The following is a 57,671-nucleotide window of genomic DNA, read 5'->3' as shown; positions in this document are numbered from 1 at the left end:
GCCTTCGAGACGCGGCCGGGCTTGGCGCGGGCGACATAGTGGACGACTTCGCCGCCGCCGGTTGAATGGCCGACATGGATCGCGTCTTTGAGGTCGAGCTTCTCGGCGAGTTCGGCAACGTCGGCCGCATAGGTGTCCATCTCGTTTCCGGTGTCGGTCTGCGTCGAGCGACCATGGCCCCGGCGGTCATGGGCGATGACGCGGAAACCCTTCCCGAAGAAGAACATCATCTGGTTGTCCCAGTCGTCGGCCGACAGAGGCCAGCCATGATGAAAGACGATCGCCTGGGCGTCCTTCGGGCCCCAGTCCTTGTAGAAGATTTCGGTTCCGTCGGTCGTGGTGATGTAGCCCATCGTCATATTCCCCTGTTCGGTCGAGTTGGATTGGGTGGCGGCCGAGGCCCATTTCGGAAGAGTCGCGACGGCCACCGCCGCACCTCCTGCGAGGACGAAGTCACGCCTGGTGGCGCTCTGGTGCATTGCGATTGCGGTGCCGTTCATGTCCGTCTCCGTGGAAGCCTGTGTTGACGAAGAGGACGGTGCCCCACGGACTGCCGTAAAACGAGTTAAGGGTCGTAAATTGATGAAAATCAGAAATCTCGCCGCTGCGAAGGCAAGCAAAAAGGGGTCGGATTGATCCGACCCTTGGATGAAAACTAAGGTGTTCAGGCGGGCACAAACTCATAGGCATCGCCACGGCGCTCGGCATAGCCGACGCCAGGATAAGTCCAATGATATCCGAGCAGCTTCAGCCTTTCGGCGGCCGCACGATCCAAGAGCATCTGGCGGCTGGCAAGGGCGGCTTCCGCGTCGGTGTCGAAACCGAAGTGCCAGTCCGGTCTTGTGAAGAAGATCGCGTCGTTGGTGCAGGCGTCGCCCGTGATGAGGAGATTGTCCCTGCCCTTGATTTCGACCGAGACGTGGCCCGGTGTATGGCCGGGCGTGCTGACGATCGACATTCCAGGGACGATCTCATCGCCCGCCTTAATCCTCGTGATCCGATCCTCGACGGCGAACAAGTCGCGTTGAGCGCCCTTGGCGAAGCCGTGCAACGCCGTCGGCCTCTTTGCCTCGAATCGCTTGTCGGTCCAGAAATCCCACTCGGTCTGGCTCACATAGTACTGGGCGTTCGGATACAGAACCTTGCCGTCGGTCGTGGTCGTCGCGCCAGAGTGGTCCGGGTGCACATGGGTGAACACCACCTTGGTGATCGCCTCCGGCCCGACACCTAAAGTCCGGAGATTGTCCGCGAGCTTGCCAGCGGTCGGCTGGAAGTTGGTCCCAGAGCCGTTGTCGACGAGGATCAGGTCGTTGCCGTGTCGTATTAAGGGGATGTTCGTCTGCACCGGCGCGCCTTTCTCCCCGCCTCCGAGGCGCTTGAGGAAGTCGGCCCGCTCGTCAGCCTCGGCGTCCGGAAGCAGGACTTCCGGCGGAAGGGTGATAAAGCCGTCGCTCATCACAGTGATGTCGAACGCTCCATGCGCGAAGTTGTGGAACGAAGCGGCGAAGATGTCGCCCGGCAAGGCCATGGCGGCCGCGACGGCGGCCGAGCCGACGAGCAACTGCCTTCTGGTGGCGTCAACATTGGTGTCGAAGTTGGACATGCCTGATCTCCTCTTTGCATTCGTCGACCAGTTGATCACCGGTCGCGATGTCTGGAGGGTAGGTCGGGGTGCGGACGCGGGCGAGTTAAGTGTCGTAAATCGATGAAAAGTCGGGCCGCAGAGAGCGTCAGACCCGGCCGTCCTGGCGCATGTCGGCGACGACGTTGATCAAGGCGCGGGCGGCGCAGAGTGGAGAGTCGTCGTTGTCCCCGAGGATCAGCAGCCCGTTTCCCGCACCTTCCGGCGCGACCAGCAGGTGCTTGCCCGGGACCAGGGCCACGGGTTTGCCTACACCGAGGAATGCCCTGACGAGCGCCGTGACACCGTCGGCGGAGTCCGTCCAAATTCTTCCGGAGAGGCCGATACAGAAAGCGGCCGCGAAATCCTCGACGACGATCTGGTCAAGAGCAAGAGTGTCGGCGAGTTCATCGCGAGCGTCCCGGTCGCCCTTGAACCTCCTGACGGATTCATCAGACATGTCGGCGTACCGCATACCGTCCACGATCAACGGCGGGCCGCCCAGGGGTGTGGCCATGACGACCTCCGACCCGACGTTCTTGAACGCGTAATAAGTGGTCGCGATCCTCGCCAAATCCACTTCGGGGTTACCCGCCCCACCTTCGCCTTCGACGATCAATATCAGAAAGCGAATGGCGGCTTCTTCGTTCATGGTAGTCTCCTGCTATCCGCATAATCATCACGCGTGCGAGGACGTAGAACGAGTTTAGAGTTGTAAATCCGTGTAAATTTCGTCGGCCCCTCAGGCACCGGAAGCATCGCTCTTCGCGACAGCCATCATCTCGGCGTCGTTCGACGACAACGCCGCCAGGTCGCGATCGATCCTCCTTTTCCAGGCAGGGGCATCGCCGTGGCGTGCGGCATCGGCTCCAAGCGCCAGCTGTTCCATCGCGAGACGAACGGCTTGGCCCGGGTTTTCGGACAGGATGACTGCCGCCTTCACGCGGTAGAGTTCCGGCAGGCACCACCGTTCGCCGGAGGCACCACAATGCTCGATGGCGTCATCCATCAGCCTAAGCGCCTCGGAATGGCGCGAGAGCTCGGCCATGGCGCGTGCGGCGACCGATTGAAAGTGGGTCATGAACAAAGTGAAGCCGGCCGACGAAAGCGTTTCCATCCCGACTCTCAAGGTCCGGACGCATTCCTCCGCCCTGCCCTCGCGCAACATCAACTCGGCTTCGAAGCAGTCGGCGTAGCAGTGCCAGACGTCGAGCGAGAGTGCCTTGGTATGCTCCTTCAATTGGGCGATGTAGTCGGCCGCAAGATCGTCGCGTCCGGATAGAAGCGCTATCGGGCACGCGGCCTCGGCCAGGACATTGGAGAGGGATAGGGTATGGCCTATGTCGAGAGCATAGTCGACGGTCTCGCGCACCTCCCGCAACGCCTCAGCCTCCTCGCCGAGAACCCACAGGGCCCGCGCCAGGATGATGCGAGCGGTCACGCGCTGGTCGAACTGGAAGCGTATGGAATGTTGGGCGCCCCGCAGGCTGGAATATTCCCGCAGCATCTGCCGCAGTTCGTCACAGGATTCGGCATGACGGCCGAGCCAGTGCAGAGTAGCACCGCGCATACGCCTGCCTATGATCGTGTCGGTAGGATCGGTCGAGGACACCGCTAGTTCACCGAACCGCTCGGCGAACTCCATACCCAAGCCGGGTTGCGCGCGGTTGATGGCGTCGACCCACAAAGCCCAGATGGCGCGAAGCTGATGGTCGACATCGCCGATTTCCTCGGCGATCTTGAGCGCGGTGGACCAGGCTTGGATTCCGTATTCCGGCGCGTCTGTCGCCCGCATCTGCGGCCAACCGAGCGCGGCGTACAGTTTCATGCGGCTGCGCTCGTCCAGTCCCGGTCGCGATTCGAGGAAATTGATGGCTCTGGTGACCGCTACGAAGCATTCGTCCAAGAGAGACAGCCGGAACAGAAGGGGAAGCCCCGCCACCGTGAGCCTCACTCCAAGCAATTTATCGCCCTGCGCGCCAAATGACCAATCGAGCGCCGCGCGCAGGTTCGCTACGAGCGAGGCGTAGTCCTCCGACCAGTCGTCCACGGCGACGGCATAGAGTTCCTGCTCGGCGCGCCCGAGCCTCTCTTCGAGATACCCGGCGAGGCGGGACATCGTTCCGTTCGTGCCGTCGGACTCCACCAGTTTCTCGGCTGCATAGATACGTGTCGTATCCAAGAGTCGGTAACGCGTCCCGGCCGACTGCGTGTCCGCGCTCACCAGAGACTTCGACACCAGTGAAGCCAGATCGTCTTCCGGAAGGTCGCCCGACAGCACCTTCGCTGCGGCCTCGCCACTGAACCATCCCCGGAAGACGGAAAGCTCCTGCAGTGCCGTCCGCTCTATCCGCGACAGTGTGGTGTAGCTCCAGTCGAGAGTGGCCCGGAGGGTCTGGTGTCTGGGCAAGGCGGTGCGTCGGCCACGGGTCAGGAGTCGGAAGCAGTCCGAAAGCGAAGCCGCCAGGCCCTGCACGCTGATTGCCTCCAAGCGGCCGGCGGCCAGCTCGATAGCGAGCGCGATTCCGTCCAACTGCGAGCAGATTTCGACGACATAGGGGGCGTCCTCGTCGGTGAGTTCATAGTCTCCGAGGCAGGCGTCGGCCCGTTCGACGAACAGCTGCACCGCGGGCGACGCCAGGGCGTCACTTGCTCCGCCGATCTTCGTCGGCACCTCCAAAGGCGGCAACCGGTGAACCCGCTCGCCCTCCGCTCGAAGAGGCTCGCGGCTTGTGGCGAGGATGCGCGCGGCCGGACATACGGACATGATGGCCTCGACAGTGGGCGCGACGCCGTCGACGGCTTGCTCGCAACTGTCGAGCACCAGGATCAACTCGCGGCTGGCAAGATGGTCGGCGATGTCGCCGACGATGTCCTCGCTCCTGGCCAGGATGCCTAGCGCCGAAGCAATCGTGGTCGGGATCAAGCCTGCCTGGGTGACTTCCGACAGATCGATCCAGACGGCCTCGGGCATCCCCTCGCCCGCCATCACGGCGCGCGCGACCGTGGACTTGCCGATGCCGCCCGGCCCGACGATCGTCAGCAGCCGAGAACGGCGCAACTGCGTGGCGATTTGAACGATCGACTGCTCGCGGCCGAAGATACGAGGTGCGTATGAGCCGCTTGTCGAGCGGAAGAACGGCACCACCACGGCCGGAGCTTCGGCCTTGTCGACGGACAATTTTGCGATGAAGGTGTAGCCGCGTCCTGGAACGTTCGCGATGATTTTGGACTCACGTTGGGTATCATCCAGGGCCTTCCTCAACGCGGAAATATGGACGCGGAGGTTTGCCTCCTCGACGAAAGTGTCCGGCCAGACGTGCTTGATGATCTCCGCGTTCGTCTTGATCGCACCGGGATGCTGGGCGAGGAAGACGAGGATTTCGGCCGCACGGCTGCCGAGCGACACGGTCTGCCCGTCACGCAGTAGCATGCGCCGGCTCGGCACGATCGTGAACGGTCCGAAATGTATGTCGCTCAACGCTTGTCTCGCGAATGGATTATGAAAAATGCTGTAGTCGGAATAATGGCACTGCTCTATCGGCCGCATGTTTGCAAGCAACCATCGTGACTTGCAATGGCAACAATGAAGATTGGACGAAAGTCCCGTGAGTTTTTGGTCCGCCGCGACGCTCTTTTTCTATGGTTGCTTCGCGCCAACGGCAGTCATGCCATAGCGAATCGACGCAAATAATGTTCCCGCATCCTGATCGACCGCCTTGAACGGATCCGGACTTGCGACCCCGCCATTACGTCAATCGGAAATCCCGCGTCTTCATTCTGATCTCGCCGATGTGGAGATAGGGATCGACGATATTGTGACGCATCGCCATCGGCGGGACGCCATTGATGATCGAGGCACGCGCGCGCCACCAACAATGAGCATACCAGGCGCAGGCGCTTGAAGCGCCGAAGCCCGTTCGCGCGCAGCTTGACCGGTTAACAGGGTAGCCGCAGGAGGTTCAGCATCAGCGCCGGCCGAAAGGCCGGGAACCTGGGCCGACTGCGGGCGATGCGGCTCACCGGGGTCACGCCGTTGCTTCACCTCGCCTGGAGTTAACGGACATCTTCCGGCAAGGCGAGAGCTACATGCGTCAAATTCGGCAAAAGCGGAATGTGACCAAACCGTGTCACGAGCAGAATCTCCTCCTCCGCGGAAACGATGTAAAATCATCGACATACGGCGGAAAGCAGCAAACGGACGCATCAGGCTTCTTTGCTGGTGCCTCACCTGTGTTTGGTTTTGCTTCAAACTAAATTTGCCCCATCAGAAAGCCGGGGAAAATTTCTTCAGACGAGGCCTTGACCTTCCAACGATGGGAAGCTCCATCTTCATGCCATAGCGAAACAAAGGAGACAAGCATGCAACGCTACAAGATCGACGACATGAGCTGCGGCCACTGTGTCAGCACGGTCGAAAAGGCGATCCGGGGAATTGATCCGGCCGCCAAGGTCAACGTGGATCTCGGCACGAAGGAAGTAAGCGTCGAAACGACCGCGGACAGCGGCATGATCGCGCAGGCGTTGAAGACGGCCGGTTACGACAGTCTGCGGCTGTAAAGCTGGATACGGTCGCCACAGCGCCCGGCACAGCCCGAGCGCTGCCCCTCTATTCTTCCCATGAAGAATCGGAGCTTGAACATGCAACAGCACCGACACGCCCATCATCACGGCCACGGCGGTCATTCCGCTAACGTGTCCGCCGCAGCGACATCGCTGAACCGATTGGCTTTTTCCGCCACCGTGCACTGTCTGACCGGCTGTGCCATCGGTGAGGCTTTGGGCATGGTGATCGGCACCGCGCTTGGATGGGGCAATATGAAGACGATCGTGTTGGCCGTCCTGCTGGCGTTCATCTTCGGCTATGGGCTGACGATGTTCCCGCTGCTGCGGGCTGGCATGCCATTCGCCGCCGTGCTCAAACTGGCGCTCGCTTCGGACACGGCGTCGATCGCAATTATGGAACTTGTCGACAACGCAATGATGCTGGCGATCCCGGGCGCAATGGACGCTGGTCTCTCATCGCCACACTTCTGGATCAGCCTCGCCGTATCGCTCGTTATCGCCGGCGGCGCCGCCTTTCCTGTCAACCGCTGGCTGATCGCCCGCGGCAGGGGGCACGCCGTCATCCACGCCCACCACAAACATTGAACTCACGATGCATTTTCGAAAGGCGGAAAAAGCGAGCGAACGGGCAAGGCAAGCTTGACCTTACGCCAGAAGCCTCATCCTGGAGCATCCCGCTTTCAGGCGGAATCACTGAAAGCGGCATGCTCTAGAACCAAAGTGCCACAGCGTCCTTTGTGCGTTCATTTGAACGCACGGCGCTCTGGTTCGCAATCGAATTGCAAGGAGCACGACATGGGATCGGTGACGATGATCCAAACAAGAAATGCCGAACCGATTGCCGGGTCTGCGAGAACCGCCAGCATTCCGGTGGAAGGCATCACCTGTGCCTCCTGCGTCGCGAGGGTGGAAAAAGCCATTCGCGCGGTTCCGGGCGTCATCTCGGCTTCGGTCAATCTGGCGACGGAGCGGGCCGATGTGCGCTTCGATGCAACGGCGAAACCCTCCGAAATCGTCGAGGCTATCGAGAATACGGGTTATGGCACGTCAGAAGAGCTCCTCGAACTCGGCATTGAAGGCATGACATGCGCATCCTGCGTTGCGCGCATCGAGAAAGCGCTGAAGGCCGTGCCGGGAACCATTGAGGCGAGTGTCAATCTTGCCACCGAGCGGGCTACCGTTCGCGTGATCAAAGGGCTCGCATCCGTTGACGTGCTCATCGAGGCTGTGCGTGGCGCCGGCTACGATGCGAGGCGCATGGCAGGCGGGCATGATGTCGACCAGGAAGCGGAGAGACGCGAGCAGGAGAGCCTTCGCCTGAGGCTCGCTCTCGTGATCGCCGCGCTGCTGACGCTGCCTGTCTTCGTGCTCGAAATGGGATCACATTTCATTCCGGCGATCCATGATTTCGTCATGACCCGCATCGGCATGCAGGAGAGCTGGTACCTGCAGTTCGTTCTCGCGTCCCTCGTCCTTTTCGGCCCCGGCTTTCGTTTCTTTGAGAAGGGCATTCCCGCGCTACTGAGAGCCGCACCGGACATGAATTCGCTGGTCGCGATCGGCACGCTTGCGGCTTGGGGCTATTCCGTCGTTGCGACCTTTGCATCCGACCTGCTCCCGGCGGAGACCACCAACGTCTATTATGAGGCAGCGGCAGTGATCGTCACGCTGATCCTGCTCGGCCGCTTTCTCGAAGCGCGCGCCAAGGGCCGCACCTCGGAGGCGATCAAGCACCTCATGGGCCTCCAGCCCAGGACCGCCCGTGTCATCCGCAATGGCGAAACGGTGGAGATTGCGATCGCCGACGTGCACGCGGGTGATATCCTTGTCATCCGCCCCGGCGAGAAGGTCGCCGTCGACGGCGTGGTCGTCGAGGGCAACTCCTACGTCGACGAATCGATGATCACCGGTGAGCCGGTCCCCGTTCAGAAGACGGAGGGGGCCGAGGTCGTCGGCGGCACGATCAACAAGACCGGCTCCTTCAGCCTCCGCGCCACCAAAGTCGGAACGGACACGGTGCTCGCGCAGATCATCCGCATGGTCGAGCAGGCCCAGGGCGCGAAGCTGCCGATCCAGTCGCTCGTCGACCGCGTGACCGCCTGGTTCGTACCTGCCGTCATGGCAATCGCTTTCGCAACGTTCCTCGTCTGGCTCGTCTTCGGCCCGGATCCCGCTTTGACGTTCGCGCTCGTCAATGGCGTCGCCGTGCTGATCATCGCCTGCCCCTGCGCGATGGGGCTCGCCACCCCCACTTCCATCATGGTCGGGACCGGCCGCGCGGCCGAATTGGGCGTGCTCTTCCGCAAGGGCGAGGCACTGCAGACGCTGCGCGATGCCGAAATCATCGCGATCGACAAGACCGGAACGCTGACCCGGGGGCGGCCCGAACTGACCGACCTCGAGACCGCAACGGGCTTTGAGCGCGATGCCGTTCTGGCCTTGGTCGCCGCGGTCGAGAAACGGTCCGAGCATCCGATCGCGGAAGCCATCGTCTCCGCGGCAAAGGAAGCCGGTCTCGCGGTCGGCGAAACGGAGCAATTCGAGGCGATCCCCGGCTTCGGAACCCGCGCCAAGGTCGCTGGACGAACCGTTCATATCGGCGCAGACAGGCTGATGGCGCGCGAGGGTATCGACGTCACCGTCTTCGCCGATCACGCCCGCCGCCTCGGTGATGAAGGCAAGAGCCCGCTTTACGCGGCGGTCGACGGCAAGCTCGCGGCAATCATCGCCGTCGCCGATCCGATCAAGGAGACGACGCCGCAGGCGATCCGCATGCTGCATCAGCTCGGCCTGAAAGTTGCGATGATCACGGGCGACAACCGCCGCACGGCAGAGGCAATCGCCCGCAAGCTCGGGATCGATGAGGTCGTCGCCGAGGTTCTGCCCGAGGGAAAGGTCGCCGCACTGAAGCGGCTGAAAACGACCGGACAAAATGTGGCCTTTGTCGGCGACGGCATCAACGATGCCCCGGCGCTCGCCGCGGTCGATGTCGGGCTGGCGATCGGCACGGGAACGGATGTCGCTATCGAAAGCGCCGACGTCGTGCTGATGTCCGGCGATCTCCTCGGCGTGCCGAATGCCATCGCGCTTTCGAGGGCCACGCTCCGCAACATCAAGGAGAACCTGTTCTGGGCCTTCGCCTATAATGCCTTGCTGATCCCGGTCGCCGCCGGGGCGCTCTACCCGGCCTACGGCGTGTTGCTTTCGCCCGTATTCGCGGCCGGCGCCATGGCGCTCTCCAGTGTCTTCGTGGTCGGCAATGCGCTGCGCCTGAAGCGCTTCAGGAGCATCTCGCGTGAGAGCGCCGCAGTCCGATAGCGCTTGGCGCCGTTGGCGCCTCCCGGGCGAAAGTCCTATATCAGCGGCATATGCTTGCATCGATCATTGAAACAGTCAGCGAATGATCTAACTCTTTGAAATTAACGCAATTCCGGACGGAAGACTGTTGCACGCTTTTCCTGGAATTGCCCTGAAAGGTGATGTCATGAATATCGGCGATGTCGCGCGCGCCTCCGGCGTCTCGACGAAAATGATCCGCTACTACGAGACGATCGGCCTCATTCCGCCCGCCCACCGCAGCGAATCCGGTTACCGCAACTATGGCGACAACGACGTCCATACGCTGCGCTTCATCCGCCGCGCGCGTGATCTCGGCTTCACGGTCGAGCAGATGGCGGATCTGCTTGCACTCTGGCGCGACCGCTCCCGTGCAAGCAGCGAGGTCAAGAAGATCGCGCTCGATCAAGTGGAAATCCTGGAGCGCAAGGCGGAAGAACTGAAGGCGATGAGCCGGACGCTCAAGCACCTCGCCGCCCATTGCCACGGCGACGAGCGGCCGGATTGCCCGATTCTCGATGACCTTGCCGAAGCGGAAGCGAACTCCGACAAGGCACAGGAACCAGCCCGTTTCGGCCGCAGCGGTATCGATCCGTTGCGGGTCAAGGCACGATGAAGACTGGCGGGTTCGCCGTCGAAGTCACAATTTGAACGACGCGGCGGCGGCCAAGAGCCGCTTCGCCGTACCGGCTGAAATGGAGGCCGGCGCGGTCCCGACTGTGTCCTTCGAACGCGCCCCGGCGCCTGCGGTCATTTCGCGACGAAGAGCAGATCGAAGCCCTTGAATTCGCGCCGCGCCACCGATTTGCGGATCGCCGCCCAGATGGCGGACGGGTTTTCGAGCCTGAACCCGCGAAAGCTCCGGACCAGGCGCACCGTGGCCGCGATCGTTCGCAGCACGCGGATGAACCGCGGACCGGATAGGGAGGCGGCGAGGATCTGCGGATGCACCGCGATTAGCACGCCCGCCGTTCTCTTGCGGTCGATCGCCCGGAACTGATCGAGCGCCTTGTACTCGTAGCCTTCGATGTCGATCTTGAAGCAGAGCCGTTCCGTTCTTGCCATTGTCTGAAGGTCGGCAACGGTGACGGTCTGCGCCGTCACAGCCATGCCCGTGTCGTCGGCAATCAGCGCCGAAGTTTCGGAACTGCCGAAGCCGCCGCCGACCGAGTGCAGCACCAGGCATTCGTCCTCGGATAGCGCCGCATTGATGAGCTTCACCTCGCCCGCATTTTCGCGTTGCATCTGCGTGAGTATGTCGAAGCACACCGGATCGGGCTCGACCGTGATGACATTGTCCGCGATCTGCGCTGTCCAGTAGGGCGTTACGCCGATCCAGCCGCCGATGTCGATGAACGTCGTCGTCCCGTCGACGAGGCGCTCTATATTGCGGAACGTACCGGGCTCCCATTGCCCGCCTTGCAGCCGAGCAAAGAAGCGCGCCTTCTCCGGCTTTTCGGGAAAATAAACGGTCTTCTGAAAATAAGTAATCGCGCGCATCGCGCCTCTTTAATGCATTTCGGGGGGAGGTGTGAAGCGGTTCCCCAGGGAAATGCGAGGAAACAAGGAGTTAGGGCAATGCGGCGCCGCTGCCCATTGGCAAAACGTCAAGGCGGCCGAATGGTGCTTACGCCTCTGCCCTCTGAGCGCGGCTGCGCGCTTCGGTGAGTTCGGAGGTGGTCTGGCTGAGGCGGTCGGCGAGCACCCGCATGATTTCCACCGCCATCTCCGGGAAGTCCGCCAGCAATTTCAGGAAATCGTCCTTGCGAATGCGCAACGCTTCGAGCGCCGTACTTGTCTTGACGGTAGCGGTGCGCGGTGTGTTGCAGAGGATGGCGATCTCGCCGACGATCGAATTCTGTTCCACCTCGGCGACCTTCAATTGTCCAGTTGGCGTCGTAACCAAAACGTCGGCTTTGCCGGAGAGGATCACATAGGCCGCGTCGCCGATATCGCCCTGATGAAACAGATTTTCTCCCGCGCTGTACATTACCCTGTCGGAGGTGAATGCCAGAAGCTTGAGCTTGGCGGGTGGCAAGCCGGAAAACAGCGTGATCCGGCGCAGCATTTCCACTTCATCTTTTAGGAGCATAACAGTCCGTTTCTCCGAGTGTGTCGCGGGCATAAGCACCCTTTCCCCCGGCGAGCGGGAAAATATGCTTGCGCCTTGACACTAATACTACATCAAGATGCCAGTTCCTTATAGTCGGTGTCTTTCACACTTGTTTCCACAGCTTCGTCGCTCACGAGCCGCCCGTTTTCGAAGTTCGCCTCGCGATCGAACAACTCGGAAAGAGCCGGATTGGCGAGAACCCAGACGATCGCCGGTTTGCGTTCGTCCTGGCGCAGGAAGGCAAAGACGTTGCGGGTGATCTGCTCCTGTGCTCGCTGGTCGAGGGCGAGCAGCGGTTGATTGAAGATGTAGAAGTCCGATATGCGGATCAATGCGCGCGCAAGATTGAGCTTCTGCCGCTGGCCCGCGGTCAGCCGCTTGCCGCCCGCGCCGACGTTGAAGTCCAGTCCGAAGGCAAGCACATCGTTGTAGAGCCCGAGCGACTCGAAGAGATCGCGCACGATTGCGCGAATTCTCTCGGAACCGTCGGTGTGCTTGTGGCCGATGCGGCCGAAGAGCACGTTATCGATGATGCTGGCCGAGGCTATGTAACGGTTCGGCTGGTAGTGCTCGATGATGCCGACGAGATCCTCGGGCAAACCTTCGCTGAACTCTCGCCGCGCCTCGACGATCTTCGTCATCAATTCTTCCGACAACAGACCGAAGCGGTGGCGTGGCTCGATATAGCCGAAGCACAGCCGGATGACCTTGATGGCGTCATCTTCGGAAACCTCGTCGAGCGCTCGTCCCCTCACCTTCTGGAGCAGCGCTTCATAGACCGGAATCTCTTCTGCCGCCATGAAAGTGAGTTGCTGGAAGAATGGGTGGTCCGGCGGCAGGTCGCGGAACAGTTCGACGACGTTGCCGGCAATTTCCAGGCCCATCTCGTAGAAGATCTCGTGCAGCCCGGCTCTTCTCAAGACCGTCTTGAAGAAGGGGTGGTCTTCGAGCGCCCTTTCCCAGCGCGCATGATCGGTCACCGTCCCGAAGAGCAGGTTTTCGCCGACCGTCGCTTCGATATTGTAGGAGCCCGGTTCGAAGAACACGACGAGATCGCTGAGCTTCTCGGCTTCGAGACGTCTGCGAAGGGCTCCACGCATCTCCACGATTTCAGCGGCAAAAGCCTCGTGTTCCTCAGGATTGATGGTCGCGCGGCCCGCGAGCGCCATGATGTCGTTCGTGAGAAGCACGGTATCGAGCACGGCTCTGACCTTCGCGAAGAGATCATCCGGGCTGGTCGCACCCGCGGCCCCATAATCGATCCAGTCGCTGTTGAGATCGAGCGAGGGATTGCCGGCAAGTTTTGCTTCGAGCACCTCCCACCGACGATGGGCAGCCTTGTCGCCCTCGTAAGTCACCTCCTGCAGAGGCGCGTGCTTGAGGCCGTAAAGCAGATTGTCGCCGAGGCTGCCCTGGAAGGTGTAGACCTCCGACGAGGCGTAGGAGATTCGCCGTCCGACGACCGATTCCGGCATGTCGTGGATATCATCGTCGCCGACGACGATCCTGCCGCTTTCGGGCCATGTCAGGCGTCCGAAGGCCTCGGCAAGCGCCTCTCCCCCGCCGGTCGAGCCGCCCGTGATCGCGACAGCTTCGCCGGGGCGCACCTGGAGCGACACATGTTCCACGAGCTTCGAACCGCCGTCATCGGCCACGGAAAGATTGACGGCCGCAAGCGCGCCCGTGATCGGCGCCGCAGCGGTGACCGAGATCGCCTGGACACCGGGATCGATCAACGGCTGGACACTGAACTGCTCGACGACCTGGGCGTACTTGACCTGCACGTCCTGACGCGCCTGATCCCAGTCAATGAGTTCTTTCAGCGGGCCAGGCAGGTCCTTGTAGGCGCCGATCACCGCAACGAGCTGGCCGATGTCGAGCCGGCCTTGCAGGGCGAAATAGCCGCCGATCGAGTAGAACAGGAACGGAGTGACCTGAGCCAGGAAGTTGTTCAGGAACTTGACCAGGAATTTCCACTGATAGAGATCATAGCGGATCTTGAATATCCGGCCGAGGCGGGCGGCGATGTCGGCTCTTTCATAGTTGGACGTATCATGCCCGCGAATGGTACCGATGCCGTCCACGATCTCGCTGACCCGGCCCGACAATTCGCGCGCCGTCAGTTGGCGTTCGCGCCCGAGGACGATCAGCCGCCGGCGCATGCGTGGGATGATCACCGCCTGTATCGCGACGATAAAGGCGGCGATGAGACCGAGCCACAAGCTCTGGAGCAGGATGAAGATCAGCGCCGTCAAGGCCTGCCCGCCAAGCAGCGCCGGCTGTACGAAGGCATCGCCGGTGAATCCGCCAAGGGGCTCGACCTCATCCTTGATCATGGTCGAGATTTCGGCGGGCTTCACGCGCTTGAAGTGACCCGGTGGGAAGCGAAGCACGCGGTCGACAAGCTCGAAACGGATGCGCCGCAGGAGGCGCTCGCCGAGGCGGCCCTTATAGGTATTGATGTAGAACTTGAAGAGTCCATTGATGATGACGAGCAGCAGGAAGACAAGGCTGAGGGCAAGCAGCATTCCCTCCCGCTCAAGCTGAATGCCCGAAAACAGATTGACCTCGCCAAAAAAGGGCAGATCGAAGGAAATCGGCAGGAACGCCTGGGTTGCCTCGGGGCTTTCGAAACCCGCGCCCTGAATCGGTCCGTTGACGATCTGCTTGGGGAGATCAAAGGACAGGAAATAGGGTACCATCGACAGCGCAACGACCAGCAGTATCCAAAGCTGCTGCTTGCGTGTGTGGGTCCAGATGTAGCGGGAAAGACGTGTTTCCATGTGCCGGCAATGTGACCTAACTTAAATACGGATCGCCGAACCGATTGGGCCGGCGGGTTCCTGTCGCAGATGGTTCCAGTCCACCAGATCGTCAATGGACTCGCGCATGGTCCACGAAATCGTGACTGCCCGGCATGAGAACAGAGCCCTGCCCCATGTCAAGCGGACACGAACCGCGAATAAGATCCGTCGAACAGATCGCCCCTTCAGCAAAGCCTGACGGTCCCTTGCATATGTCGCGAGCATCTTCGGCCTGCGGCGTCCTCGCGCATGGCTTGCACTCGCCTACCCGTCAGCTTACAACAGGCTCATGATGCATGCCACCCATTCTCCCCCCGAAGATTGGCACGAGAACGCCTATGATCTCGTACGCGGGATCGCCGTTTATTCCGGCAGCGCCGTCGTGGCGGGCATCGGCAAGGTGATAGCCAAGCACCGGGACGCGGACATCGCGAACGCGTTCAACTACAAACAGGTCGGCTGCAAAATCTGGGCGCGTGACAAGCTGCTCGAAAGCTGTGGCCCAGCCTTCGGTCGAATCGCCGTGCTGGGCGGGTGGTATGGCATTTTGCCGGCAATGCTCTTCGAAGACGCGCGTTTCAACATCGGCGCGATCGACAGCTACGACATCGATCCTGCGGTGGAGGAGGTCGCACGCACGCTGAATTCTGCGCATGGCGACCGATTCCGGGCAATAACGGCGGACATGTATGCTCTCGACTACCGAACCATCGGGGCCGACTTGATCGTCAATACGAGCTGCGAGCACATTGCCGATCTCGGACTCTGGCTCGAGCTTCTTCCACGGGCGACCCGCGTACTGCTGCAGTCAAACGACTATTTCAGCGAACCGGCCCACATAAGCTGTGTCTCGTCGCTTGAGGAGTTTCAGGCACGAGCCGGCCTGGCGAAAGTTGACTTCGCAGGCACGTTGCCGATGAAAAAATACAACCGCTTCATGCTGATCGGGACGGTCTGACCTCCCGCTTACAGGTGCTCCCGGAGGATCGTTGCAGTCCGGGCGGCGCCGTCAAGATCAAGCGGCGGGACTTCCGGTTTCGGCCGGGCAAGCATCGCCTCGATATCCCGTGCGAGCCGATCGGACGTGATGTCTTCCTCCGGCAGAACGCGGGCAAGGCCGAGTCTCTCGAGCCGTGTCGCGCGTGTGCTCTGCTCGGTTTCCCCACCCGCCGTGAAGGGAATGAGCAACGAGCCGCAGCCGGCGCGAAGAATATCGCAAACCGTGTTGTATCCGGCTTGAGAGACCGAGAGCCGCGCCCCGGCGAGCAGGGCCGCAAAATCCTGCCGAAAGCGAAAGAGGCCAACGCCGGCTGGAGCTACGGCGGCGAGGGCATCGAAATCAGCCTGCGGCAGGTTGGGCCCGGTTACGAGGCACCAGCGAAACGTTGTCGGCAGGATTGCTGCGGCTCCGAGCGCTGCGCCGATCAGATCCTTGCCGACGGCGCCCCCGCCCGCCGAAACCACGACATCGAATTTCTCATTCGGCTCGGCAGGTGGCGGCGGTGCGACAAGACCGGTGTAGGCGACCTTCTGGGCGATCTCGCCCGCGAGCGGAAAGGTTTCCTCAAGCCGAGCAAAGGCTGGATCGCCGTGAACGAGCACGAGATCGAAATGCGCCTTGACGAGTTCCACCGTCTCCTCTGCACGACCGGGTTTGACCCGTTCCTGCAGAATGTCGCGCAGCGAAGTCGCCACCAACGGCCGCCGCTCCATCGCCGCAATGGCATCCAGCAGCGGCAGCAGTTCGAAACGCATCTGCCTGCGGCCAAAGGGGAAAGCTTCGATGATGACGACATCAGGTTTCGAAGCGTGTAGCGCCTCGATCAGCAGGTTCCTGCGGTGCTGCTGGAAAGCGTCCGTCACCGGATTGCCGTCGCCGTCGGTCAGACCGGAGAAGCCCTTATCGCCGGCCGTTACCGAAGGTAGCGCGACCGTCGTCAGACCATCTCCCGGAAATCCCGGAACAGGCGCACCGCCGGTGACCATCGTCACGTCGAACCCGTCGGCGGACAACGCTTTGGCGATCCGGCTCGCTCGTGCCAGATGCCCGATACCGAGCAGATGCTGCACATAGAAGAAGACACGCTTGGTCAAGAGACCTTGCTCCACTCGCTTTCAAAGAGCCCGATCAGTTGGCTAACACTCGAATGATGATCGAACTCGGCGCGAACGCGCCGTTCGGCGGCCGTGCCAAGCTGCCGCCTGAGATCCGGGTCGCGAGCCAGCCGCTCGATCGCCACGGCGAGCGCACGAGGGTTTTCGGGGGGCACGAGAAGGCCGTTCTGATTGTCCGCCAGCAATTCCGGGACGCCCGAAACGGATGTCGAGACGCAAGGCAACCTCTGGCTCGACGCTTCGACCAGAACGTTGGGCAGGCCGTCGCGATCGCCATCGGCTGCAACCCGGCACGCCAACGCGAACATGTCGCTGTCGCGGTAATGCTGGAGCACGTCAGTCTGGTCGAGCGCACCTTTCCAGCTGACACGGTCGGCAAGGCCGAGTTCGCGGGCTAGCTTCTTGAGATCGCCGGCAAGTTCACCCGCGCCGATATGCTCGAAGCGCCAGTTGAGATCGCCAGGCAAAAGCGACAAGGCCTTCAGCAGGATATCATAGCCCTTCTTGGCGACTGCGCGCCCGACGCTGACGATGCGAACGGGATCGGCCGGATCGGAGCCGTCGCGGCCGGAGTGGTCGCCTCCAAACGTCGGGAAGCGGTCCAGGTCAAGGCCATGATAGCTCAAATGCACCCTTGATTTCGATGCCGTCAGGCTTTGCAGGTGCTCGAAACCGCTGCGTGTGCAGGTAACGGTCCAGCGGGCCCGATCGAGCTTTTCGGAAAGCTCCCAATCGGACGACGTCCAGATATCCTTGGCATGGGCGGAGCAGGTCCAGGGGACGCCTGCGATGATGCTGGCATAGCCGGTCACCGAGGCGGGCGTGTGGATGAAATGTGCGTGAAGCCAGGTCGCAGCGCCCGGCCATTCGGCGACCAGTACCAGTGCCTGCCCGAACCGCCGGAACCGGTTGCGCGTCGGGTCGCGCACGAGGTCCGCGAGGAATGGGCCGAGCGCTCGCCAGAAGCCGGCTTTCGGCATCAGCCGCAGCGACGCGCGAAACACGCGCCACGGTTCCTCGTGCAAATATTCCGGCAAATAGTAGACGTCGGCGCGGATTTCGTCGTGCACGGGATGTCGCTTGCCATCAGTCGGACGACGGAGTGCGACCAGAACGAGTTCGTGTCCCGCTTTTTCAAGGCCAAGCAGTTCCTGGGCGATAAAGGTTTCCGACAGGCGCGGATAGCCTTTCAGGACTACGGCAATCTTGCGATTTGGCGACACTGGCTCAGCTCGTTTGCTTCACGATGCTCAGGTGCTCTTTCGATCTATGATCGAGCCAGCTGCCGACAAGCTCGGAGATGTGGACAAGGCCCTCAAGCCTCAGGCCATTGGCGGCGCGCGACGGGGGCGCACGTCCCGGCAACGCCTTCAACGCAGCCGCAAACCGCAGCGGATCCTCGGCTTCATCGGGAAGCAGCATCTCGACGAGGCCAAGATCGGACGCGCGTCGAGCGCGGATCAACTGCTCCTCGCGCGGCTCGAGACGCGGCACAATCAAGGCCGGTTTGTCAAAGGAGAGAATCTCGCAGTAGGTGTTATAGCCGCCCATCGAGACCACCCCTCTCGCGCCGGCGATCAGTTCCTCCATGCGATTGTCGAACTCGATTATCTTTATGAAAGGAATACGACCGCCCTTCTTGATCAGCTTGTTGCGTTGCTTCGCCGGCATGTAAGGCCCGAGCACCACGAGGGCGTTGTGCGTCAGTTCGGGATCCTGCTGATAGGCATGGATCACGTCATGAATGAGTTCAGCGCCGTCACCGCCTCCACCGGTGGTGACGAGGATATAGTCCCCTTCGGGCCTGTGGTCGGGCAGCCCGTCATGCGGCACGCTTCGTTGCAGGAAACCGACGAAGTTCATGCGTTCGCGCACCGCCGCAGGCACCTCAAGGCCCACCAGCGGATCGTAAAAATCCGGCGGGCCATAGACCCAGATCGCATCGTAGAACTGCTCGATCTTGCGCATGGTGTCGCGACGCTTCCATTCGACTTCGAGCAGGTGCGGGGCGTCCATGATTTCCCGAAGCCCAAGAACCAACTTCGTGCCACGGGTCTTGAGATAGGTGAGTGTATCCTCGACCTCTCCGCGCAGGCCCATGGGCTCTTTGTCGACGATGAAGATGTCCGGCTTGAACGTCTCCGCCGTCGAGCGGATGATCGACTGGCGCATCTTCAGCGTCTCGTGCAATTCGATATGCCGGTCGAGCGATGTGTATTCACCGTTTCTGAGTTTGATGACGCTCGGTATCTTCACGAAGTCAACGCGCGCGCGATAATCAAAGGCTCCGGCGATCGTTGCGCCGGAGATGATCAAGATCTGCAATCCGCTATAGTCTTCCACGAGCGCATGCGCGATCGTCCGACAGCGCCGCAGGTGACCGAGGCCGAACGTGTCGTGGCTGTACATGAGGATCCGGGCATCCTCGAAACGCCGTACCATGCGAAGAACCTTTCGCTCATTATTTAGAAAGCCTGCAACACGTTACAGCGCCCGCGGGCAGTCAATGGCATGTCGGCCTTATTTGTAGGGATCGGCCGCGTCGCGCAAGCCGTCTCCCAGGAAGTTGAACGCCAAAATCACAAGAATGACCGGTATAGTCGGAAAGAGCAGCCAGGGATAGAAAGCGATGACGCTGACGCTCTTTGCCTCCGTCAGCAGAATGCCCCAGCTCGTTATCGGCGGGCGCAAACCCAACCCGAGGAAGCTCAGCGCCGTCTCGCCGAGGATCATGCCGGGTATGGAGATCGTCGCAGTGGCAATGAGATGGGACATGAATCCCGGCACAAGATGGCGCCCGATGATGCGGCTGCTTCGCGCGCCCATCAGCTGTGCCGCAAGGACATAGTCCTCCTCGCGCAGCGCAAGCAGCTTCGAGCGAACGGCCCGCGCAAGGCCCGTCCAGTCGAGAAGCCCCAGAATCACGGTGATGCCGAGATAGATGAGGATCGGGCTCCATGTTGCGGGCATGATCGCCGCGAGCGACAGCCACAGCGGAATGCTCGGAATCGATTGAAGCACCTCGATCAATCTCTGGACAATGAGATCGAAAACGCCGCCATGATAGCCGGCGAGCCCGCCGATGACGATCCCGAGCACAAAGCTCACGGTAATGCCAAGAAGGCCGATCGTCAGTGAAATCCGCGCGCCGTATATGATACGCGACAGCACGTCGCGCCCCAGCCGGTCGGTCCCCAGGAGAAAGAGCTGGCCACCCTCTGCGGGGCAGGCCAGATGCAGATTGGTCTCGAAAAGACCCCAGAAACGATAGCTGTCGCCGCGGCAGAAGAAGCGGATCGGTTCCACGTCCGAAGGATTGTCCGCATAGTTCCGCTTCAGCGTATCCATGTCCAGTGTCATCGTCCGGCCGTAGACGAAGGGGCCGACAAATGCGCCGTCATGGAAAAAGTGAACGGGCTGCGGCGGCGTGTAGATGAAATCGACGTTGCGCGTGTGGAGGTTGTACGGCGCCAGAAACTCGCAAAAGAGAATCATGACGTAAAGGGCTGCAAGGAAAATGCCAGAGGCGAGCGCCAGCTTGTGTCGCTTGAACTTCCACCACATCAGGCGCAACTGCGACGCCTGGTTCACGCGCACCTGCTCCTCCGTCATGACCTCGACGGAATAGGGATCGAACGGGGCGGTGGATACATAATGCGGCAGGGGTTCGCCGGGCGCCGGTATAGGTGACGTCACTTCGTACTCCTGCCTTGCAGACGGATTCTGGGATCGAGAACGGCGAGCGCAAGATCGGAAATCAGCACACCGATGACTGTGAGAAATGCGAGAAACATCAGGAACGAACCAGCGAGATACATGTCCTGGCTCTGCAGCGCCTTGATCAACATCGGTCCTGTCGTTTCAAGCGAGAGGACGATCGCCGTGATCTCGGCGCCGGAAATGATCGCCGGCAGGATCGAGCCGATGTCGGAGATGAAGAAGTTGAGCGCCATGCGCAACGGGTACTTGAGGAGGGTCTTGGTAGGTGAGAGCCCCTTCGCCCTCGCGGTGACGACATATTGCTTTTGAAGTTCGTCGAGCAGGTTGGCCCTGAGCCGCCGGATCATGCCCGCCGTTCCCGCCGCGCCTATTATGATCACCGGTATCCACATGTGCTCGAGCATCGACTTGGCCTTGGCCCAACTCATCGGCTCGGAAAGGAATTTCTGATCCATGAGATGGCCGATCGAGGTGCCGAACCAGATGTTGGCAAAATACATGAGGATGAGCGCCAGCATGAAATTCGGCACCGCAATCCCGATGAGGCCGATCAGGGAAAGTCCATAGTCGCCCCAGCTATACTGATGCGTCGCGGCATAGATGCCGATCGGGAACGCGATGATCCAGGTCAGCATGATGGTGAAGAACGAGACGAGGATCGTCAGCCAGAGCCGGTCTCCCACGACCTCGCTCACCGGAAGTTCGTATTCGAACGAATAGCCGAAGTCCCCCTGCAGCATGCCGGCGACCCAATAGATGTAGCGCAGCACCGGCGGTTGATCGAAGCCGTACTCTTTGCGCAGGGCGTCTATCTGCTCCATGTTGACGCCTTCGCCCTGCGCCCTGATCTCGGCGATATAGCTCTCGAAATAATCTCCCGGCGGCAGTTCGATGATCGCGAACACCAGAGCCGAAATGATGAGGAGGGTCGGGACCATCGCGGCGATACGCCAGAGAATGTATCGCAGCATGTCAGGCGTCCTGTTCAAGCCAGAAGGTGTCAGGATTGTATACGCCGAAATAGCTCGTCGGGTCGAAGCCGTAGAGCGCCTTTTCCGGCACGTTCCGGAGCTTCGCGGAGACGAGAATCGGCTGCAGCGATGCATTCACGAGGCCGATCGAGAAGACCTGATCGGTGTAGATCGACAGCATCGATGTCCAGATCTCCGCCCGCTCGGCGTCGGTCGACGAATGCCGCCAGCGTTTGAGCAAATCCAGAAGCTCGACCACCGGCGGCAGCTCCGGCGCCTCGCCCATTTCGCCGTGCGAGAGATAGTTGAGTCCCCAGACCGGCCATTGCAACTGGTCGTCGGCGGTGGGTGCAAGCTGGCCCGGATTCATGTCTGCGGTGGGAACGCCGTTGTCGATGCCGAACCACATCGACATGATGATCTCGCCGCCGACCGCACGGCTGCGGAAGGTGTCGCGCTGGGATGTCCGGATGAAGAGGGATATGCCGACCTTCTGCCAATAATCGGTTATGAGTTGCAGAACATCGGTCTCAAGCGTGCTTTCGCCCGCCGTCTCGACGACGATCTGCGCCGCCCGTCCATCCGGCAGGATACGGATTCCGTTGCTGCCGCGCTTGGCCAGACCCGCCGCGTCGAGCAAGCTGTTGGCCTGAGCCGGATCGTGGGCCGCCCAGGCGCTTGCGAATTCGGGACGGAACAGCGGACTATCCGGCAGCACCGTATCGGCGCTCTCCTTGGTAAGACCATAGAAGACCGCCATGTTGATTTCGCGCCTGTCGATCGCCAGCGACAGCGCGCGCCTGACACGGACATCCTGCAAAAGCGGGCGCCATATCGGATCGGAGCAGTTGAGATTGGGAAGCAGCGCCAGGCGCGACCCTTGCGTCTTCTTCCACAGCTTGATCTTCACTGGATAGCGCTTCTCGGCATCCTTCAGATAAGTGTAGTCGACGAAATCAATGCCCGTCGCCTGGAGGTCGCTTTCGCCCGTACCGGTTTTCGCCGGAATGAGCGAGGAGGAACTGACATTCAGCACGAACTTGTCGATATAGGGCAGTTGCAGGCCGTTTTCGTCGACCCGGTGGAAATATGGATTGCGCTCGAAAATGAACTGCTCGGCCGGAAGCGGCGTGGTGTTGCGCCAGGGATCGAGCGTCGGCAGGTCGGGGTTTTCCGGACGATAGGAGCGTGCCATGCGCATGTGCAACTGGCTCCACTTCTTGACCCGCTCTTCCTTCATCGTTGCCTTGAGCTTGTCCTCGTCCTGATACTTCTTGTGGAACTGCTTGAGGTAGGCGGCCGGCATGACGATGACCAACGGCTGCGGAGCGGCGAGCTTCTGCAGGAAATCCGGATTGGGCTTCGTCCAGGAATAACGCACGGTCCGTTCGTCGATGATCTCGAATTTGCCCGCCTCGCCATCCATGACCAGCGCCGTCGGGAGACCCGCCGGAGACAGGTCCTCATTCAGCAGCACGTCCTCCCAGCAGTAGCGGAAGTCTTCCGTCGTAAGCGGCGTTCCATCCGACCACTTGTGGCCCTCGCGCAGACGCAGCGTAAAGATGCGGTCCTCGACCGTTTCGTAGCTTTCGAGAACGTCCGCCTTGAGGTTCAGCGCCTCGTCGTAGCCGACCAGCCGGCAATAGCCATAGACCGTCATCAGACGGATGTCCTTGGCGCTGCCGATCAGGCTCCGGATGACGCCGCCGTGCCTGCCGGGCGTGCGCCCCATTGCTGCGACATTGATCACGCGCGGCGTTTTCGGCAGCCGTTCGTTGAGTGGAGGAAGCTTGCCTTCCGCGACCAGCGGCGCGAGCGCTTCGGCCTCCGTTCCCGCCGCAAGCAGGCGCGGCGGCAGAACGGTGGAAGCGAGCATGGCAAGTGCGGTTCTGCGGGTGATCATGGGCGTAGCTCCCTTGCATCCACCGACTTTCGGGCAAGGACGAAATGATCGCCGCCGAGATTCGCGGGAAAGAGGGCGTCTTCATCACCATCGTCCGAGAACTGTGCTCCCCACCGCCCCTTGTCCGATCCCCCACTCGCCTGGAGGGCATCGAAATCGAGCTTCCGATCGAGATCCGGATAGGGCACGGCTGCGAGCAGTGATTTGGTATAGGGGTGCACGGGATTACGCATCAGCACTTCGCGCGGCGCCAGCTCGACAATCCGGCCGGCGCACATCACCGCGATCCGATCCGCCATATAGTCCACCACCGCGAGATTGTGCGAGATGAAGAGCGATGTCAGGCCCAATTCCTTCTGCAAGTCCTTGAGAAGGTTGAGAATCTGGGCTTGCACCGAAACATCGAGCGCGGAGACGGGCTCGTCGCAGATCAGCAACTCCGGAACGAGCGCGAGCGCGCGGGCGATGCCGATACGCTGCCTCTGACCGCCGGAGAAACTGTGCGGATAGCGGTTGATGAAACGCTGGTCGAGCCCGACGGCCTGAAGCAGCGAGCGGACGGTTTCGACCCGGGACTTTGCCGTTCCGCGACCGTGGATCTCGAGCGGTTCGCTGAGAATGTTCTTGACCGTCATGCGCGGTGAAAGCGACGATACCGGGTCCTGGAAGACCATCTGGATTTTTGCGCGCAACTCCTTCAGTGCCGCGCCCTCGAGCTTCAGGAGGTCAATCGCCCCCTCGCCGTCGTCGTAGGTTATCGATCCTGCATCGGGGCTCACCGCACGCATCAGGATCTTGCTCACCGTCGTCTTGCCGCAGCCGCTTTCGCCGACAAGACCGAGGCATTCGCCGCGGCGAATGTCGAAGCTGACATTGTCGACGGCGCGGTGCTCAGAATCACCGTTGCTGCCGAACCAACCCGAGCTTCGAGTGGTGAACGTTTTCGTCACGTTACGGACGGAGATCAGAATGTCCGAGCCCGAGGTCTTTTGAGATGGCTTGTTTCCAAGAAGGTTTTCAGCCTTGACCGGCACCTCGCGCAATGCCTTCAACCGCTCTCCGGGCTTCATGTCGAAGTGCGGCACAGCGGCCATCAGCCCCTTCAGATAGGGATGCTGCGGGTTTCGGAAGATCGCATCGACCGGTCCCGCCTCGACGATCTCGCCGTGATAGATGACGACGACTTCGTCGGCCATGTTGGCGACGACGCCGAGATCATGCGTGATCAACAGCATGGCCATGTTGAGCTTCGCTTGAAGCTCGCGCAGAAGTTGCAAAATTTGTGCCTGCACCGTCACATCGAGCGCAGTTGTCGGCTCGTCGGCAATCAGGAGCGCCGGGCGGCAGATCAGCGCCATGGCGATCATCGCGCGCTGGCGCATCCCGCCGGAGAGTTCGAAAGGGTACATGTCGTAAGCGCGCGTCGGATTGGCAAATCCGACATAGCCCAGCAGCTGCTCGGTCCTCGCTCTCCGCTCGGCCTTTTCGGCGTCCGTGTGTATCGCCATCACCTCGGAAATCTGGTTTCCGATCGTGTGGAGCGGCGACAGCGAGGTCATCGGCTCCTGGAAGATCTTGCTGATGCGCGCGCCACGAATGTCCTGGATATCGCCCCCGTCCGGGTCGAGCGAAAGCAGGTCGACAGGCTTGCCCGCGACGGCCGGGTCGTTGAACAGGACGCGTCCGCTAACCCTTGCGACGCTCGGCAGAATGCCCATGATGGCTTGGCTGATCGCCGACTTGCCGGACCCGGACTCGCCGACGAGCGCAGTTACCTTGCCTGGCAAAATCCTGAAATTTGCACCCCTGACGGCTTCGACTTCGCCGCCGAGCACCGAGAATGTGATCCGCAGACCCTCAACTCGCAGCAGGTCCGCTCCTGATGTCATTGCAGCACGCTTTCCTCACTACCCCAGAGCGTCGTACGTCGTCCCGGAACGCACATGGACGCTCTCCTCTTTGGTTCTACGCATCATTGCCCGAAAGCGACTCCGCGCTCGGCGATGGCGTAGCGTCCGGCCCCAAAAAAAGAGTAGCCTAGCTTCAACGGGCTGTCCAGCACACCACCCGAAGCGCCAGAGGTGCTGTATTTGCGCGGGCGGCGCAGCCTATGAGAAGGGACAAATGCCGCTCGGCAGGACGTCGGCGCAACGCGTCGAGCGACGGAAATCGTCATAGTAAAGCGTCCAGTTCGTAGTATCCGCCGCCCGGTACGGCCCGAACTTGAAATACTGGTTTTCGCCCAGCCCCTTGTCCGCGTGGCCGATATGCCCCTTCACGGTAATGACCGGCTGTCCATTGGCGAACAGCTCTATATGTCCGGACCCGTCGGGTCCGGGTTTGGTGAAGACGGCAAAGTCGATCCAGCCGGACTTGGGTTCCGGCAGCGGATTGCCGTGATTGGTCACGGTGACCGCGGTCGTGCACGAATTAAAAAGGCGGCCATCTTCCGCCTTCCAGTTTGCGTCCGTCGCAACCAGCATGCGCATCTGGTTCAGTTCGGGGCGAACCCAGACGGGAACCTCCCCCGGCGCGCAGCGCGCCGGCGTGTTCGCAGGCCCGGTGGACACTGGCGGCAGATAATTGGTCTCGACGGTAACGAAGAGCTTACCCAAGCTCATGCGGAACGCCAGGAAGGGGCTGAAGTCTCCGTTGGCGCCGTGATCGATTTCACGTTTCCACTGCGCAATGAGGTAGCGATGGTCTCCACTTGGAACGGGATCGGCGAACTTGACCGAAAAGCCGTACCAGACTCCCTGGTCGTAAGCCACGCGCAATGCGGTCTTCTCCCAGATCTCCGCCCGCTCGCTGCACCCGTCGTCCGACGGCGGGCATTTCGGCACGATGGACAGTTTCAACCCACCATTTCCGGTCCGCTTGACGTCACTCTGAAATACATAGGAGCCGGCGCTCTGTTCGAAGTTGTCGCGATAGTAGAGCCCGCCTTCAGGGGCAAAGTCCCTACCCTCGAACCCGTCGACCAGCTTCTGCTCCAAGGTCGGTTGCTGTTCCGTCGATTGGGCATGCGCAACGCTTGTTGCGGCGAGTGCTGCGGCCAGAAAAACGACACGGAACATCGAACCTCCTCAAAGCGAGCGTCTTGCCGATCTATTGCAACATCTTGTCGATGAGGCCGCGCGGCCCCGGCGATTGCTTCGTGTTGCGATAGAGCAGCATGACATGCTCCGCCTCCGAAAGTCCATCCTGAGTTGCATCGTCGGGACGCTCTTCCGCAATTGCCGCAAGCGCTGCGTCCTTGGGATAGAGGATGGTGAATTTCTGCCTGACGCCGCGCAGTTTCTCCTGCCCGAGCGTCGCCCAGTCGCCGCCGCAATAGTTGACGAAGGCTTCGCTGGCGACAACGTTGTGGGCGTATTTTTTCGTCAGGTTCTGCAGCCGCTGCACTTCGTTCACCGCCGAGCCGAAGACGGAAAAGGTCAGCCGGTCACGAAGCCCGACATTTCCGAACATGACGTTGCCGACATGGAGGCCAATTCCATAGCCGATCGGATCGCGTCCCTGCCTCTTCCTCTCCGCGTTCAGCGCCGCCACGCGCGCCGTCGCCGCGCTCACCGCGGCAAACGCCTCACGGCTGGCCATTTCCGAAGGCTCCTTGTGGCGGCCGCACGGATAGACGGCAATGAACCCGTCTCCGACGAAGCTCAGGATCTGCCCGCCGTTTCGATTGAACGGCGTCGCGATCGCATCGAAGAAACCGTTGAGCGTCTCGATATAGGCCTGGCGACCCTCCTTCTCGGCGAGCATGGTCGATTCCCGCATGTCCGCCATCACCAGGACGGCGCGAACCGTCTCGCCGTCGCCGCGCCGCACCTGGCCGCTCATCACGCGCCGTCCGGCATTGGCGCCGAGATAGGTCGTGAGCATGTTGTCGGCAAGCTTGCCGAGGACGGCGACCTTGGCAGCAACCGCCAGATGATTCTGAAGCTTGAGCAGCGCCGCGATCACGTCGTCGCTGAAGCCGCCATGGCGATCCGTCGTCCAGGATCCCACCATGCCATGGTCGGAATCGGTCCCGAGCGGCTGCATGAAGGCGAGATAATCGGTGGCACCGTGCTCTTTCAACTCGTCGAAAATCGGAAACTCCGACGGTTCTGCCGGATCGATCCGCCGCCTGACGTGATCGAGGTTGTTGTTGAGCAGATAGTAATAGGGACTGCGCAGAAAACGGTCGGGATTGAGCGCCAGCTCCTCGTGGCGCAAACCGCTTACCTCCACGCCCTTGCCGCGCCACCAGGTGAACCCAAGCGCGTCATAGAGCGGATGCAGCATCGAAAAGGACAGATGGACGCGCATGAGCGGCAGGCCCGCGGCGGCCAGGCGTTCGCAGAAGCCGCGCACGAGAGTTTCGAGCGTCTCGTCGCTGAGCGATGCTCGCATCAGCCAGTCTGCGACCTTGTCCAGAAGAATCTCGGAAACGCTGTTGTTGATCGGGCTCATCGCATTCCTCATATCGGCATGACGGCCAGCAACGACAGCTATCGCGCGGACCTTGCGATCAAGGCCACGTCTGCCGTGTGATGCCCGTTGTAACGAACGGCGTGTGCCGCGCTTGGCGGCAGGCGTTGCGGCGATTGAATCGCAGCATCTTCTTGCCTGGAGATATTCACCGGCGAGCCCGATTTCCAGAGACGTTCGAAATTTTTGATCATGCGTCGATCGTACACGGGATTGATCGCGTAATTGCACCCTGTAATTGTTGGGGTGGCCTGCGGTATGCGTCGTGCTTGACTTGCGGCTGCTTTCTCGCCAACAAACGACGCATGCTCCGGCGGCGCATGCTCCGGCAATCGAGATCGCCGTGATCGCCCGCCCCTGAAAGATGGAACCCTATCTTGACCTCCCTTCATCACGACAGGCTGCTTGAATCGATCGCTCAACGCCAGGCGCGTATCGGTGTCATCGGCCTCGGCTATGTCGGTCTGCCGCTCGCGGTTGCGGTGGCCCGCTCCGGTTTTCCGGTGATCGGTTTCGATATCGATCCTTCGAAGATCGTCGCCCTCGACGACGGCCGCTCCTATATCGAGGCGGTTACGGACGATGCGCTTGGCCGCGAGATCGCCGCAGGCCGGTTCCGTTCGACGACCGATTTCGCCGATCTTGCTCTTTGCGACGTGATCGTCATTTGCGTACCGACGCCACTGACCAAGCATCGCGATCCCGACCTCTCCTTCGTCGAGGGAACGGCGCGCTCGATCGCCGCCGCCCTCAGGCCGGGCCAGCTCGTCGTGCTAGAGTCGACCACCTATCCTGGCACCACCGACGGTATCGTCCGCTCGATCCTGGAAGAAACGGGTCTGAAATCCGGCGAAGACTTCTTCATCGGCTTCTCTCCGGAGCGCGAAGACCCGGGCAACCGCGCCTTTGAAACCGCGAGCATCCCCAAGGTTGTGGCCGGTGACGGACCGCGGGCGGCAGCACTGATGCAGCACTTCTATGCCGCCGTGGTCAAGACCGTCGTTCCGGTCTCGTCGAACGCCACGGCCGAAGCCGTAAAGCTTACCGAGAACATCTTCCGCGCCGTCAACATTGCCCTCGTCAACGAGCTCAAGGTCGTCTACGAGGCCATGGGAATCGACATCTGGGAAGTCATCGAAGCGGCCAAGACGAAGCCGTTCGGCTATATGCCCTTCTATCCCGGACCGGGACTCGGCGGGCATTGCATCCCGATCGACCCTTTTTACCTCACCTGGAAATCGCGCGAATACGAACTGCCGACCCGCTTCATCGAACTTGCCGGCGAAATCAACTCGGCGATGCCGCGCCATGTCGTCAGCCGGCTCGCCGAAGCGCTCGACAGAAGGCAGGGCAAGGCGCTCAGCCGCTCGAACGTTCTCGTCATCGGCCTCGCCTACAAGAAGAACGTGCCGGACATTCGCGAGAGTCCCTCTCTCAGGCTGATCGAACTCATCGAGGAGCGCGGCGGCAGCGCCGCGTTCTACGATCCGCATGTCGAAGAAATCCCGTCGACCCGCGAGCATCTCCCCTTGAAGGGCCGTCGATCGATTTCCTTCAACGAGGAAAACGTGCGCCGGTTCGATGCGGTGCTCATCGCAACGGACCACGACGGCATCGACTATAAGGCGCTGGCGGACTGGGCGACGCTGATCGTCGATACGCGTAACGTTTTCTCCCGGCTCGGCATTGCTGCGGACCAGGTGGTCAAGGCCTGAGACGACGTCGCGTTTTGCGAGCGGACGGAAAACCGTGACGCGCTTTTCCTCGAATTGCTAGGCTGGAGCGAGCGCCGTCTTGAGATTCTTCGCCGCCATTGCGTAACCACCGGCTGCTCCGTCGACGAAGTGCACATGGTCGCGGCTCATTGCCGCCGGTACGATGCAGGTCATCAGCGCGGAATCCTGCTGATGCAACCCGTAGCTGGACACGCCGGCGTCAGCCGCCCTCTTCAACCGCTCTTCGATCTGGCGCAGCCGCTCGACGCCGATATCGATCGTCATCTTCAGCCCGTCGTCGAATTTGCGAAAGTCGGAGTTGCGGACCAGATCACGCTTGTATTGCGTGACATCGAACTTGCCGAGGTTCCAGCCGAGCTTGAAGCACAAGAACAGCACCAGGCTCTGCAGGGTTATCCACGACCAGGCGAGGAAACGTCGACCTCTGGGCGCCACGGCGCGCGATTCGACCGCGACCCCTTGCATGGAAAGCCGCGGCTCGGGACCATTTTCCGGCACAGGGTGTCCGCCACGCTCCTCGCCTTCCGCCAACGCCACGATGTCGCCGACAAGCGCCTGGAAGTCCGGACCATTGCCTTGCGGGCCTGGAACAGCAATGATCGAGACGATCGCCCCATGGCGAGAGACAATCGGATTCCAGCGGCAGGACAGTCCGGTCAAATCCGGCCTGCTTCCTGGCGCGGCGGCCTCGATCTGATAGCGCCCGGCCTTCATCTGCGCCTCTGCCCAACTGGCGCCACCGCCAGAAAACATGGCGTAGGACACTTCCTCGCTTGCCTTGAAGCGCGCGACACGCATGTCGAGGCCGCTGGCGCGTATGTCGCTGACCGGAACAAGTGCGGCGCGCAGATCGAGGTTCAGCTCTTCCGCGACCCAGGTCTTTGCGGCCGCCAACGCCGTTCGTGCCCTTGCCGCCATTGCCTCGGGTACTGCCGCGAGCGCCCCGTCACCCCCAAAGACGAAAGGCAGGTTTCGTTCATCGAGCGCATTCATCAGCGCCGATATGACACTTGCGCCTGCCATGTTGACGCTCTTGTAGCGACCTTCCGCGATGGCGCCGGTCGAATCGACGATGTCTGCAACCGCCAGCACCCATCCATCCGGCAAGGGCCGGTAGTTGGCCTCGTCGGCAACCCCTTCGAATGCCTCGAAGAGGAGGAGGCTGTCGTAAAACTGCATGTCAGCTGCCTGCACCATGATTGCGTCCAACCTTTCGCCTTCAGCCCGAATGCGGCTGAAAATCGCTTCTCAATTCTTCGTTTTGCTCCAGATCACGTTAGATCGGTAGATAAAGTTTCAATACAGGCTTTGGAGTGCAGAACTTAGAAATAAAGCAACCCCTACAATCTGATTGGAACTTATGGCGTTGCAGGACCCTTATGATCTGTGCTTGTCTAGAGAAAATGCACGCAGGCAAAAGCGCCGAGGCGGGCAGCACGAAGCCAAAACAGGAATGCAGGAAAACACCTTTCGAGTCCGGTTCTGGGGAGTAAGAGGCAGTTTGCCGGTATCCGGCGAACAGTTCCTACGCTATGGTGGCAATACACCTTGCATTGAAGTCCGTTGCGGCACCGAAGTCCTGATCTTCGACGCCGGCTCGGGGTTGCGCGAGGCGGGGCTGGCGCTGATGGCCGAGGGCGTCGCCGAGTACGATGTCTTCTTCACCCACACACACTATGACCACATTATCGGGCTTCCCTATTTCAAGCCGATCTATCGCTGCAGTTCGGCGGTGCGGTTCTGGTCCGGCCATCTTCACGGCACGATGTCTACCCAGGAAATGATCAACGATTTCATGCGGCCGCCCTGGTTTCCGGTTGGCCCAGGCATCTGTCAGGCAAGCCTCGACTGCGTGGATTTTCGCCCCGGCGAGACCCTTTCACCGCGAAAGGGCGTTTCCATCCGCACGATGAGCCTCGTTCATCCAGGCGGTTGCGTCGGCTACAGGGTCGATTGGGGCGGCCGCGCCGTCGCCTTGATCTACGACACGGAACACGAGGCCGGCATTCTCGACCCTACCCTCCTCGAGTTCATCGCCGGTGCCGACCTCATGGTCTACGACTGCACCTATCTCGAATCGGAGATGCCGACCTATCGAGGCTACGGACACTCGACCGGCATGCACGGCGCCAAGCTGGCGCAAGCTGCCGGCGTATCGCGCTTGGCAATGTTTCACCATGATCCGTCGCGGACGGATGTCGAGATCGCGGCGATGGAAGAGGAAGTACAGGCCTTTTTCGAGGGAGCCTTTGCGGCCCGCGATCACCAGATCATCGAGCTATGAGATCACCAACCTTGCGCCAGCGGCAGACGGGGTGTGCGGCGGTGAGATCGAACAGTCGCGACAGAAATTCCCACACGCTCTCGTCGTGGACCAGATGGTGCGTGAGAATACCGACCGCCTCTTCGTCCAGGTCCATCTCGTCCAGACGCCGTACGATATCTCGAATGATTTCCCGGTGATCCCGACAGCCGCGCGTTCCGCGCCAATCCATTACATCCACATGCGTGTTGATGAGCCTCAGCCGCGGAAAAGCGGATAGCGAACTCGCTTTCTCGTACGCCGCCTTGCGCGCGGGTTTCCGTTCGGGACCGAACACCGAGAGGGCCCTGAAGCCCATCTCCGGCAATCCGCCAAGCAGGGCTACATCGATCCGGTTCCATGGCGGGACGAGCAGCGGCACGAAGGAGGAGGGATGGAGCATTCTCAGACGGGAGTACCCCCTGTTTAACTCGTCGAGAACAATCTCCCGTGGCCGGTGGTCACCGAGTTCCTGCCGCTTTTCCGCGGGTAACGCATGGTTTCGGTGCGCCCAGCCATGAACGGCAATGCTGATATCGTCACGGCGGTCGAGATAATGCGAGAGCTCGCCGTTCGTATGCGCCGGGATAACGGCCAAGGTCGCCGGCACCGAAAAGCGATCCGTCAGTTCCACCAGCCGGTCGAGCGCCGGAGTCGGCTCGACCGCGTCATCGTCGCGCAACCAGAAATCGACGCGCTGCCCGGCACGCAAGCGATCCAGCCTGTCGATCAGCGGTTGCCATGTCGAGGTCTCCGTCATGCCGCCTTCTCCACAAAATCCCTGAAGATCTCGCCGAGGCGTCTTGCCGCCGCCTGCAGCGACCGTTGCTCGATAACGAAGCGGCGCGCGTTTGCCCCGAACTCGGCCCGCAGGGCGGTGTCACTGATCAGCCGCCGAATCGCTGCGGCGAACAGGTCGATCTCACCCGCCTTCGTCAGCAAACCTGTTTCCTCATCCCTGACCACTTCCGGAACGCCGGCGGTTCGTTGCGCGACGACCGGCAGGCCAGCCGCTTGCGCCTCAAGATAGGAGAGGCCATAGGCCTCGCCGCAGCCCGGCCAGACATAGAGATCGCCACGTGCGAGAATCCCGGCGATCGCCCCAGGCTCCTTCTCGCCGAGCCAGTCCAGCCTCTCGGCCGGCAGCCCGGCAAACACCTCATGCACTTGCGCCCGAGCGGGGCCGTCGCCGACGATCGACATTTTCCAGGGCAGATCGACCAAGAGCGTCAGCGCCTTGGCCAACATCCGATAACTATCCATCTTGTCACCCGGCCGCATCATCGCCACCGCCAACAGCCGGCAAACGCCGTCCGTGGATTGTCGTGGTTCGTGGAACGGCGCCACGTCTGTGAACGGCGCGAGCATGGCATGGCGGACACCCGGAATCGCTTCTTCCAGCCCTTCGCGGTCGCGCTGCGTAAAGCAGATGTTGACGGCGGCCTGCCTGGCGCCGGCCGCGACTTCATCCTGAGCCGGCTTCCTGGCGCCCACATTGCGGCGGTGGGAGTAGGAGCTTTCGGCAGTGACATAGGGAATGGAGAATTCCGCCGAAATGCGAGGACCGATCAGGTCCGGCGCCTTGTAATAGGGATGATAGCAGAACCACGCGTCCGGCGGTCCCTCGTCGCGCCAAAGGCGTCGGAGACGGCGAACCTCTCGCTCGGCCTCCGTTCTGAGGGACGAGAGCTGTTCGTCGGAGGCCTGGCGTGAAAAGCTGCGCAAGTGCGACGCGATCCCGACATCATGTCCGCCCAGTCGAAGCGCGTCGATCAACAGGCGCGCCATCTGCCTGTCGCCGGAAGGGACGGCATGATCGGGCGATTTCAAAGGCGCGTAAAAGGCGATCTTCATTCGAGGCGAGCTATCTCGCCTTCCTGATCGGTTGTCAACATGGCCCGGCATGCGTCCGATCGGCTACCGGCACCGCAGCAAGCGGGCGGAGCCGCAGCCCACGCGCGTCACCTGAGGCTCTCACTCCGCATCGTCGATTTATTCCGTCGGCGCCCCCTGCGCCTGGGCGAGGGCCGCGTTCTTCTTGGCGATCGCGTCACGTGTCGCGGCGGCGGCGACCGTCGTGGACTGCGCCTCGTCACCCGCGACCTGCACCGTCGGCGAGGCAAACGAAATGCCGTGCGTCTTGAATGCTTCCTTGATCAGGGCTTGGGCGCGCCGTCTGACCTGAGTCTGATGCCCCGGCTTGGTGGTCATGGCGAAGCTCAGGGTGACGCCATAATCACCGAACTGCTCGACGCCCTTCATCTTCACCGTTTCGATGATCAGCGGCGCGAGTTCTGGATCCTCGAGCAGCGCGGCCCCGACACCCTTCACCACCTTCTTCACTTTGGCAACATCAGTGTCGTAGGAAACGTTGATCTTGAACTTGTCGATCACCCAATCGCGGCTCATGTTCTGGACTGCCCCAAGCGAGCCGAACGGCACGGTGAACACCGGACCGCGGTGGTGGCGCAGCTTGACGGAGCGGATGCTGAAGGATTCGACCGTCCCCATATAGCTGCCGCTCTGGATGTATTCGCCGACGCGGAAGGCATCGTCCATCATGTAGAAAATGCCGCTTATGATGTCCTTGACCAAGGTCTGCGAGCCGAAGCCGATCGCGACGCCGAACACGCCTGCGCCCGCGATCAGCGGACCGATCGCGACGCCGAGGCCGGAAAGGACCATGAGCACGGCAACCACGGCAATGAAGGCGGCCAGAAAGTTGCGCAGGATCGGCAGCAGCGTGCGCATGCGCATATTGCGGGCGAGTTGCGCCGGATCCGCGACTTCGACGCTGGCCTGGTTCACGCGCAGATTGATGATCTCCTTCGCCAGTTGCCAGATGAGATCTGCCGCGAGCAAGATGACGACACCGGCGAGAATGCCGCGGAAGATGCGGTTGAAGGCATCGTCCTGCATCATCGTGCTGCCATTAAAGCGGAAGACGATGGCGAGCCAGGCAGCCGCCAGCGCGATGATCACCAGCCGGGCACCTCTTTCGATCAACACATTGCGCAACACGAGAACACCGTCGGTTCCAGAAGTGTCGAGTATCGCTCTCGTGGTCGCACTGGTAAAGCGCAACAGCGGCGGCAAGCCGAGAACATAGATGCCAATCCAGAACAAGACTTTCATGCCGGCAACCCAAAGGAGCCAGAGCAGCACCAGAAAGGCGACGATCATCGCGTTGCGGAGCATCCGGCGCCCGGCCATCACCGCCTGGCCAGGCCGGCGACGCACCGTGTCGATCGCCAGGCCGAGAACGACAAGCCCTAGAATCGCCGTGGCGAGGTCGCGGACATCGGCCGGAAATGACAGCGCCTCCATGAGATCGCCAATCGCCCACGCAACGGCGAACGCGCAGATAAACAACACGGATCGATTGAACCAGAACCTGGCGTCGTCCGGAGCAAGCGTGGCATGCTCCCCTTCTGCTCCCGATGTCGCGGCTGCCGTGGCCGCCGGCTTGAACACAGCGGATGCGACGGCAATCAGTAAGCGGGCGACGATCCAGGCTATGAGCAGCGGCGCGACAGCCGCTTCCAGCCGCGGTGGCCAACCGGATAGCACGAAGGCTGCAATACCAACGATTGCGAAAGCCACAAGAGGCGCGATGTTTGTAAACGCGTTGAGGGCCCACCCGTCATGCGCGGCACTGCGGCCCGCGCCGCGTCGCAGGAAATAGCGCAGCAAGAATTCGGCGCCGTAGCCGAGGAACAATATGAAGGCAAAGCCCCGCAGAACGGGCATCGTCCCATGGTTCTGCATGTCGCTTGCCATGCGCTCTCTCGCCGCCTGCCATTCCGGAACCATCCGGGGAACCGCATCCCGCATGCCGCCAAGGTGCTTCTTGATTTGGGCGACCAATCGGGAGGCAAGCCCCGTCGACGGCGCTTGTGCCTCTGGTGTGGCGGTCTGCTTGGACGCGAGCCACTGGCGGACCTCGGGATCATCAAGCAGTCCGATCAACTGCTGCACCTTGGCCGGGGGTGCCGTAACCGTCGGTTCCTGTGCGGCCACAGGGCCGATGAGCGCAAAAACCAGCTGGAGAAACAGGACAGACGAGGCGAGAAACACGCCATTCCTGCAATGACTTGAAGCTACATTCATGGACCCCGCCCTCCCGTTTGCGGCCGACCGCCATGAGGTTCCCAGCCACGACCATACATTACATATCAGATGCCTTGTAACAGTGTCAGAGCGCAACACCATCCTGCGTGATCTGGTTTATGATTGATCGAGATCGGGAGTACGCTCGTGCAAGGCGGTTGCGTGTTTCGTTGACGTGCACGCATTCGCGCAGCCCTTCGTTGGCGCTCCGCTTGCTACATGATCCCTGCAAGGGACGATCAGCGCCGGGTGTGGTTCGTTGCCGACGGCGAAGATGCCTCCGGGGCGAAGCCCACGCTTACCATGGTTTCTACCGAAGAGACCGAAGAGCGCCGTGATGATTGCGACAAGGGCCAGTTCGACGTTTCGAGTTGGAGACTGCCGGTTCCCACGCTCGGCGATAGCCCGCACGACCTTCGGCAGCGTTTCGGCAACGCTCCGGACGAGGGCATCGTGCGCCATGCTCACGAGAATCCGGGCGGCAATGCGGGCGCCGGCATCTCGCAATCCCCGGTCTACCGCCTGAAAGGCGGCCAGATCGATGGCCTAGCCTTCTCACAGGCGACTTCGAGATAGCGGCGCGCGACGCGCGATAAACTTGAACGCCGTAGACACCGTCGACCTCGATGAACCTCCTCGAAAGCGTGCGCGCCGGTGTCTCCTCCGACCCAGCTTGGTCTTCAGCGACCGGAGAGATTGAAATCCCCTTCGCGATGCCGGCCAGCGTGACCCGCTCCGCCAACACGGCGTCGAGTAATCACGACGAGAGGAATGCCCGATTAGACGGCGTTATCAGGTGCCTGTATGTGCATCTTCGACGCATGCTTCAATGCGCAGGAGGCTAGTAGGTCCCACTCGGCGAGTATCTGCTCCGGCATGTACCTTTGAGCGCTCGCCTCCGCCCTCGTCCCCAGCCGTTCCCTGAGGTCCCGATCTGCCATTACCCGTGCAAGTGCCTTCGCAAGGGCTTCGACATCCTCCCTCGGCACCAGTATGCCGTCGCTATCATGCGTTATCATGACGCGCGGTCCCCAATCGCATTCGTAGGAAACGACGGGCAGGCCCGCGGCCATGGCTTCCAGCAAGACGATCCCCCACCCTTCGTAACGTGAAGACAGGACGAAGACGTCCGCGTTCTCAATCCAAAGCCCCGGTCGCCGGGTCAGCCCCGGCATTTCCACGCGCTCTTGTAGGCCGAGGGCATCTCGCAAAGCCTCCAGGCTGCGCCTTTCATCACCTTCACCCCAAATCACCAACTTCCATTCGGGATGGATCTCGGCGATCTTCGAGAATGCTTCCAGCAAAAGGTCGAATCCCTTTTGGCGGGTCAGGCGGCCCACCGCCGCCAGAATGTTTTTTCCACGCCTTTTCTGCCAGCCGTCGGGCAAATCGACAGGATTGGCGATTACCCATCCATTGCGGCGTATTCTCGCTGGGAACTGGTCGAGGGCCCCCTGGGTCATTGTGACCATGCCGAATGCTCGCGGATACAGACCCCTCTGGAGCCATCTCCAAAACGGTCCGAGCGGCTGCAGAGTCGGGTTGTTGCGCTCGGAAACGATGACCGGAACCGCAAGGCCGATTGTGGCCAGGAGCGTCAGGACATTCGTTCGCGTCAGAAAACTTAGGACGAGGTCCGGCCGCGAATCGCGGATAGCCGTCCGAAGCCGTTGAAATCGCCGAAACACGAGGGAGCCGGACCGCATCTTCGAAGCTCTGCGAGGAGGCACCCCCAGGCGCACGACGGCAATCTTGGGATCGAAATCGTAATAGGGCTGCGCATCCGGCGGCTCCAGGGTGATCAGCGTCACCGTGCAGCCGAGCTCATTCCAGTGATTACTGACGACGTTCACCACGTGCTCGGTGCCGCCCGCTCCAAGGCCTGGAACGACGATCGTTACTCGCGCGCCGGCGATCTTCGACAATCCAAAGGTCCGGGAATCCGCACTCTCATTCATATCGAATGCCCCTCCCCCGACGGCCCAAGGATCGGGGCGAATCTCGTCTCATCGTGCAGACTCTATTGACCTCAGAACGGGTAAACAGAATTATCGGCGTCGGCACGGACGCTCCCCCAGGTGCAATGGCGAGTGCGCTATTGACAGGATGCAAGTTTTTTATTTCAGAATCAACTAACCGAATTGATTTTCAACAATCGCGTCAATAAGCTCTAGCTGTTTTCCGGACTGTATTTGGCGATATTCGGAGAATCAACATTAATTTTATCGGCACTTGCGGACATAAAAAGCATTTCCGGCAGAGATACCCTATGAGGTCCAATCGCACCCAGAAAACGCGGAACGAATATTTTTCCACCTCTTGATTGCTTCTATCCGCTCTGAGCGTTCAAAGCTGCAAGTCAGATGAGTTACGCTATATAGCATTTATTGCCCTCTTTGAAGCATGGCAGTTTTATACTTTCTCGGCAACGCCGGGTTGTGGAGACTATAATGGTCAGCATTGTCAAGCGAGCATGGCGTCGGGTGGAGAGGCGCGTACGGCTTACCGTACATGCGGCTCACGCCGACAGTTTCCTGATCTCCTATCCGAAATCGGGCCGCACATGGTTCCGCTACATTCTTTCCCACTACCTCGCTGCGACCGCAGGCATTTCCGAGCCTGTAGACCTTCACAACATGTTTTCGATCGTGCCAAATTTCGATCTCGACCCGGTGCGCGGAATTCCCGGCTCTCGCTTTCGCGGGGCGAAGAGCGTGACCCCCACGGTCTTTGTCAGCCACCTCGACTATAGCGCAAGCCTCTTCCTCAAACGCCCGGTCATAATGATGGTCCGGGACCCGCGTGACGTGATCGTCTCGGCCTACTTCCACGCGAGCCGCCACAAGCACCGTTTCGCCGGCAGCCTTTCGGATTTCATAGCGGACCGCGACCAGGGGCTGCCCGCAATGATCGATTATCTGAATGGTTGGGCCGGCGGCTTATCCAATCGCGCTCACTTCGTTCTGAGTTATGAGGCTCTCTCTGCCGATACAGAGCGGCAAGTGGAAGCGGCTCTTGAATTTCTCGGCTGCCCAATAGATCGAAAGGCGCTTCGGGCAGCAGTCGAGGCGGGCCGCTTCGAAGCCATGCAGGCTCGAGAGCGTGCCGAAGGCATTCCGGCCCATGACTATGACCGAAACGACGTCGAAAGCCTGCGCATGCGGCGCGGCAAGGCAGGCGGATTCAGAGACTATCTGGACGATGCGCAAGTGGCGGAAATCGAGCGCTTGTGCGCCGCGGATCTGACGACAGCTGCCAGGCGCCTTGTCAGCCGCACCGGAATGCAGGTCTGATCGCGGCAATTGCATACCCGCATCCTGATTCTATTGCTACGTTCGTGCGGCGAAACGCGCTTCCTTGGCGTGGCTGGCACTCGCAACCACTTCACGCAGGACGTGCGCACCCTTCTCCATCGCGGCCGTATCGAGGGCTGGATCGACGAGAAATGCCAGGCTCGTCTCCCCGAGCTCCCGAGCGTTCGGCAGTCGCTCGGCCGAGCCCATGCCGATGTCGGCAAATGCCTTCTCCAGATAAATCTCCGAGCAACTGCCGCTGAAGCAGACGACCCCCGCTCCATTGATCTCCGCTACGATCCGGTCCCTGCTCCAGTTCGGCTTCAGGAGCTCCGGCCTGAGAAAGGTGTAGAACCGGTACCACGCATGTCGCATGCCCGGGGGCGGCAGAGGCGTACGCAGAGCATCGATCTCCTCGGCGGCCCTGGCGAGGATCGCTGCATTATGCGCCCTGATGCCGCGCCATTGCTCAAGGCGCTGTAGTTGCCGTGATCCCAATACCGCCTGGATGGACATCATGCGCCAGTTCGTCCCGATGGATTCGTGCAGCCAGCGGAAACCCGGTGGATGATGCCTGTTGTAAACGGCATCATAGGACTTGCCGTGGTCCTTGCGGCTCCAGGCCTTCTTCCACAGCTCGTCATCGTTCATGGCCACCAGTCCACCCTCGCCTCCGGTGGTGATGATCTTGTCCTGACAGAAGGAGAAAGCCGCGATATCGGCGAAGCTGCCGACCGGCCGGCCGTCGATTTCGGCACCGTGCGCCTGGGCGCAGTCCTCGATGACCCACAGCCCCCTCTCGCGGGCGAAGGCCATGATCGCCGGCATGTCGCAGGGCCAGCCGGCGAGGTGCACGACGATGATGCCCTTGGTCCTCGACGTCAGCTTCGCCCTGATGGTTTCGACGGTGATGTTCTGGCTGTCGCGATCGACGTCAGCGAAGACCGCAACCCCGCCTGCCATCGGCACCGTGGATGCCGAAGCGATGAAGCTGCGTGGGGTAACGATCACTTCGTCGCCGGACTGAAGTCCAAGCGCAAAGAGCGCGAGATCGAGCGCCACCGTTCCGTTCGCCACGGCCACCGCATGCTCGACACCAAGATAGCGCTCATATGCAGCCTCGAAGTCACGGACATGCGGCCCCGTCCATGCATTCACCTCGCCCGATCTCAGGACGGACACGACATCCTCGATCTGCTCCTCGTCGTAAACCGGCCAGCGTCCCATTTATCCCTCCAGATCTGCATTTGATCGGTCTCCGGCCACGTACCGAAGGCGCATCGGATAGTCGGGGATGGCCGGCGATGGCGCCGGCCGGTTCCCACAAAACTCAAATGACCTGCCTAACCAGGACGAACGCTTCGGCCGCCTGGCGCATCACGGTCGCACCGCGCAGTGTGGCGAGCGCGCGCAGTGTCGCTATGGAACGCTCGTGCGGTGCCTCGCGCAGCTGCGATGCGAACAGCTGCATTGCCTTCACCTTCACTTCGAGGTGCTCGGTAATGTCGACAAATACATTTGGAAGAAATCCTGGCGATAGATACGGAGCATTCCAGTTCGTTTCCGAGAGCGTTTCGTAGGCGAGAATCAGCTTCGGATACTCGGTCTGGTGTGGCCGGCAGGCGACCAGCGCCGAGGTGAAGGTCAGTTGATGATCCATGTGCATATCGCCCGCAAACGGCACGAGCACGGTTCGCGGCGACAGGCGGCGAACCACGTCAAGCAGCGCGCTGTTGACGGTGGCATGCGCCGTCTCCGCCAGCTGGGCGGCAGGCAGACGCAGCCACAAGGTTTCTCGCACTCCCAGAGCCCGGTGCGCCTCCCTCGCCTCGGCTTGCGTCTTGGCGATGGTCGCCGCGTCGAAGGCCGGCGGCTTTCCCTCGGTTACGATCGCGACGAAGACCTCCTCGCCCTGCGCCGCCAGCTTCGCGATCGTTCCGCCGGCGCCGAGCACCTCGTCATCAGGATGCGGAGCGACGACCAAAGTGCGTCCAAAAGAGAAATGCGAACCATCCATGGGACCCCCAAAAGACCTTGCCGCCATGCACGCGCCTAACCCTCGGCCATCTAATCGGCCAGCCGAAGGGCATGCTATCGCATCATCATTCGCGGCTGCTGACCGCAAGGGTGATGCAAAAGAAAATCCTTGGCAACCTTTAGATGCCGCTCATCGATATGTTCTCCAGTTACGAGCGTCTTCAGCGTCAACAGGAGAATTCGCACATCGAGCCACAGACTGGCGTGCGCGACATACCAGAGATCGAGCGCGATCTTTTCCTCATCCGAGAGCAGCGTATTGCCATTCACCTGCGCCCAGCCCGTCATGCCCGGGGCAACCATCGAGCGCATGCGGCCAAGCTCACCGAAGTTTGCAACCGTCGCCACCGGCAGCGGGCGCGGCCCCACCATCGACATGTCGCCTGAGATGACGGCAAGGAGCTGCGGCAACTCGTCAAAGCGGAGTCTGCGCAACAGCGCGGTCGCGGCGGTCTGCCGCATCTGGTCCGGCAACAGGGCGCCGTCAGGTCCGCGCGCATTCGTCATCGTCCGAAACTTGGCGACCGTGATGACACGCATGCCCGCGCCGGCGCGCGCCTGGGTGAAGAACAGCGGCAAGCCAAGGCTCATCCAAACGACCACCGCCGTCATCGCCATCAGCGGTAGGCAGAGGACGAAAAGCGTCCCGCCAAGCGCGCACTCAAGAATACGCTTGAGATGGTATGATCCCGAGGAGGCAGGCAAACTGAAAGCGGAGACTGCATGCTCTCGATTGGGCTTCAAGTTAATGTCCCTTTGGCGCGCGGCGGACTTATGGACTTATTACTTGCCGACGATCCTTACATGCCCGCGATACCCACGACGACGACATCGCCCGGCAGCAATTCTGTCACGAGGGATGCCTGTAGGCTGGTCGGTTTTCCGCCGACCGGGTTTCGACGGATCTCATAGGTATATGAAATCTGATTTTTTTTGGTTTCATCTTCGGCCACCGCGGCCATGAGCAGGATTTGTTCTTCCGCGGAGTGCTGGTTCGAAATCAGCTTCTTGATGGCAATTTCACGCTGTTGGAGCTGGGTGAGAATCTCCTTCTTCCTGTCGGCTGCAAGCTTTGCAAGTTCCAGCTTCAGCTCGCTCAATTCCTGGCGTGTCCGCGCGAGGGTCGCGAAGGTTTGCAGGAGCTGGGCCTTCTCGGCAGACGCGCTGTTCTCGGCACGAGAAAGCTCGCTTTCGGTGTTCAGCCCGCGTTTACGAAGCGCGCCGACACGCGCCAGATCTTCAACGCTGTTCTTAACGACATCCTTTTGCTGCTGCACGAGCTCGTTCAGGATCTCTATCCCACCCTCGGCCTGGGCGATTCCTTCCGTGAGAATTTGCGTCTGCGATTTGTGGGCGGCGAGATCCTCCTTCAGGATTTTCGCCTCAAGCTCGATGACGCCATCAAGCGGCACGCCATCGACATACGCGCGCGCGAACTCCGGGACGTCGTTCAGCTCGATGTTCTCACTGGATTCCAACTGCGCCGCAAGTCTTGCCGCATAGACGGCTTCATGAACGATTTCGGCTCTTGCGGCCTCTATTTCCGCGCGCAGACGGGCGCGTGCGATGAGCCGGTCGGATGCGTTCGCCGCGATGACCTGCATACCACCTGCAAGGCCGATGCCCTGCTCGACCGTTAGGCCGTTGTAGAAGGGAAACGACCCCGGGTTCCTGACCTCGCCGAGAACGAAAATTGGCCGGAAGGTCGAAACGTTAAGGGACAGCTTTGGATCGACAAGGATATCGCGACTACGGAATTCGTTGCGAAGCTTGTCCAAGGCCTCCGTTATCGTCAGACCCGCGACCTTAACTCCACCGATGAGGGGGAACTGTGCTTCGCCATTACCGGAAATAGTCGCGGTGACAGGCAATTCGGCATCGTCGAGCAAGTCAAAGGTCAGAACATCGCCCGTGTTGAGCCGGTATTCATTGGCGTAGCCGCGCGACGGCGGGCCCATTGAAAATACGACTGCCAGCAACAGGACCGCAAAAATATATGCGCCCCAAGCCCGCAAAGGCAAGCTCACGGCCGTTAGCGCAGGTAATATCCCCATCGCAACCGCACCCCAAAAAAGCATTAAAGAAAAAGCTGTCAAAATATATTGAGCGACTATATTCTCCCTCGCACTGTCACGTCAAAGGATTTTAGCTATTTTTTTGCGCCGGGCTGTGATTGACAAGACGACTTTCCACGAGGCTTCATACACCAACCCATATGTACGAGTGGCGCCGGGTGTTCTTGCCCCCGATGTCAGGCCACCCCAACAGATTTAAGATTTAACAAGGGCGTCAACCCCGTGCCACGGCCGTAGGGCGGCGCCTCTTTTATCAGCTGACCTAGTTGGAGGCAGGAGGTATCGTTTGGCGATCCGGAAAAAACTTGCCAAAAATTTCAACGGCCTCAACAAGATATTCGCCCGGGAACAAAGTCTGAAGGGCCGCCTGGGAAATATAGCACATCTACTTACCGGAAACGCGCTCACCTCGCTGTTAGGCCTCGTTGGATTCGCCTTGACGGCAAGGGCGCTCGGTCCGTCCGAATATGGCATTCTGGCACTTTGCTTCACATACACGAGTGCGGTGGAACGGCTTGTAAACTTCCAGTCCTGGCAGCCGCTGATCAAGTTCGGTGCGCAATCGGAGAGCACCGAAAAGCTCAATTCGTTGTTCAAATTCGGCCTCCTGCTTGACGTGTCCGCCGCAGCGACCGGATGCGTGATCGCCGTGGCTCTCGCGTGGGCCTTCGGTCCGTGGCTCGGGATCTCGTCCGAGATGTTGGGGCTCGTCACCCTCTATTGCGCCATTCTGCCGTTTCAGATCTCCGGCATGCCGATGGCCGTGCTGCGCCTGTTCGGCAAGTTTCGATCCATCGCCTATGGCCAGGTCGCTTCGAGCATTTTCCGCATTATATTGTGCGCGATCGGCTTTGCCACCGGCGGCACCTTGCGTGAATTCGTCCTGATATGGATGGCAGCCCAGATCGTCGGCTCGCTGACCCTCGTCGTCCTTGCGCTTGCAGAACTGCGAAAACGGGGAATGCTGGCGAGCATGCTCACTGCTTCTGTTCGCGGTATTACCTCCCACTTTCCCGGGCTTTGGAAATTCGCGATTTCGACGAACCTGTCATTGACGCTGCGCTCGAGTGCCAACCAGCTCGACACGCTTCTCGTCGGCTACCTGGCCAACCCGGCCGCCGCGGGTCTTTATCACATCGCTAAGCGCATCGGCCGCATGGCACTGCAAATCGGTGACCATGTCCAGGCCGTGCTCTACCCGGATCTGGCCCGGGCCTGGGCCGCAAGCGCAATCAAGGAGTTTCATCGGGCCGTCGTACAAATGCGGACGCTCCTCCTCGGCTTCGGATTATTGCTGGTTGGCGGGGTTTATTTGACGATCGATCCGCTGTTAAGACTGGCTGTCGGTCCGGAATTCGAGGCGGCGGCCCCGTTGGTCGTCGTTCAATCCATTGCCGTGACGATGACGTTGTATGGCACCGTTACCCGCTCTGCGCTTCTGGCCATGGGGCGGGAAGACCGAGTCTTGAAGGGCGTGCTCGTGGCAACAGTTGCGTTCCACGTCACCGCGCTGATCCTGATCCCGCGGGTCGGCCCGATGGGGGCCAACATGGCTCATATCGTGATGGCGTTGATCTGGCTCTCGATGATGGCGGTCGCGTATCGCCGGGCCTTGGCGGTACGGTAGGACTCTCTCGACGCCTCGCCACCACGCGATTGCTCGACACTCGTGGCCACTGCTTGCCCAACCCGCACACGTTTATTATCATGATGCTCACATTCCCTGTAGTTCCTTGATGCACTTTGTCGATTTCGAGCACGAATGCTTTTCCTGCACCGGCTTTTGAATAGAAGGACCTACTTACGTGGCTTACGTCATTGGCGCTGAGGAAGAACGCCTTCCTCCCAGTTCCGGAAAAAATGTCATGGCCTTTCCCTTTGCGAGCGATGAACCGCGCGACAGCCGTGTGTTCGCGGCGCGCATGATGCTCGCCTCGGCTCATGGTCCCGACCGAGCGTGTCGCCAGGTGCGCTCAGGAGAATTGCGAATTTCAGGCCGATCCAAATGATGAGCGTTCGCTGCGCGTGATCTTGTGGACGCCTATCTTCAGCTCCGCGCGAGCTCTGTGAGGGGGAACAATATGAAGTTGCAGGACATCGATTTCCTGATCATTGGCGCGACCAAGAGCGCCACGACGTGGCTCCAGCAATCACTGCAGCAAGACCCGAACATATACATGCCGGCTCCGGAATTGCATTATTTCAGTCGTTACTATGATCGTGGAGAAGAGTGGTACCTTTCGAACTTCGAAGGACAGAAGGATCAACGTCTCGTCGGCGAAAAGTCCAATTCCTACATGGACACGGAGGGCGCGGCGGAACGGATAAAACAGAAGCTTCCGAAGGCGCTGCTGATCGCCCAGCTACGCAACCCCATCGAGCGCGCCTACTCGGACTACTGCATGCTCTATCGCAGGGGCGAGGTGGATCGCGACATCGCAAGATATCTTGACCCCCGCAGCGGTGCCGGCGGACGCTTCCTGAACGGCGGGCTGTATTTTCAGCAATTGCAAGCCTATCTCGACCGGTTTCCTGCCGAGCAGATCCTCGTCGTTCTTTACGAGGACATGAAAATCGATGCGAGTGCACAGCTCGATCGCGTCCGAAGATTCATGAAGATGACGAACGACCTGCCGCTTCGCCCCCTGGAAAAGAAAGTCAAAGACAAGGCCGAGCCGGTGATCAACCCGACGCTGCGCCGTCTGCTGCGCCCGTTGAAGCCTTTAGTCGCGCCTTTCAGGAAAAGTGCGAGCTTCAAAAAGCTACGGTCGATCGCCGCCGCCGAAGTGCAGTACGCACCGTTGAGCGGTGAGCTTCGCGCGCGCATGAGCGACTTCTACGCGGCGGAGATAGAGAAGCTCGGTACCATCGTCGGCAGGGATCTTGATGGGTGGCTGAGAAATGGAAGCGTTCAGCAATGACCGGTGGCCAATTTGCCGGGCGTGTATGCGACCCATGATCAGATGCTGCCGGGGCGATGCTGAAGAGATGGGTCTTGCGCGATCACGCCCCTGCAGCCCATCGCCTCTGGCACGACGACTATTGCCGGTGCCTCGCAAAGTTGACGCACCGGAACTATCTGTTATGCTCAAACCTAAAGCGCAATGCATGACTTTCTTTTATTGTTTTCCCGGTCACCAGGACCAATGACTATTAATCAACGGATTGGTTGACGAACAAACTTATTTTATGTCTTGGCGGAGTAACTTTTGTCATGACGAACTCACAAAGCAATTTCCCCTTGGTAAAACATTCGGTTACGGCTTCGCTGGTGACCGTGCGATTGAAACAAATGCACTTTTGTCCTGTCGGTATTGCCGGCGTGCAGGATCGCGTGGTGAAATTCGGTGGCACCCTGAGCGTCGAAGATCGAGTCCGGCGACGCACGCGGCTTAAAGCGACAGTTCCCATGCAATTCTCCCCGGCTGTACACCAGGAAGGAGCGCCAGCATGAAGCCGCCCATCCGCACCGTTATTGTCGATGATCACCCGCTGGTGATTGCGGGCGCGCGAACGCTTATCGAGACATCCGGGGATATTCTTTGCGTCGGAGAAGCCAAGACCGGCGCGGAGGCCATGACGCAGATCAGCCAGACTGCGCCGGATGTCGCCATACTCGACGTGTCACTTCCGGACATGAGCGGTCTCGAACTTGCCGCGAAGGTCATAGCCAACGGTCACGCCGCTCACGTGGTGATAATGACCCATTATCATGACCGTTCTTACGTTCAGCAAGCGCTGCAGGTTGGCGTGAAGGGATTTGTTCAGAAATGTTCGGCCGCGGAGAACCTGTTGCTGGCGATACGTTCGGTGATGCTCGGCGGGCTCTTCTTCGACTCTCTGACGGCGCGCGAGATGGCGACGTCCGTCGCCGACCGGAGTGCGGCACGCTCGGCTTCGATCGGTGCACTGGGGCTAACCGCCCGCGAACAGGCCGTCCTTCGGCTGGTCGCGCTCGGATATTCGAACAAGGAGATCGGCGCCCACGCGAACATCAGCGTCAAGTCGATCGAGACCTACAAGGCGCGGGCCACTGAAAAGCTCAACCTGCGCTCGCGGGCGCAAATCGTGCACTTCGCTTTGACCCACGGCTGGATGAGCGTCAATTGATGCCAGTAAACCGTTCACCGACCGAGTTCGTTATTCTCGGACGTTTCCCGTAGGATCAAGGGGGCAACGTGCCAGCTAGAAATCTGAAGTGGCCGCAACGCGGTTGGCCACCATTCTACAGCGAACCCACATTCCTCACCCGGCCAAGCGATCCGACCGGAACTGCCCCGCCGACAAAAAATCATTTGCGAGAAGGCCCTGGGGCAAAGCATTGGAGGTTACCGTGCGGATAGCATTCGTCCTCTCGGGGCTCGGCGCGGGCGGCGCGGAAAAAGTCGTCAATCTCCTTGCGCACCATCGCAATGCACAAGGCGATATTGTTCACGTTCTGGCAGTCAATGCCGATGGCCCGGAATCCTATTTCCCCTACCGCAGTGCCATAGCGATCGAGGCGCTTGGAGGTTCGACTCGCGCCATGCCACGCATCGCGCAAGCCGCACAACGGCTGTCGAGACTTCGCCGTCGGCTGGTGGCGCTCAAACCGGATCTTGTCGTTTCCTTCCTGACCAAGGTCAACGTACTGGTCGGCTTGGCCACCCGTGGGCTCAACACGCCGATCATTATGTCCGAGCGGAACAACTTCACGTCCCAGGAGACGCATCTCTTCTGGCGGCTTGTTCAGCCGATTGCCGTCAAGGGTGCAGCGAGCTTGGTCATGCAAACTCAGGATGCCTTTCAATCGCTGCCACCGAGCTTGCGCGGGAAGGCGGAGATCATACCCAACCCGGTGACGCTCCCGCCCGATGTGGCACGCGTTCCGAGCCAAGGCACCCGCGTGGTCGCTGTCGGGCGCCTGGAAAAGCAGAAAGGTTTCGATTTGCTTCTCCAAGCGTTCAGCTACGTGGCACGATCCGTTCCAACGGCCGAGTTGACCATCTTTGGCGACGGCTCCCAGCGCGGCGCCCTCGAGCACCTCGCCCGAGATCTCGGCATTGGCGATAACGTCAAAATGCCTGGCGTTACCAGGTTTCCGCTCGAATGGGTTGGAGCGGGCGACATCTTCGTGCTCAGCTCGCGTTTCGAAGGCTTTCCAAACGTGCTTCTGGAGGCGATGACCGCTGGGCTACCGTCGATCGCATTCGATTGTTCGTGGGGGCCATCGGAAATTCTCAGCAGTCCAGATGCCGGCTTGCTTGTTCCCCCTGGCGATATCCGGCAATTGAGTGAAGCCATTCTCTCTCTGATAGCCGACCCGGCTTTAAGGAATAAGCTTTCCACCTGCGGCTCGGCCGCCGCCTCGGCGCGATATGCGACCTCATCTGTTTTGCAGCAATGGGATAACGTGATCGCCAGATCCGTTAAGCCGCCGTCGCTTAAGCCGACCTATAGCGAAAGCGCTGCTCCCCCTCGTGCGCAACGCCATGCCTGAGGCGCATTTAACCGGACGCAGCCGTTTGCGGTGACGACATACACATTCGGACACGCAAAGCGCGTCACGATGCTGTCGCACTTTGAATTGCTGCATGTATTTATCCTTAAACTGGTTCCGATCCATGCAGCAGATCATTGCGGCGACGGCTTCAGATAAAGCACCGGGCTGCCATATCGGTCCTTGAAACCAAGGTCGGTTGAAGGCAGATAGCCATTTCGCCGCGCATAATCGAGCATCGGCCGCTCAAGCACCTCGTCGAAGCCTAGTAGCAGCGCCGCCGGCGGGTCAGCCTCGAACATGGCCGTAATGCGACCCGGCGACGTCATCCTGTACCAGGCTGCAAGTGCCGGTTCGGTGAAATCTGCGGTTCGATAGGCGAAGGGGCCAGTCGCCAGTTCCGGATAGACCTCCAAATGACCCTCAAGCGGATAGATCGGCGACAACGTGGCCACCTTTCCCTGCGCGCGCGCCACCGCAATCCGCTGCGAGATAGCAACACCTGCCTCGTGAACCCGCGTTACCGTCCACCGGTCCGCCCGGACAGCCGTCCCGATATACTGAGCAAGACGCGGCGCCTCGATCGCCAGAACCACCATCGTCGCGGCGACAAACACCGGCTGGAAGCGTGTTCGCGTCTCGGGCGCAAGACTGCCGAAAAGCAGAGCGAGCCCCAAGGGGAGACAAATCAGCGGCGGCGCGAAATATTGGGGGAAGCTGGGCGTGGGCAAGAGGCTCATGGCGGCGCTGCAAACGAACGCGCCGGCGACAACGAGAAGCGGCCCGTTTACGATGCGAGAAAGCCGTGCTCGCACGCCGTCGTCCGGCGCCTGTAGCGCCGTTAGAAGAAGTGCGACAAGAACGGAAATCACCACGGCGCAGGTCGCGGAGAACCATATACTCTGTGCGAGCAACAGCTTCGCCATCAGAGATAAGGCCTGCTCTTCCCCGGGTGCATCTGCTATTCGCCAATACTGCAGATGTGGGCCGGTGTGATATTGCGCAACATGGGCAAGGAATCTCTGGGGCGCCGAGACCAAGGGTATGAGAATCGGCATCCCCCCCACCAGACCTCCCACAGCAAGCGGCGCAACAACACGCAGAAGGCGGTCCTTGAAACGGCAGGCGCGCGGCAGCAGAAAGGCTGCGATCGCCACCGGCGGGATGAAGGCCACGGCACTGATCTTGAAGGCAGCGGCAAGTGACAGGCAGAAGCCGGCAATCGCAAGCAGAAAAGGCTTGGGATGCCTCTCTTTGACAGCGAGCACAAACAGCCCGAGGCCGAGGAACGCGAAAGGCAGCGGTAGAAAGTTATTCGTCGCCGCCATGCCCGTCTGAGTCAGGAAGAGATCGTTCGCAACAGTGATAGCGGCCACGCACCAACTGATCAGTCCGGATCGCGTCAGCGAGTAGGTGATGCCTCCGATCGCCGCCAGCAACAACATCCAGGCAAGAAAGACGGACAGCCGGCCGCTGAACAACAGATGGTCCGATCCGACGATCGCGCCGACCCAATGGAACAACCAGGCCGAACCCGGCGGATGATTGTAGAAGAAATCCTCATAGAGGCGATGGTGATCGAGGAGCGCGATTGGCGGCACGTATAATTGCTCGTCCTTGCGCATCTCGTAGTTCATCACCCTCAGCAGCAGGGCGAAAAGAAGCAGCGCCGAGAGAATGACGATCGCAACGCGATAGAGCAGCGCCCTCAGGTCTGCCGAGGGCATTGCGACCTGTGATGGAGTGACCTCTTTAACATCCGTCATTCAGATTTCCCCCGACCGCAAAGACATTCCAGTACTTGGGACATCGATCACGTTGCCGCCGGCCCGCAGCCGCTGCTCGCCTTAGGGAAGCACGGCCCAAGTCTCGAGGCCCCATGACATCCTTCTCTGTATCGAAAGCGATTCCTCGGCACCATCCCGGGTTATTCCCGACAACGCCATAGGGATTATCCTGACACCGCGCAGCTTGCGGATTCACGGAAGTATGGATAGCATGAGCTTAAATAAGATATTTTTCGAATAATTTCGGAGAAATATAGCTTAGTTACAGTCGTTTTAGTACTGAAATCTTCGCGCCCGCTCGGCTTGTTCGCTTTTTTCATTCACGCCCCTTGCGGATGCGTTTTTACCGGTTCGCTGTGCGCACCCGTTACTTCTATGGTTTCTTAGGCCGGCTTTGATTTAAGGCGAAGCGACGCAGCAGAATATAGTTTTACGAACCTTGTGCGTCCGAAAGGATGCAGGGCGCCGCGGTAGACGCGTGCACGACACCGATTGGATGATCCAATCGGATTTCCGTCGCTAAAGTTGTTGGAGGCCGTCATGAAGGTCGTTCTTTTCGCAGGGGGTCTCGGATCCCGCCTCGCCGAGGAGACCACACGCATTCCAAAGCCCATGGTGGAGGTCGGCGGCAAGCCGATCATTCTCCACGTGATGGACATATACAGCCGCTGGGGCTTTAACGACTTCGTCGTCGCCGGCGGCTACAAATGCATGTTCATCAAGAACTTCTTCCACAATTTCCACTTGTCGACCGCGGATTTCACGGTGGCGCTTGGAAACGGTTCCATGGTGCTGCGCCCGGTTCATCCCCTCGACTGGAACGTATCGGTGGTCGACACCGGCCTTTCGACGATGACCGGCGGCCGATTGCTTCGGCTGCGCGACTGGCTCGACGGCGAGACCTTCATGGCCACCTATTCGGATGGCGTCGGCAATATCGATATCGAAGCGCTGCTCGACTTCCACCGCTCGCACGGTCGTCTGGCCACTGTCACCGCCGTGCAGCCGCCGGCGAGATTTGGCAATCTGGAGATCGAGGGCGACAAGGTCGTCGAGTTCACGGAAAAGGTGCGCAGGCACGAGACCTGGATCAATGGCGGCTTCTTCGTATTTGAACCAGGCGTTCTGGATTACATTTCTGGCCCGTCGGATCCGTTGGAGATGGCGCCGCTTACGAACCTCGCCAGGGATGGTGAGCTCTTTGCCTACAAGCACAAGGGCTTCTGGCATCCGATGGATACGATCCGCGACCGCGATTATCTGAACGGCCTTGCGGAAACCGACGATCCGCCGTGGATGCAATTCGACCGAAGCCCGACACCTCAATCTGCCGCGGCCGAGTTGCCGCTGGCAAGACTCTAGGCGGAGCGGGAAACGTGAACGAGTCGGATCTCTCACGGGTTCTACGCGGCCGCCGGGTCCTCGTCACCGGGCACACTGGTTTCAAGGGCGGATGGCTGTCGCTTTGGCTTCGCCGTCTCGGCGCGCATGTGGTTGGTGTTGCACTGCCGGTGCCCGCCCCTTCGTTCTGCTCTGCCGTTGACCTCGAGGGCCTCGTCGAGGGGCGCGTTGGCGACATTCGCGCCGAGGCAGGCTTCATGGAGAGCATAGGCGGGCAGGACTTCGACCTCGTCATTCACATGGCGGCGCAGGCCGTGGTGCGAACCTCCTACGAGACGCCGGTCGACACCTATATGACCAACGTCATCGGAACCGCCGTGGTGCTCGAGGCGGCGCGCCGCATGCCGTCATTGCGCGGCATCGTCATTGTCACGAGCGACAAATGTTACGAGAACCGGGAATGGGTGTGGGGATACCGAGAAAGCGACCCGATGGGCGGCCGCGACCCCTACAGTTCATCGAAAGGATGTGCCGAATTGGTTGCCGCGGCCTACCGCTCCTCCTTCTTCAGCGATCCCGGGGGTCCGCAACTTGCCACGGTGCGGGCAGGCAACGTGATCGGAGGCGGAGACTGGGGCGCCGACCGGCTGATTCCGGACTTGATGCGTGCTGCCGAAACCGGCATCCCGGCGCGCCTGCGCAACCCGAAGAACGTGAGACCATGGCAGCATGTTCTTGAGCCGCTTCGCGGCTACCTCATGCTGGCGGCCGGCCTCGTCGATGCCGGCGCACGCTTTGCCGGTGGCTGGAATTTTGGCCCCGAAAAGGACGCTACGGTGAATGTCGGTACGCTCGCGGAATTGGTCGTTTCTCACTGGGGCGGCCGACCACCCGAATACGTCATCGAACGGCGGGCCGACGAACCGGCCGAGTCGGTCGTTCTGCGCCTCGACAGTACGAAGTCGCATGTCGAACTCGGCTGGAAGCCCTTGCTCGGGCTGGACGAGGCCGTCGCAATGACCGTCGCCTGGTACTGCAGGTACATGGAAGATCCGACAGACATGCGCCGGTTCTCACAGCAGCAACTTGACGGATACGCAGCAGACTGGGGCCGAGCGGCCTGAACCGCAGATGGGGAGCATCACATGCGTGTCAATTATGGGCAGGCCGTTTACGGAGAAAAGGAAATCGCAGCCGTTGTGGATGCCATGCGGACGTCGACCCAAATGGGCCGCGCGGTGAGAAGCATGGAGGAGCGCGTCGCGGCCCTCTTCGCCAAGCGGCACGGCATCATGGTCAATTCCGGATCCTCGGCCAATTACCTCGCCGTGGAGATGCTGCAGTTGCCGCGAGGTGCAGAAGTCATCACTCCGGCCCTGACCTTTGCAACAACCGTCGCGCCCATCGTCAGGGCGGGTCTCGTACCGGCATTTGTCGATGCGGCGGAGGCGACCTACAACATCGATGTTGACGCGATCGAACGGATGATCTCGCCAAAAACCCGAGCCGTGATGATCCCGTCACTGATCGGCAATCTTCCGGATTGGGAGCGCATTCGTGCGATTGCCGATGCGCATGGTCTATTCGTCGTCGAAGACAGTTGCGATACGCTCGGCGCCACCATCAAAGGCGCCAGCACCGGCAAGCGCTCCGATATCAGCACGACCAGCTTCTATGGCTCGCATGTGATTACGGCGGCCGGAAACGGCGGCATGCTCTGCGTCAATGACGATGAGCTGGCGCGCCGCGCGAGGCTGATGCGCTCCTGGGGCCGCACCTCCTCACTGTTCGTCGATTCCGAGTCGGTCGAGAACCGTTTCAATGTCGACATCGACGGCTTCTCCTACGACGCGAAGTTCGTGTTCGAGGCGCTCGGCTTCAATTTGGAGCCCTCCGAGATAGGCGCCGCCTTCGGGCTTGTTCAACTCGATAGGCTCGAAGAGAACATTGCCGCCCGGGAGCGCAACTTTGCCGCCCAGTTGGCCTTCTTTAGACAATACGAGGACTGGTTCATCCTGCCGCGGCAATTGCCCGAATCCCGTACCGGCTGGCTTGCCTTCCCGCTGACGATACGGCCGGATGCGCCGTTCACCAGGCGCGATATGCAGATCTTCCTCGAACGCAGGGATATTCAGACTCGCCCCGTGTTCACCGGCAACATCCTGCGCCAACCGGCAATGGAAGGCATCAACAGCCGCATCTCGGACGAGGGCTACCCTGTCGCGGACGGGGTGATGCGCGGCGGGATATTGCTCGCCTGTCATCACGGTCTCACTCCGGAGCAACTCGACCATATCCATTCGTCGTTCCGCGAGTTCGTCGACAGTTTCTCGGCGAAATCGAAGGTACGAGTACCGCTGCAGGCGAGTGCTACTGGAACCTAACGGAGCGAGGTGCGGAAGTAATGTACGCGGTTTTCCGCCCGGCTCTCAACGATCGGAGACGATCCCGTTACCTCTGGGCCGCCTCCGCGATGGTGATCCGGCGGCGCCGGAAGATGGGTGCCGCTCAATGAGCGGTAATGCTTCGCAATTCCTGAGCGGCATGCAGGCTTCGGTCGCATGACCAAGGTGCAACAAGACAGGCTGGGTCCAAGTCGATGGCGCGTATTCTCATTACCGGTGGCGCAGGCTTCGTCGGCTCGCATCTTGCGAGGGCTTGTCTTGCGGCCGGCCACCAGGTTCACCTCATCATCCGACCCGGCTCCGACGATACGCGGATCCAGGATCTGCGCGGCGACGTCATTCGACACAATTTTGACCTGCAATCAGAAACAGCGCTCAAGCATTGTCTTTCCGACGCCGAGCCCGAGTGCATCTTTCACCTCGCGGCCCGTCCGCGCCGGCCGGAAAATCCGGACTTCTCCGACGCCAGGGATGGAATGCGCGAGCAGGTGCAAGTGTTGATCGGCTTGCTGAGCGCAGCCGCGACCGCGCCTCGTCCTCCAAAAACCATGATCCGGACCGGCTCGCTCGCCGAATATGGCTCCGCGCGGGCGCCCTTTCCGGAGGAGACGCGCGAAATGCCGGTCAACTCCTATGGGGCCGAACTCGTGGCTGCCACGCACCTGGTCGGCGCCCTTCAGCGTCGGCTTCCGTTCCCGGCCATCACCGCCCGCCTCGCCCTGGTCTACGGCGCCTGGCAGTCCACCGCCTATCTCCTGCCATCGCTGGTTACCCAATGCCTGGCCGGAGAGCCTTCGATCGTGCGACATCCGGAGGATCGGCGTGATCTGATCTATATCGACGACGCCGTCGGCGGGCTTCTCCGCTTGGCAGCGGCGCAGTTGCCTGGCGGCACGATCATCAATATCGGCACCGGTTTTGCTCCGACGATGCGCGACGTGGCCCGACTGATCATCGCCGAAACCGGCGCCGATCCGACACTCGTGCAATACGGCCCGGCAGACGGTTCGTCCGGCATTCCGGATTTCCGCGCCGTCACCGCCCTCGCACGAAACCTGCTTGGATGGAGCGCATCCACTCCGCTCGCGGAGGGTCTCGTGCAGACCGTCGCATGGTATCGCGAGCACCTGCGCTTGCAGGAGCCGCATAACCATTTGCCGACAACGTCACGCCGGGAAAGAACAGGAGCTCCATAGTGGCTGACATGAAGCCGTTGATTTCTGTCCTTGTACCAGCGTTCAACGAGGAGGCGAACGTCCGGCGCGCCTATGCCGCCATCGTGGATACGTTCGGCGAAATGCCCGGCTACAGGTATGAGATTATCTTCACTGATAATCATTCATCGGACCGTACCTTCCAGATCCTCCAGGAGATTGCGCGCGAGGATCGCTGCGTTCGCGTCATCCGTTTCAGCCGCAATGTCGGATATCAGCGCTCGCTCCTCGTGGCATACAAGGCGGCCACTGGCGATTGCTCCGTTCAGATCGATTGCGATCTTCAGGACCCGCCGCACCGCATTCCTCAGATGGTGGCCCTCTGGCGGCAGGGGCATCAGGTCGTCTATGGAATTCGCCGCTCGCTCACGGATGATTGGTTCACTGCCTTCATGAGGCGCACCTTCTACCGATGCATCAATGCCCTGAGCGAAGACGACCTCCCGCTGAACGTCGGTGAATTCCGCCTGGTCGACAGACGCATCCTGGATGAGTTGCGCCGGGTCGACGACACGTCACCCTATCTGCGCGGGCTGATCAGCGCGATGGGCTTCTCTCAAATGGGTTTCGAGTATGACCGCGAGGCGCGGGTGGCGGGCGAAAGCAAATTTCCGTTCAGGGCCATGTTCTCGCTGGCTGTGGACGGCATTCTCAATCATTCGCTGACGCCTTTGCGGATTGCCTCGATGACCAGCCTGATCATGGGGACAGCGACCTTTCTGCTGCTCATTGGATATGTCATCGGCAAGCTGGTTTTTGGTCAGGAGTGGCCTGCCGGTTTTGCAACGACAACGATCCTGATCCTGCTCTCCATCACGCTGAACGCGATTTTCCTCGGGATCATTGGCGAATATATCGGACGGATATTCATGCAATCCAAGCGACGTCCGACACCCATAATCGAGGCCAGCCTGAACGACGAGTTTCACAGTCAGCCTGAACATGCGCCGTCGAGAGTGGGGTCAGCCTGATGCGAAATCTTCTCGCCCGCTACACCTTCGGCCGGCAGGAAGGCGCCGACAGGTTGCTGCGCTTTGCCACTGTTGGTGCGGTCACGACGACTTTGGATTTCGTTCTTTTCACCGGTCTATTTGCCGTCGGCGCCGCACCCGGCCAGGCCAATATCCTATCCTATTCCTGCGGCATTCTCGTGAGCTACATTCTCAACCGGTCGTGGACCTTCCGCGCACGGCACAGTCAGGTTCAGGCGCTGAAGTTCGTCCTCGGCACTCTCACCGGCCTCGTAATTTCGACCTGTCTGGTCGCGCTGCTGGCGAGGTTGATTCCGCCGCCTCTTGCAAAAATTCTTAGCGTTCCTGTGGTCTTCGCCTGGAACTATCTCGTCGCGCTCCTGTGGGTCTTTCGCACCTAGTGGACGACGCCGAAATGCGCAACGGTTTGCGTTAACGACATGCACCGCAACAAATGAAAAGTGCGCAAGGGCACCGCACTGAAACATTGAAACGAACCCCAATGCCCCGCGCTTTGCGGCTTCAGGGTTCCGAACGGGAGGATTAGCCATGGCAGTCATCACCGGCACATCTGGAAACAATACCCTCATCGGCACGGATCAGGACGACACGATCCTCGGCGCGGCCGGTGACGATCTCATTCAGGGACTGGGAGGGGCTGACGTCATCGACGGCGGCTCAGGCGTGGACACGGCCGACTATCGGGAGAAGACGGCAGGGATCACCGTCACGCTCAACGGGATCAATGATGCGGTGGTGACGGTCGGCGGTGTTGCCGAAGACATTCTCCGCAAGATCGAAAACGTCTATGGCGGCTCGGGTGCCGACACCATCACCGGCGACGCACAAAACAATCTTATCAGAGGCGGGGGCGGAAGCGACGTGCTCGACGGCGGCGCCGGCAATGACACGGTAGACTATGCCGACAAGACCACGTCGGTCGTGATCACTCTGGGTGGAGCGACGCCGACCACGGTCTTCGTCAACGGTCTCGCCGAGGATACAATCAGCAACTTCGAGAACGCTTATGGCGGCTCAGGCGACGACATCCTGACCGGCAGCAGTCAGAACAACGTCCTGCGCGGCGAGGCCGGCAGCGACACCCTCAACGGCGGCGGCGGCGACGATTCACTCTTCGGTGGCGCCGGCAACGACACGGCCGATGGCGGCGCCGGGGTCGACACTTTTGACCTCAGGGAGAAGACGGATGCGGTTGTCGTAACGCTCAACGGCGCCAATAACTCCACTGTCTTTGTTGACGGTGTTGCGGAGGATACGATCCGCAATGTCGAGAAC

46 protein-coding genes (1 of these 46 running past the window's edge) are annotated in these 57,671 nt (G+C 60.7%); 20 read left to right on the top strand and 26 right to left on the bottom strand.

The window, feature by feature from the left end:
- The 4 genes from QN219_RS27730 to QN219_RS27715 all read right to left on the bottom strand — a co-directional run.
- On the bottom strand, positions 1-353 hold the 5' portion of the coding sequence (locus QN219_RS27730; protein WP_284003494.1) for an alpha/beta hydrolase. It extends 478 nt beyond the left edge of the window; the window shows 353 of its 831 coding nt (coding positions 1-353); it begins with the start codon at positions 351-353; its stop codon lies off the left edge, out of view.
- Positions 354-664: 311 nt separating this feature from the next.
- A complete protein-coding gene (locus tag QN219_RS27725; protein WP_284003456.1) occupies positions 665-1,603 on the bottom strand; it encodes an MBL fold metallo-hydrolase in 939 nt (312 codons plus the stop codon).
- A 127-nt stretch (positions 1,604-1,730) separates the two neighbouring features.
- Positions 1,731-2,273: a transporter gene (locus QN219_RS27720; RefSeq protein ID WP_284003454.1), complete on the bottom strand. Its 543-nt coding sequence runs from the start codon at positions 2,271-2,273 to the stop codon at positions 1,731-1,733.
- Between the two features lie 90 nt (positions 2,274-2,363).
- Positions 2,364-5,054 (bottom strand): winged helix-turn-helix domain-containing protein, encoded by a 2,691-nt coding sequence (locus QN219_RS27715; RefSeq protein ID WP_284003492.1) that lies wholly within the window; start codon positions 5,052-5,054, stop codon positions 2,364-2,366.
- A 929-nt stretch (positions 5,055-5,983) separates the two neighbouring features.
- Between QN219_RS27715 and QN219_RS27710 the strand changes: the two genes are divergently transcribed.
- The 4 genes from QN219_RS27710 (at position 5,984) to cueR (ending at position 10,139) form a co-directional block, all read left to right on the top strand.
- Complete coding sequence (locus QN219_RS27710) at positions 5,984-6,181, top strand: heavy-metal-associated domain-containing protein (RefSeq protein ID WP_284003452.1); 198 nt, start codon at positions 5,984-5,986, stop codon at positions 6,179-6,181.
- Positions 6,182-6,262: 81 nt separating this feature from the next.
- The gene (locus QN219_RS27705; protein WP_284003450.1) at positions 6,263-6,772 is read left to right on the top strand and encodes a DUF4396 domain-containing protein; all 510 of its coding nucleotides are present in this window, start codon (positions 6,263-6,265) and stop codon (positions 6,770-6,772) included.
- Between the two features lie 225 nt (positions 6,773-6,997).
- Positions 6,998-9,505, top strand: a complete 2,508-nt coding sequence (locus QN219_RS27700; protein WP_284003448.1) for a heavy metal translocating P-type ATPase — start codon at positions 6,998-7,000, stop codon at positions 9,503-9,505.
- A 166-nt stretch (positions 9,506-9,671) separates the two neighbouring features.
- Positions 9,672-10,139: a Cu(I)-responsive transcriptional regulator gene (gene cueR / locus QN219_RS27695; RefSeq protein ID WP_284003446.1), complete on the top strand. Its 468-nt coding sequence runs from the start codon at positions 9,672-9,674 to the stop codon at positions 10,137-10,139.
- A gap of 134 nt (positions 10,140-10,273) precedes the next feature.
- On the opposite strand, the gene QN219_RS27690 is transcribed toward cueR, so the two are convergent.
- From QN219_RS27690 to QN219_RS27680, 3 genes are all read right to left on the bottom strand, one after another.
- Entirely contained in the window at positions 10,274-11,023 is a 750-nt protein-coding gene (locus QN219_RS27690; protein ID WP_284003444.1) for an FkbM family methyltransferase, read from the bottom strand.
- A gap of 127 nt (positions 11,024-11,150) precedes the next feature.
- The gene (locus tag QN219_RS27685) at positions 11,151-11,615 is read right to left on the bottom strand and encodes a Crp/Fnr family transcriptional regulator (protein WP_284003443.1); all 465 of its coding nucleotides are present in this window, start codon (positions 11,613-11,615) and stop codon (positions 11,151-11,153) included.
- A gap of 92 nt (positions 11,616-11,707) precedes the next feature.
- Positions 11,708-14,419, bottom strand: a complete 2,712-nt coding sequence (locus QN219_RS27680) for an ABC transporter transmembrane domain-containing protein (protein ID WP_284003441.1) — start codon at positions 14,417-14,419, stop codon at positions 11,708-11,710.
- Positions 14,420-14,729: 310 nt separating this feature from the next.
- On the opposite strand from QN219_RS27680, the gene QN219_RS27675 reads away from it, so the two are divergent.
- Positions 14,730-15,398, top strand: a complete 669-nt coding sequence (locus tag QN219_RS27675) for a class I SAM-dependent methyltransferase (RefSeq protein ID WP_284003439.1) — start codon at positions 14,730-14,732, stop codon at positions 15,396-15,398.
- A gap of 8 nt (positions 15,399-15,406) precedes the next feature.
- Here the strand turns inward: QN219_RS27675 and QN219_RS27670 are convergent, their stop codons facing one another.
- From QN219_RS27670 to QN219_RS27630, 9 genes are all read right to left on the bottom strand, one after another.
- Positions 15,407-16,534 (bottom strand): glycosyltransferase family protein, encoded by a 1,128-nt coding sequence (locus tag QN219_RS27670; RefSeq protein WP_284003438.1) that lies wholly within the window; start codon positions 16,532-16,534, stop codon positions 15,407-15,409.
- Positions 16,531-17,778 carry a glycosyltransferase family 4 protein gene (locus QN219_RS27665; protein ID WP_284003437.1) on the bottom strand — a complete coding sequence of 416 codons (1,248 nt, stop codon included), beginning with the start codon at positions 17,776-17,778 and terminating at the stop codon, positions 16,531-16,533. The genes QN219_RS27670 and QN219_RS27665 overlap by 4 nt, the downstream gene beginning before the upstream one ends.
- A 4-nt stretch (positions 17,779-17,782) precedes the next feature.
- A complete protein-coding gene (locus tag QN219_RS27660; protein WP_284003436.1) occupies positions 17,783-18,997 on the bottom strand; it encodes a glycosyltransferase family protein in 1,215 nt (404 codons plus the stop codon).
- A 78-nt stretch (positions 18,998-19,075) separates the two neighbouring features.
- Positions 19,076-20,251 (bottom strand): ABC transporter permease, encoded by a 1,176-nt coding sequence (locus tag QN219_RS27655; RefSeq protein ID WP_284003435.1) that lies wholly within the window; start codon positions 20,249-20,251, stop codon positions 19,076-19,078.
- A complete protein-coding gene (locus tag QN219_RS27650) occupies positions 20,248-21,246 on the bottom strand; it encodes an ABC transporter permease (RefSeq protein ID WP_284003434.1) in 999 nt (332 codons plus the stop codon). The genes QN219_RS27655 and QN219_RS27650 overlap by 4 nt, the downstream gene beginning before the upstream one ends.
- A 1-nt stretch (position 21,247) precedes the next feature.
- A complete protein-coding gene (locus QN219_RS27645) occupies positions 21,248-23,149 on the bottom strand; it encodes an ABC transporter substrate-binding protein (protein WP_284003432.1) in 1,902 nt (633 codons plus the stop codon).
- On the bottom strand, positions 23,146-25,038 hold the full coding sequence (locus QN219_RS27640; RefSeq protein WP_284003430.1) for an ABC transporter ATP-binding protein: 1,893 nt from the start codon (positions 25,036-25,038) through the stop codon (positions 23,146-23,148). Before QN219_RS27640 ends, QN219_RS27645 begins: the two co-directional genes overlap by 4 nt.
- 219 nt (positions 25,039-25,257) lie before the next feature.
- Complete coding sequence (locus tag QN219_RS27635; RefSeq protein ID WP_284003428.1) at positions 25,258-26,226, bottom strand: polysaccharide lyase; 969 nt, start codon at positions 26,224-26,226, stop codon at positions 25,258-25,260.
- A gap of 31 nt (positions 26,227-26,257) precedes the next feature.
- Positions 26,258-27,607, bottom strand: coding sequence for an adenylate/guanylate cyclase domain-containing protein (locus QN219_RS27630; RefSeq protein ID WP_284003427.1), 1,350 nt, complete (start codon positions 27,605-27,607; stop codon positions 26,258-26,260).
- A gap of 395 nt (positions 27,608-28,002) precedes the next feature.
- Here QN219_RS27630 and QN219_RS27625 point away from each other — a divergent pair, with 395 nt between their 5' ends.
- A complete protein-coding gene (locus QN219_RS27625) occupies positions 28,003-29,340 on the top strand; it encodes a nucleotide sugar dehydrogenase (RefSeq protein WP_284003425.1) in 1,338 nt (445 codons plus the stop codon).
- Positions 29,341-29,397: 57 nt separating this feature from the next.
- Here QN219_RS27625 and QN219_RS27620 read toward each other — a convergent pair whose 3' ends face one another.
- Entirely contained in the window at positions 29,398-30,558 is a 1,161-nt protein-coding gene (locus QN219_RS27620; protein WP_284003424.1) for a DUF3095 domain-containing protein, read from the bottom strand.
- 256 nt (positions 30,559-30,814) lie between these two features.
- On the opposite strand from QN219_RS27620, the gene QN219_RS27615 reads away from it, so the two are divergent.
- On the top strand, positions 30,815-31,645 hold the full coding sequence (locus QN219_RS27615; RefSeq protein WP_284003423.1) for an MBL fold metallo-hydrolase: 831 nt from the start codon (positions 30,815-30,817) through the stop codon (positions 31,643-31,645).
- Here the strand turns inward: QN219_RS27615 and QN219_RS27610 are convergent.
- The 3 genes from QN219_RS27610 to QN219_RS27600 form a co-directional block, all read right to left on the bottom strand.
- Positions 31,632-32,423 (bottom strand): polysaccharide deacetylase family protein, encoded by a 792-nt coding sequence (locus QN219_RS27610; protein WP_284003422.1) that lies wholly within the window; start codon positions 32,421-32,423, stop codon positions 31,632-31,634. The two genes, QN219_RS27615 and QN219_RS27610, sit on opposite strands and share 14 nt — an antisense overlap.
- Complete coding sequence (locus QN219_RS27605) at positions 32,420-33,517, bottom strand: glycosyltransferase family 4 protein (RefSeq protein ID WP_284003421.1); 1,098 nt, start codon at positions 33,515-33,517, stop codon at positions 32,420-32,422. The genes QN219_RS27610 and QN219_RS27605 overlap by 4 nt, the downstream gene beginning before the upstream one ends.
- A 138-nt stretch (positions 33,518-33,655) precedes the next feature.
- The gene (locus QN219_RS27600; RefSeq protein ID WP_284003419.1) at positions 33,656-35,773 is read right to left on the bottom strand and encodes a mechanosensitive ion channel family protein; all 2,118 of its coding nucleotides are present in this window, start codon (positions 35,771-35,773) and stop codon (positions 33,656-33,658) included.
- Between the two features lie 219 nt (positions 35,774-35,992).
- On the opposite strand from QN219_RS27600, the gene QN219_RS27595 reads away from it, so the two are divergent.
- Positions 35,993-36,349 carry a hypothetical protein gene (locus QN219_RS27595; protein WP_284003418.1) on the top strand — a complete coding sequence of 119 codons (357 nt, stop codon included), beginning with the start codon at positions 35,993-35,995 and terminating at the stop codon, positions 36,347-36,349.
- A gap of 203 nt (positions 36,350-36,552) precedes the next feature.
- On the opposite strand, the gene QN219_RS27590 is transcribed toward QN219_RS27595, so the two are convergent.
- Positions 36,553-37,731, bottom strand: a complete 1,179-nt coding sequence (locus tag QN219_RS27590) for a glycosyltransferase family 4 protein (RefSeq protein ID WP_284003416.1) — start codon at positions 37,729-37,731, stop codon at positions 36,553-36,555.
- A 492-nt stretch (positions 37,732-38,223) separates the two neighbouring features.
- On the opposite strand from QN219_RS27590, the gene QN219_RS27585 reads away from it, so the two are divergent.
- Positions 38,224-39,066 carry a sulfotransferase domain-containing protein gene (locus QN219_RS27585; RefSeq protein WP_284003415.1) on the top strand — a complete coding sequence of 281 codons (843 nt, stop codon included), beginning with the start codon at positions 38,224-38,226 and terminating at the stop codon, positions 39,064-39,066.
- A gap of 36 nt (positions 39,067-39,102) precedes the next feature.
- On the opposite strand, the gene QN219_RS27580 is transcribed toward QN219_RS27585, so the two are convergent.
- The 4 genes from QN219_RS27580 to QN219_RS27565 form a co-directional block, all read right to left on the bottom strand.
- On the bottom strand, positions 39,103-40,293 hold the full coding sequence (locus QN219_RS27580; RefSeq protein WP_284003413.1) for a DegT/DnrJ/EryC1/StrS aminotransferase family protein: 1,191 nt from the start codon (positions 40,291-40,293) through the stop codon (positions 39,103-39,105).
- Positions 40,294-40,396: 103 nt separating this feature from the next.
- Complete coding sequence (locus QN219_RS27575) at positions 40,397-41,083, bottom strand: PIG-L deacetylase family protein (protein ID WP_284003412.1); 687 nt, start codon at positions 41,081-41,083, stop codon at positions 40,397-40,399.
- A gap of 74 nt (positions 41,084-41,157) precedes the next feature.
- The gene (locus QN219_RS27570; protein ID WP_284003409.1) at positions 41,158-41,847 is read right to left on the bottom strand and encodes a sugar transferase; all 690 of its coding nucleotides are present in this window, start codon (positions 41,845-41,847) and stop codon (positions 41,158-41,160) included.
- A gap of 56 nt (positions 41,848-41,903) precedes the next feature.
- A complete protein-coding gene (locus tag QN219_RS27565; RefSeq protein WP_405052278.1) occupies positions 41,904-43,157 on the bottom strand; it encodes a polysaccharide biosynthesis/export family protein in 1,254 nt (417 codons plus the stop codon).
- A 307-nt stretch (positions 43,158-43,464) separates the two neighbouring features.
- Here QN219_RS27565 and QN219_RS27560 point away from each other — a divergent pair, with 307 nt between their 5' ends.
- The 4 genes from QN219_RS27560 to QN219_RS27545 all read left to right on the top strand — a co-directional run bounded on the left by QN219_RS27560 (position 43,465) and on the right by QN219_RS27545 (position 48,657).
- On the top strand, positions 43,465-44,805 hold the full coding sequence (locus QN219_RS27560; RefSeq protein WP_284003407.1) for a lipopolysaccharide biosynthesis protein: 1,341 nt from the start codon (positions 43,465-43,467) through the stop codon (positions 44,803-44,805).
- A gap of 454 nt (positions 44,806-45,259) precedes the next feature.
- On the top strand, positions 45,260-46,099 hold the full coding sequence (locus QN219_RS27555) for a sulfotransferase (protein ID WP_284003406.1): 840 nt from the start codon (positions 45,260-45,262) through the stop codon (positions 46,097-46,099).
- Between the two features lie 529 nt (positions 46,100-46,628).
- Positions 46,629-47,288, top strand: coding sequence for a response regulator transcription factor (locus QN219_RS27550; protein WP_284003405.1), 660 nt, complete (start codon positions 46,629-46,631; stop codon positions 47,286-47,288).
- A gap of 88 nt (positions 47,289-47,376) precedes the next feature.
- Positions 47,377-48,657, top strand: a complete 1,281-nt coding sequence (locus QN219_RS27545) for a glycosyltransferase family 4 protein (RefSeq protein WP_309486627.1) — start codon at positions 47,377-47,379, stop codon at positions 48,655-48,657.
- A gap of 134 nt (positions 48,658-48,791) precedes the next feature.
- Here the strand turns inward: QN219_RS27545 and QN219_RS27540 are convergent, their stop codons facing one another.
- Positions 48,792-50,423, bottom strand: coding sequence for a glycosyltransferase family 39 protein (locus QN219_RS27540; RefSeq protein ID WP_284003402.1), 1,632 nt, complete (start codon positions 50,421-50,423; stop codon positions 48,792-48,794).
- A 561-nt stretch (positions 50,424-50,984) separates the two neighbouring features.
- Here QN219_RS27540 and rfbF point away from each other — a divergent pair.
- The 7 genes from rfbF to QN219_RS27505 form a co-directional block, all read left to right on the top strand.
- A complete protein-coding gene (gene rfbF, locus QN219_RS27535; RefSeq protein WP_284003401.1) occupies positions 50,985-51,806 on the top strand; it encodes a glucose-1-phosphate cytidylyltransferase in 822 nt (273 codons plus the stop codon).
- Between the two features lie 14 nt (positions 51,807-51,820).
- Entirely contained in the window at positions 51,821-52,909 is a 1,089-nt protein-coding gene (rfbG, locus tag QN219_RS27530) for a CDP-glucose 4,6-dehydratase (protein ID WP_284003399.1), read from the top strand.
- Positions 52,910-52,930: 21 nt separating this feature from the next.
- Positions 52,931-54,169, top strand: coding sequence for an aminotransferase class I/II-fold pyridoxal phosphate-dependent enzyme (locus tag QN219_RS27525; protein ID WP_284003397.1), 1,239 nt, complete (start codon positions 52,931-52,933; stop codon positions 54,167-54,169).
- A 215-nt stretch (positions 54,170-54,384) separates the two neighbouring features.
- A complete protein-coding gene (locus QN219_RS27520) occupies positions 54,385-55,386 on the top strand; it encodes an NAD(P)-dependent oxidoreductase (protein ID WP_284003395.1) in 1,002 nt (333 codons plus the stop codon).
- Between the two features lie 8 nt (positions 55,387-55,394).
- Positions 55,395-56,375 carry a glycosyltransferase family 2 protein gene (locus QN219_RS27515; RefSeq protein WP_284003490.1) on the top strand — a complete coding sequence of 327 codons (981 nt, stop codon included), beginning with the start codon at positions 55,395-55,397 and terminating at the stop codon, positions 56,373-56,375.
- Complete coding sequence (locus QN219_RS27510; RefSeq protein ID WP_284003393.1) at positions 56,375-56,776, top strand: GtrA family protein; 402 nt, start codon at positions 56,375-56,377, stop codon at positions 56,774-56,776. Before QN219_RS27515 ends, QN219_RS27510 begins: the two co-directional genes overlap by 1 nt.
- Before the next feature lie 148 nt (positions 56,777-56,924).
- On the top strand, positions 56,925-57,671 hold a 747-nt coding region (locus tag QN219_RS27505), incomplete at its 3' end, for a calcium-binding protein (protein ID WP_284003391.1).

The sequence above is a fragment of the Sinorhizobium sp. 8-89 genome (assembly GCF_030124325.1).
GTDB lineage: Bacteria > Pseudomonadota > Alphaproteobacteria > Rhizobiales > Rhizobiaceae > Sinorhizobium.
This window is presented reverse-complemented; position numbering and strand designations above follow the sequence as displayed.

What these genes read in the sequence shown, in the direction of transcription:
- QN219_RS27725 (WP_284003456.1), bottom strand. Translation starts at nt 1,603, where the DNA reads ATGTCCAACTTCGACACCAATGTTGACGCCACCAGAAGGCAGTTGCTC.
- QN219_RS27720 (WP_284003454.1), bottom strand. Translation starts at nt 2,273, where the DNA reads ATGAACGAAGAAGCCGCCATTCGCTTTCTGATATTGATCGTCGAAGGC.
- QN219_RS27715 (WP_284003492.1), bottom strand. Translation starts at nt 5,054, where the DNA reads ATGCTACTGCGTGACGGGCAGACCGTGTCGCTCGGCAGCCGTGCGGCC.
- QN219_RS27710 (WP_284003452.1), top strand. Translation starts at nt 5,984, where the DNA reads ATGCAACGCTACAAGATCGACGACATGAGCTGCGGCCACTGTGTCAGC.
- QN219_RS27705 (WP_284003450.1), top strand. Translation starts at nt 6,263, where the DNA reads ATGCAACAGCACCGACACGCCCATCATCACGGCCACGGCGGTCATTCC.
- QN219_RS27700 (WP_284003448.1), top strand. Translation starts at nt 6,998, where the DNA reads ATGATCCAAACAAGAAATGCCGAACCGATTGCCGGGTCTGCGAGAACC.
- cueR (WP_284003446.1), top strand. Translation starts at nt 9,672, where the DNA reads ATGAATATCGGCGATGTCGCGCGCGCCTCCGGCGTCTCGACGAAAATG.
- QN219_RS27690 (WP_284003444.1), bottom strand. Translation starts at nt 11,023, where the DNA reads ATGCGCGCGATTACTTATTTTCAGAAGACCGTTTATTTTCCCGAAAAG.
- QN219_RS27685 (WP_284003443.1), bottom strand. Translation starts at nt 11,615, where the DNA reads ATGCTCCTAAAAGATGAAGTGGAAATGCTGCGCCGGATCACGCTGTTT.
- QN219_RS27680 (WP_284003441.1), bottom strand. Translation starts at nt 14,419, where the DNA reads ATGGAAACACGTCTTTCCCGCTACATCTGGACCCACACACGCAAGCAG.
- QN219_RS27675 (WP_284003439.1), top strand. Translation starts at nt 14,730, where the DNA reads ATGATGCATGCCACCCATTCTCCCCCCGAAGATTGGCACGAGAACGCC.
- QN219_RS27660 (WP_284003436.1), bottom strand. Translation starts at nt 18,997, where the DNA reads ATGGTACGGCGTTTCGAGGATGCCCGGATCCTCATGTACAGCCACGAC.
- QN219_RS27650 (WP_284003434.1), bottom strand. Translation starts at nt 21,246, where the DNA reads ATGCTGCGATACATTCTCTGGCGTATCGCCGCGATGGTCCCGACCCTC.
- QN219_RS27645 (WP_284003432.1), bottom strand. Translation starts at nt 23,149, where the DNA reads ATGATCACCCGCAGAACCGCACTTGCCATGCTCGCTTCCACCGTTCTG.
- QN219_RS27640 (WP_284003430.1), bottom strand. Translation starts at nt 25,038, where the DNA reads ATGACATCAGGAGCGGACCTGCTGCGAGTTGAGGGTCTGCGGATCACA.
- QN219_RS27635 (WP_284003428.1), bottom strand. Translation starts at nt 26,226, where the DNA reads ATGTTCCGTGTCGTTTTTCTGGCCGCAGCACTCGCCGCAACAAGCGTT.
- QN219_RS27630 (WP_284003427.1), bottom strand. Translation starts at nt 27,607, where the DNA reads ATGAGCCCGATCAACAACAGCGTTTCCGAGATTCTTCTGGACAAGGTC.
- QN219_RS27620 (WP_284003424.1), bottom strand. Translation starts at nt 30,558, where the DNA reads ATGGTGCAGGCAGCTGACATGCAGTTTTACGACAGCCTCCTCCTCTTC.
- QN219_RS27615 (WP_284003423.1), top strand. Translation starts at nt 30,815, where the DNA reads ATGCAGGAAAACACCTTTCGAGTCCGGTTCTGGGGAGTAAGAGGCAGT.
- QN219_RS27610 (WP_284003422.1), bottom strand. Translation starts at nt 32,423, where the DNA reads ATGACGGAGACCTCGACATGGCAACCGCTGATCGACAGGCTGGATCGC.
- QN219_RS27605 (WP_284003421.1), bottom strand. Translation starts at nt 33,517, where the DNA reads ATGAAGATCGCCTTTTACGCGCCTTTGAAATCGCCCGATCATGCCGTC.
- QN219_RS27600 (WP_284003419.1), bottom strand. Translation starts at nt 35,773, where the DNA reads ATGAATGTAGCTTCAAGTCATTGCAGGAATGGCGTGTTTCTCGCCTCG.
- QN219_RS27595 (WP_284003418.1), top strand. Translation starts at nt 35,993, where the DNA reads ATGATCCCTGCAAGGGACGATCAGCGCCGGGTGTGGTTCGTTGCCGAC.
- QN219_RS27590 (WP_284003416.1), bottom strand. Translation starts at nt 37,731, where the DNA reads ATGAATGAGAGTGCGGATTCCCGGACCTTTGGATTGTCGAAGATCGCC.
- QN219_RS27585 (WP_284003415.1), top strand. Translation starts at nt 38,224, where the DNA reads ATGGTCAGCATTGTCAAGCGAGCATGGCGTCGGGTGGAGAGGCGCGTA.
- QN219_RS27580 (WP_284003413.1), bottom strand. Translation starts at nt 40,293, where the DNA reads ATGGGACGCTGGCCGGTTTACGACGAGGAGCAGATCGAGGATGTCGTG.
- QN219_RS27575 (WP_284003412.1), bottom strand. Translation starts at nt 41,083, where the DNA reads ATGGATGGTTCGCATTTCTCTTTTGGACGCACTTTGGTCGTCGCTCCG.
- QN219_RS27565 (WP_405052278.1), bottom strand. Translation starts at nt 43,157, where the DNA reads ATGGGGATATTACCTGCGCTAACGGCCGTGAGCTTGCCTTTGCGGGCT.
- QN219_RS27555 (WP_284003406.1), top strand. Translation starts at nt 45,260, where the DNA reads ATGAAGTTGCAGGACATCGATTTCCTGATCATTGGCGCGACCAAGAGC.
- QN219_RS27550 (WP_284003405.1), top strand. Translation starts at nt 46,629, where the DNA reads ATGAAGCCGCCCATCCGCACCGTTATTGTCGATGATCACCCGCTGGTG.
- QN219_RS27540 (WP_284003402.1), bottom strand. Translation starts at nt 50,423, where the DNA reads ATGACGGATGTTAAAGAGGTCACTCCATCACAGGTCGCAATGCCCTCG.
- rfbF (WP_284003401.1), top strand. Translation starts at nt 50,985, where the DNA reads ATGAAGGTCGTTCTTTTCGCAGGGGGTCTCGGATCCCGCCTCGCCGAG.
- QN219_RS27525 (WP_284003397.1), top strand. Translation starts at nt 52,931, where the DNA reads ATGCGTGTCAATTATGGGCAGGCCGTTTACGGAGAAAAGGAAATCGCA.
- QN219_RS27520 (WP_284003395.1), top strand. Translation starts at nt 54,385, where the DNA reads ATGGCGCGTATTCTCATTACCGGTGGCGCAGGCTTCGTCGGCTCGCAT.
- QN219_RS27515 (WP_284003490.1), top strand. Translation starts at nt 55,395, where the DNA reads ATGAAGCCGTTGATTTCTGTCCTTGTACCAGCGTTCAACGAGGAGGCG.
- QN219_RS27510 (WP_284003393.1), top strand. Translation starts at nt 56,375, where the DNA reads ATGCGAAATCTTCTCGCCCGCTACACCTTCGGCCGGCAGGAAGGCGCC.